The 57,671-nt window shown below is 43.1% G+C and carries 46 protein-coding genes; 15 read left to right on the plus strand and 31 right to left on the minus strand.

Annotated elements, in window-relative coordinates; all coding sequences use genetic code 11:
- Positions 1 to 92 precede the first annotated feature (92 nt).
- The 6 genes from ND16A_RS21210 to ND16A_RS15955 all read right to left on the minus strand — a co-directional run bounded on the left by ND16A_RS21210 (position 93) and on the right by ND16A_RS15955 (position 5,073).
- A complete protein-coding gene (locus tag ND16A_RS21210) occupies positions 93 to 236 on the minus strand; it encodes a hypothetical protein (protein ID WP_160173476.1) in 144 nt (47 codons plus the stop codon).
- Between the two features lie 231 nt (positions 237 to 467).
- Complete coding sequence (locus ND16A_RS15975) at positions 468 to 653, minus strand: hypothetical protein (protein WP_033076230.1); 186 nt, start codon at positions 651 to 653, stop codon at positions 468 to 470.
- Between the two features lie 321 nt (positions 654 to 974).
- Positions 975 to 1,838, minus strand: coding sequence for a YicC/YloC family endoribonuclease (locus tag ND16A_RS15970; protein WP_033076231.1), 864 nt, complete (start codon positions 1,836 to 1,838; stop codon positions 975 to 977).
- A gap of 189 nt (positions 1,839 to 2,027) precedes the next feature.
- Positions 2,028 to 3,803: a GMC family oxidoreductase gene (locus ND16A_RS15965; RefSeq protein WP_081945445.1), complete on the minus strand. Its 1,776-nt coding sequence runs from the start codon at positions 3,801 to 3,803 to the stop codon at positions 2,028 to 2,030.
- Positions 3,803 to 4,483 (minus strand): gluconate 2-dehydrogenase subunit 3 family protein, encoded by a 681-nt coding sequence (locus ND16A_RS15960; RefSeq protein WP_052072837.1) that lies wholly within the window; start codon positions 4,481 to 4,483, stop codon positions 3,803 to 3,805. The genes ND16A_RS15965 and ND16A_RS15960 overlap by 1 nt, the downstream gene beginning before the upstream one ends.
- Before the next feature lie 2 nt (positions 4,484 to 4,485).
- Positions 4,486 to 5,073 carry a thioredoxin family protein gene (locus ND16A_RS15955; protein ID WP_081945446.1) on the minus strand — a complete coding sequence of 196 codons (588 nt, stop codon included), beginning with the start codon at positions 5,071 to 5,073 and terminating at the stop codon, positions 4,486 to 4,488.
- 195 nt (positions 5,074 to 5,268) lie between these two features.
- Here ND16A_RS15955 and rph point away from each other — a divergent pair, with 195 nt between their 5' ends.
- Together rph and pyrE are read left to right on the plus strand one after the other, a co-directional pair.
- Entirely contained in the window at positions 5,269 to 5,982 is a 714-nt protein-coding gene (rph, locus tag ND16A_RS15950) for a ribonuclease PH (RefSeq protein WP_033076232.1), read from the plus strand.
- 31 nt (positions 5,983 to 6,013) lie between these two features.
- Positions 6,014 to 6,655 (plus strand): orotate phosphoribosyltransferase, encoded by a 642-nt coding sequence (gene pyrE, locus ND16A_RS15945; protein ID WP_033076233.1) that lies wholly within the window; start codon positions 6,014 to 6,016, stop codon positions 6,653 to 6,655.
- Positions 6,656 to 6,781: 126 nt separating this feature from the next.
- Here pyrE and ND16A_RS15940 read toward each other — a convergent pair whose 3' ends face one another.
- From ND16A_RS15940 to bioH, 4 genes are all read right to left on the minus strand, one after another.
- On the minus strand, positions 6,782 to 7,192 hold the full coding sequence (locus ND16A_RS15940; RefSeq protein WP_033076234.1) for a VanZ family protein: 411 nt from the start codon (positions 7,190 to 7,192) through the stop codon (positions 6,782 to 6,784).
- Positions 7,193 to 7,283: 91 nt separating this feature from the next.
- Positions 7,284 to 7,613 (minus strand): DUF4144 family protein, encoded by a 330-nt coding sequence (locus ND16A_RS15935; RefSeq protein WP_033076235.1) that lies wholly within the window; start codon positions 7,611 to 7,613, stop codon positions 7,284 to 7,286.
- Positions 7,614 to 7,619: 6 nt separating this feature from the next.
- The gene (locus ND16A_RS15930; protein WP_052072838.1) at positions 7,620 to 8,768 is read right to left on the minus strand and encodes a mechanosensitive ion channel family protein; all 1,149 of its coding nucleotides are present in this window, start codon (positions 8,766 to 8,768) and stop codon (positions 7,620 to 7,622) included.
- Positions 8,769 to 8,919: 151 nt separating this feature from the next.
- On the minus strand, positions 8,920 to 9,705 hold the full coding sequence (gene bioH, locus ND16A_RS15925; protein ID WP_235281961.1) for a pimeloyl-ACP methyl ester esterase BioH: 786 nt from the start codon (positions 9,703 to 9,705) through the stop codon (positions 8,920 to 8,922).
- A 75-nt stretch (positions 9,706 to 9,780) separates the two neighbouring features.
- On the opposite strand from bioH, the gene ND16A_RS0118725 reads away from it, so the two are divergent.
- Positions 9,781 to 10,530, plus strand: a complete 750-nt coding sequence (locus ND16A_RS0118725) for a ComF family protein (protein ID WP_052072839.1) — start codon at positions 9,781 to 9,783, stop codon at positions 10,528 to 10,530.
- Positions 10,531 to 10,728: 198 nt separating this feature from the next.
- On the opposite strand, the gene ND16A_RS15920 is transcribed toward ND16A_RS0118725, so the two are convergent.
- Complete coding sequence (locus ND16A_RS15920) at positions 10,729 to 13,287, minus strand: M14 family metallopeptidase (protein ID WP_052072840.1); 2,559 nt, start codon at positions 13,285 to 13,287, stop codon at positions 10,729 to 10,731.
- 294 nt (positions 13,288 to 13,581) lie between these two features.
- Here ND16A_RS15920 and nfuA point away from each other — a divergent pair, with 294 nt between their 5' ends.
- A complete protein-coding gene (gene nfuA / locus ND16A_RS15915; protein ID WP_033076237.1) occupies positions 13,582 to 14,160 on the plus strand; it encodes a Fe-S biogenesis protein NfuA in 579 nt (192 codons plus the stop codon).
- Between the two features lie 214 nt (positions 14,161 to 14,374).
- On the opposite strand, the gene ND16A_RS15910 is transcribed toward nfuA, so the two are convergent.
- From ND16A_RS15910 to dinF, 3 genes are read right to left on the minus strand one after another with little or no spacing between them, the layout of a single operon-like run.
- Positions 14,375 to 15,079, minus strand: coding sequence for a glutathione S-transferase family protein (locus tag ND16A_RS15910; RefSeq protein ID WP_052072841.1), 705 nt, complete (start codon positions 15,077 to 15,079; stop codon positions 14,375 to 14,377).
- A 45-nt stretch (positions 15,080 to 15,124) separates the two neighbouring features.
- Positions 15,125 to 16,372 carry an MFS transporter gene (locus ND16A_RS15905; RefSeq protein ID WP_052072842.1) on the minus strand — a complete coding sequence of 416 codons (1,248 nt, stop codon included), beginning with the start codon at positions 16,370 to 16,372 and terminating at the stop codon, positions 15,125 to 15,127.
- A gap of 48 nt (positions 16,373 to 16,420) precedes the next feature.
- Positions 16,421 to 17,755, minus strand: coding sequence for an MATE family efflux transporter DinF (dinF, locus tag ND16A_RS15900; RefSeq protein WP_033076238.1), 1,335 nt, complete (start codon positions 17,753 to 17,755; stop codon positions 16,421 to 16,423).
- 199 nt (positions 17,756 to 17,954) lie between these two features.
- Between dinF and ND16A_RS15895 the strand changes: the two genes are divergently transcribed.
- From ND16A_RS15895 to ND16A_RS15885, 3 genes are all read left to right on the plus strand, one after another.
- Positions 17,955 to 19,004, plus strand: a complete 1,050-nt coding sequence (locus ND16A_RS15895) for a polysaccharide deacetylase family protein (RefSeq protein WP_033076239.1) — start codon at positions 17,955 to 17,957, stop codon at positions 19,002 to 19,004.
- Between the two features lie 60 nt (positions 19,005 to 19,064).
- Positions 19,065 to 19,733: a glutathione S-transferase family protein gene (locus ND16A_RS15890; RefSeq protein WP_052072843.1), complete on the plus strand. Its 669-nt coding sequence runs from the start codon at positions 19,065 to 19,067 to the stop codon at positions 19,731 to 19,733.
- 300 nt (positions 19,734 to 20,033) lie between these two features.
- Positions 20,034 to 30,893: a DUF7151 family protein gene (locus tag ND16A_RS15885; protein ID WP_033076240.1), complete on the plus strand. Its 10,860-nt coding sequence runs from the start codon at positions 20,034 to 20,036 to the stop codon at positions 30,891 to 30,893.
- A 304-nt stretch (positions 30,894 to 31,197) separates the two neighbouring features.
- Here ND16A_RS15885 and ND16A_RS15880 read toward each other — a convergent pair whose 3' ends face one another.
- The 6 genes from ND16A_RS15880 to ND16A_RS15855 all read right to left on the minus strand — a co-directional run bounded on the left by ND16A_RS15880 (position 31,198) and on the right by ND16A_RS15855 (position 36,171).
- On the minus strand, positions 31,198 to 31,923 hold the full coding sequence (locus ND16A_RS15880; protein ID WP_033076241.1) for a YebC/PmpR family DNA-binding transcriptional regulator: 726 nt from the start codon (positions 31,921 to 31,923) through the stop codon (positions 31,198 to 31,200).
- Between the two features lie 265 nt (positions 31,924 to 32,188).
- Positions 32,189 to 32,824, minus strand: a complete 636-nt coding sequence (locus ND16A_RS15875) for an SCO family protein (RefSeq protein ID WP_033076242.1) — start codon at positions 32,822 to 32,824, stop codon at positions 32,189 to 32,191.
- A gap of 16 nt (positions 32,825 to 32,840) precedes the next feature.
- Positions 32,841 to 33,761, minus strand: a complete 921-nt coding sequence (cyoE, locus tag ND16A_RS15870; protein ID WP_033076243.1) for a heme o synthase — start codon at positions 33,759 to 33,761, stop codon at positions 32,841 to 32,843.
- 8 nt (positions 33,762 to 33,769) lie between these two features.
- Entirely contained in the window at positions 33,770 to 34,792 is a 1,023-nt protein-coding gene (locus ND16A_RS15865) for a COX15/CtaA family protein (protein ID WP_052072844.1), read from the minus strand.
- Positions 34,792 to 35,346, minus strand: coding sequence for a hypothetical protein (locus tag ND16A_RS15860; protein WP_052072845.1), 555 nt, complete (start codon positions 35,344 to 35,346; stop codon positions 34,792 to 34,794). The genes ND16A_RS15865 and ND16A_RS15860 overlap by 1 nt, the downstream gene beginning before the upstream one ends.
- A gap of 48 nt (positions 35,347 to 35,394) precedes the next feature.
- Positions 35,395 to 36,171, minus strand: a complete 777-nt coding sequence (locus ND16A_RS15855; protein ID WP_033076270.1) for an SURF1 family protein — start codon at positions 36,169 to 36,171, stop codon at positions 35,395 to 35,397.
- 47 nt (positions 36,172 to 36,218) lie between these two features.
- On the opposite strand from ND16A_RS15855, the gene ND16A_RS15850 reads away from it, so the two are divergent.
- Positions 36,219 to 36,428 carry a DUF2909 domain-containing protein gene (locus ND16A_RS15850; RefSeq protein WP_033076244.1) on the plus strand — a complete coding sequence of 70 codons (210 nt, stop codon included), beginning with the start codon at positions 36,219 to 36,221 and terminating at the stop codon, positions 36,426 to 36,428.
- Between the two features lie 270 nt (positions 36,429 to 36,698).
- On the opposite strand, the gene ND16A_RS15845 is transcribed toward ND16A_RS15850, so the two are convergent.
- The 8 genes from ND16A_RS15845 to ND16A_RS15810 form a co-directional block, all read right to left on the minus strand.
- The gene (locus ND16A_RS15845; RefSeq protein ID WP_033076245.1) at positions 36,699 to 37,577 is read right to left on the minus strand and encodes a cytochrome c oxidase subunit 3; all 879 of its coding nucleotides are present in this window, start codon (positions 37,575 to 37,577) and stop codon (positions 36,699 to 36,701) included.
- A gap of 34 nt (positions 37,578 to 37,611) precedes the next feature.
- Positions 37,612 to 38,166: a cytochrome c oxidase assembly protein gene (locus ND16A_RS15840; protein ID WP_052072847.1), complete on the minus strand. Its 555-nt coding sequence runs from the start codon at positions 38,164 to 38,166 to the stop codon at positions 37,612 to 37,614.
- Between the two features lie 15 nt (positions 38,167 to 38,181).
- Positions 38,182 to 39,717: a cytochrome c oxidase subunit I gene (gene ctaD, locus ND16A_RS15835; RefSeq protein WP_235281963.1), complete on the minus strand. Its 1,536-nt coding sequence runs from the start codon at positions 39,715 to 39,717 to the stop codon at positions 38,182 to 38,184.
- A gap of 69 nt (positions 39,718 to 39,786) precedes the next feature.
- A complete protein-coding gene (coxB, locus tag ND16A_RS15830) occupies positions 39,787 to 41,268 on the minus strand; it encodes a cytochrome c oxidase subunit II (protein WP_443080276.1) in 1,482 nt (493 codons plus the stop codon).
- 719 nt (positions 41,269 to 41,987) lie between these two features.
- On the minus strand, positions 41,988 to 42,602 hold the full coding sequence (gene lexA / locus ND16A_RS15825; RefSeq protein ID WP_033076248.1) for a transcriptional repressor LexA: 615 nt from the start codon (positions 42,600 to 42,602) through the stop codon (positions 41,988 to 41,990).
- A gap of 152 nt (positions 42,603 to 42,754) precedes the next feature.
- Positions 42,755 to 42,985 carry a tetratricopeptide repeat protein gene (locus ND16A_RS15820; protein ID WP_033076249.1) on the minus strand — a complete coding sequence of 77 codons (231 nt, stop codon included), beginning with the start codon at positions 42,983 to 42,985 and terminating at the stop codon, positions 42,755 to 42,757.
- Positions 42,982 to 43,248, minus strand: coding sequence for a hypothetical protein (locus ND16A_RS15815; protein WP_033076250.1), 267 nt, complete (start codon positions 43,246 to 43,248; stop codon positions 42,982 to 42,984). Before ND16A_RS15815 ends, ND16A_RS15820 begins: the two co-directional genes overlap by 4 nt.
- Positions 43,249 to 43,395: 147 nt before the next feature.
- A complete protein-coding gene (locus tag ND16A_RS15810; protein ID WP_033076251.1) occupies positions 43,396 to 44,979 on the minus strand; it encodes an alpha/beta hydrolase-fold protein in 1,584 nt (527 codons plus the stop codon).
- A gap of 270 nt (positions 44,980 to 45,249) precedes the next feature.
- Here ND16A_RS15810 and ND16A_RS15805 point away from each other — a divergent pair, with 270 nt between their 5' ends.
- The 3 genes from ND16A_RS15805 (at position 45,250) to ND16A_RS15795 (ending at position 48,762) form a co-directional block, all read left to right on the plus strand.
- Entirely contained in the window at positions 45,250 to 47,352 is a 2,103-nt protein-coding gene (locus ND16A_RS15805; protein WP_033076252.1) for a winged helix-turn-helix domain-containing protein, read from the plus strand.
- Positions 47,353 to 47,554: 202 nt separating this feature from the next.
- Positions 47,555 to 48,202: a HupE/UreJ family protein gene (locus ND16A_RS15800; RefSeq protein ID WP_443080277.1), complete on the plus strand. Its 648-nt coding sequence runs from the start codon at positions 47,555 to 47,557 to the stop codon at positions 48,200 to 48,202.
- Positions 48,203 to 48,234: 32 nt separating this feature from the next.
- On the plus strand, positions 48,235 to 48,762 hold the full coding sequence (locus tag ND16A_RS15795; protein WP_033076254.1) for a hypothetical protein: 528 nt from the start codon (positions 48,235 to 48,237) through the stop codon (positions 48,760 to 48,762).
- 73 nt (positions 48,763 to 48,835) lie between these two features.
- Here the strand turns inward: ND16A_RS15795 and ND16A_RS15790 are convergent, their stop codons facing one another.
- Positions 48,836 to 50,398, minus strand: a complete 1,563-nt coding sequence (locus ND16A_RS15790) for a phospholipase D family protein (RefSeq protein ID WP_033076255.1) — start codon at positions 50,396 to 50,398, stop codon at positions 48,836 to 48,838.
- Positions 50,399 to 50,444: 46 nt separating this feature from the next.
- A complete protein-coding gene (locus tag ND16A_RS15785; RefSeq protein WP_033076256.1) occupies positions 50,445 to 51,767 on the minus strand; it encodes an amidohydrolase in 1,323 nt (440 codons plus the stop codon).
- Positions 51,768 to 51,987: 220 nt separating this feature from the next.
- Here ND16A_RS15785 and plsB point away from each other — a divergent pair, with 220 nt between their 5' ends.
- From plsB to ND16A_RS15770, 4 genes are all read left to right on the plus strand, one after another.
- Complete coding sequence (plsB, locus tag ND16A_RS15780; RefSeq protein ID WP_033076257.1) at positions 51,988 to 54,414, plus strand: glycerol-3-phosphate 1-O-acyltransferase PlsB; 2,427 nt, start codon at positions 51,988 to 51,990, stop codon at positions 54,412 to 54,414.
- A gap of 89 nt (positions 54,415 to 54,503) precedes the next feature.
- A complete protein-coding gene (locus ND16A_RS20515; protein WP_081945449.1) occupies positions 54,504 to 54,632 on the plus strand; it encodes a DUF3149 domain-containing protein in 129 nt (42 codons plus the stop codon).
- Between the two features lie 376 nt (positions 54,633 to 55,008).
- Complete coding sequence (locus ND16A_RS15775) at positions 55,009 to 56,958, plus strand: alpha/beta hydrolase domain-containing protein (protein ID WP_033076258.1); 1,950 nt, start codon at positions 55,009 to 55,011, stop codon at positions 56,956 to 56,958.
- Positions 56,945 to 57,154, plus strand: coding sequence for a hypothetical protein (locus tag ND16A_RS15770; RefSeq protein ID WP_052072848.1), 210 nt, complete (start codon positions 56,945 to 56,947; stop codon positions 57,152 to 57,154). Before ND16A_RS15775 ends, ND16A_RS15770 begins: the two co-directional genes overlap by 14 nt.
- A 47-nt stretch (positions 57,155 to 57,201) precedes the next feature.
- Here the strand turns inward: ND16A_RS15770 and ND16A_RS0118730 are convergent, their stop codons facing one another.
- Positions 57,202 to 57,633 (minus strand): hypothetical protein, encoded by a 432-nt coding sequence (locus tag ND16A_RS0118730; RefSeq protein ID WP_152593783.1) that lies wholly within the window; start codon positions 57,631 to 57,633, stop codon positions 57,202 to 57,204.
- Positions 57,634 to 57,671: the final 38 nt, after the last annotated feature.

The following is a 57,671-nucleotide window of genomic DNA, read 5'->3' on the forward strand; positions in this document are numbered from 1 at the left end:
AGCCACAGATTACATTCTTATCTGGATTATAAAAGTCCAAATAACTTTGAAGCTGGCAATGATAGTTTAGGATTTGATTTGAAATTGGTTGCTTAACTGGGGTGTGTGAAATTAGTTGACCAGGTCACTGCTCCTTTTTCATTGTTCTTACCTCCTTGATGCTTATTTTTAAGATAAGTTGATGCTTTAACTCCAAACTTACTTTCAACCTCCTTTAAAATACCACACTGATTCATTCGTAAATTCCTATCTAATTATAAAAAATAAAGCATACATAAATATATGATGTCTAATAATTTTATTACAAGGTTTGTCCATTCAGCCTTTTAACTTTTTTTATTCAGAATATAAACCGAAATTTTTTAACACTTTGATAGACTATCATTATGATATTTTTAACCAAACTGACTTCTTAATAATCTTTCCTAATTTCTATAATTGTTCGGGGCTAGCTGTTTATCCAAAATTTAGCTATCAGCCAACTTCAACAAACCAAACACCAACCTCGAAAAGCCAGTAGCTTTATCGGGATTAGATAATAGCTGCATCATCTGATTTTCGTGAGCTTCACCACTGTCCTTAATTGCATCCATTAATGCCTTAGTGAAATCACCTAGCATTGCTTGCTCAGAGTGGTTGTAGTGGTATAACAAATTTGGCCACCTAAGTAGAGGTTGTTACAATACTTTGATTGGCAATCCGTAAATTCAATCCATTACCTATTACATACCTGCCATGTTCACCAAGTTTAATTAATAATTTATCTGTTTGTCGTTCATTTGGTTACAGTTTCAATAGGTTAGTTGTAACGTGGTGACATATAACTATGGAAATAGATCAAATGAGTAAGCTATAAAATTAATGACAGGCCCTTTATGTCACTACTTTTTTGAACAAAAGAAATCATATCGAAAACCAATAGAAATAAAACCGCTAAGTTAGCGGTTTTATTGATCATTTTAACTGGTGAAACACTACTCAATATTTTGGATCTGCTCACGCATCTGCTCAATTAACACCTTAAGTTCAACTGCGGCAGCAGTGATGTCGGTGTTGATAGATTTTGAACCTAAGGTGTTCGCTTCACGGTTAAATTCTTGCATCATGAAATCTAATCTGCGGCCTTGTGGGCCACCTTTTTTCAAGGTCTTGTTGGTTTCTTTTACGTGGCTGAACAGGCGATCAATTTCTTCATCTACGTCCATTTTTTGTGCCAGTAATACCAGTTCTTGTTCAAGGCGAGTCGAATCTGGGTCGATGCCGGCGTCTATAAATTTTTCAATAATGCGTTCACGTTGCCACAAAATGATTTCTGGCATGTGTGCTTTTACGGCTTCGGCTTGCGCGGTAATACCATCCAGGCGTTGCTGGATTACTTCGGCCATGTTCGCACCTTCGCTGGCACGGGCGGCTTTAAAGTCTTTTAATGCTTGATCAAAACCGGCTAACAGTTCTGCCGATACGGTATCCATGTCGGCTTCTTCTGCTTCCATTACGCCAGGCCATTTCATAATATCAACCGGGCTAAGTTTGCCGTCACCTGCTTTGTTGATCACCCAGTTGGCACTTTCGATCAGTTGCTCGGCGAGTTTTTGATTGATGGTTAAGTTGCTTTTGGCGGCCGGGTTGGCGTTAAAGCGCAGGTTACATTCTACTTTACCGCGGTTTAATTGCTTGCGAAAACGCTCACGCAATACCGGCTCTAAGCCACGAAATTGCTCTGGCATGCGAAAATAGGTTTCAAGAAAGCGTTGGTTTACCGAGCGGATTTCCCAAACGGCGTTACCCCAGTCACCTTTCACCTCGATGCGGGCGAAAGCAGTCATGCTATGGATCATAATAATTACCTGTAGTTTGATATTAAATCGATTAAATAAGGCAATCAGCACTGTTTAAATTGTATGGTGCCAATTGGTAACAGAATTATGCACTACAGATGGGGAACGGGCAATGTGTGACAGAGAGAAAGGTAAGAAACCGCTCATCAATTGCTTAATGAGCGGTATTGTATCTAAAGTTGAGGAAATTTAAGCGAGTTCTAACCGTTGCTTGATTTTATCGGCAACTCGAAACGAATTGGCGTAGATGGTATATGTATAAGGCACACTGCCGCCAGTGGGCATAAACGAGCCATCGGTCACGTATAGGTTATCGACATCATGGGCTTTGCAGTTTCTGTCTAACACGGAAGTTTTCGGATCATCACCGAAGCGACAACCGCCAGCTTGTAGGTTGGCGGGAGGGTATGAACTCACCGAGGAACTGACATTGGTGGCGCCCATGGCTGTTAATAGCGTTTCTGCTTTTTCGGTTAAATACTCGCCGACTTTTAAATCGTGCTGGTGGGCGCCAATTCTCACTTTCGCCACCGGGTCGCCCCATTTATCCGTTGTATCGGTGTCTAAACTGACAAAACAATCGTCGGTTGGCAGCCAGTCGTTGAACACTTCAAAGCGCAGGGTTTTGCCAAAATTAAAGGCGTACTGCAAATTCGTTTTTAACTGTTCGCCCCAGACTAAATTGTCGTCGCTGTCCCACTTTTCACCGCTGGCTTTGGCGATCGCGTTTTGATGAAAGAGAAAATCTATGGTGCCGCCTTTGGCCGGTTTGCCAAAGCTTTTGTCGTCTATTTTGTACCAGTCTTGCAGGGCGCGGTTGATAAACGGGCCGACAACCCGAAGTTGTTGTTCTTGTTCGTCGCTTAATTGCTCAAACAAAAAATCGCCCTGGCCATTGCCGCCGGCGGAAAAGATCACATTCTTGCCTACCTGATCTTGATTATTGGCTAATCCTTGCGGATGCTTTGGCCCGGTTGAGGCCAGTAACAATCTTGACGTTTCAATCGCCTGACAAGCGATGACGAAAATTTTTGCCTGCACTCGGTGTTTGCGGTTTTGTTTGTCGTAATACCAAATGCCGCTCACTTCGCCTTGGTCATCCGATTCTATTTTATACACTTTGGCGTGTGGTTTTATGGTGCAATTGCCCGATGCAACCGCATGGTTTAACAGTGCCGCTCGACCACTGCCTTTGGCGCCCGATGAGCAACCATAACTGGAACAGTAACCGGAATACTCACAGCTTTGTCGGCCCATGGCAGGTTGTGATAACACCGCCCTTGGCACCGGAAACGAGTGATAACCAATATCGCTTGCGGCTTTGTCTATCCAGGCCGAAATAGGGTGCTCAGCCGTAGGCGGGAAAGGGTAGTCGCTTTTGTGTGGCTCTAAGTAAGGGTGCTGTACCACTTTGCCAGATACGCCTACTTCATTATCGACTTTGTCATAATACGGCTCTAGCTCCTCGTAACTGATCGGCCAGTCGGCAATGTTGGCGCCTTTGATCTCGCCAAATTCGGATTTCAAGCGAAAATCCATCGGCTTTAACCGGTGGAAATAGCCACTCATTAAATTTGACGAGCCACCCACCATGTTGCCGTTCCAAAAATCCCAGCCCGATTCACTGGTGGCTTCGCCTTGCCAGTAACTTTTACCTTCATCGGTTTCATATTCTTCTTCAATGACGTGTTGTTCGTCTTTGAGCTCGGGCGAATAAGTAGTGCGGCGACAACAGGCCATTTCGTCTTTATAAAAATCTTCCTCGGTGAGCCACGGGCCTTTCTCTAGCACTAGTACTTTTGCACCGGCTTTCGCTAAGGTATAGGCCACAGGTGATGCCCCTGCGCCACTGCCAACTATGCAAACATCGTATTTGGGCGGGTGTTTGCGAATGGTGTCGTTGGGGTTAAAGTTTTTCAACTTTTCTTCGTTGTTTTTTATAACTTTGTCATTTTCTCTAGGCATTACAGTGCTTTCCCTGGCGGTTTAGTGGTAGCGGAACCGCTAGCAAGGTTGTCATCGATATTTTTGATGCTGATGGGTTGTGCCTCTTTTGCTGCATACGCGGGCAGTTCATAATAGCGTTTGCCTTCTTTGGGCAGTGGGAAGCCGGGTTTATGTTTAAGCCATTGCCAGCCAATGCCTTTGGGGTTGCCGCCGTAGGCCGGTGGCGCCAGCATGGCTTCAAACAAATAGCTTAATAAGGTACTGAGCCAATTTTCACCGGCACGCGACTGACTGATGGCGCGTAATGACGATTCTTTATCACTTGTGCTTAATTGCGCGAACGGTTGTTGAAATTGTTTGTTGGTATAACCGTTGAGCCAACCGACACCGTTGGTGATAAATTCTTTTTCATCCTGGTCAATGGGGTATTGTTTGATCACGTTATACAGATAATGAATGGCTTGCAGTTCTTTTGCGCCTGGCCCTGTCTTGGAGCTTGGCAGCAAGTGCTCTAGCGTGGCATTTAACGTTAACCATGGCTCTTGCGTTACATCGGCAACTTCAATGCTGGCAAAAGTTGCCAGCGGCACTGTGGTTAAGGCGCTCGCCATGGCGGCCGATTTGAGAAAGTTTCGGCGCGACAGACGTTGCTGTAAACATTGCGGTGTGCGGTAATCTTGATCGAAAAACGAATCCATAACTATCCCTGTTCTTTGCTGGTATTGGTGCTGGTATTGCTGTTAGCAGAGTTGCCGGTTATTTCATCTTTTATGGCGAGGTTTTGCGCATTGTTCTTGGCGGCCCACAGCGCAATAAATTCTAACCAGGCGGTTCTGGAATAGGTACCCGCTCTATCACCGCTATTTAAAAACTCGGCGGTATCTTTTGATAAGATCATTTTGCCTTTGCCGGTGGCTACATACATGTGCGGGTAACCCAATACCGGCGGTAAGCTTTTCATAAAATCGCTGTTTTCATTGCTGTCACTGACACTGACTTTTAACAACACAAAATTGGCATGCAATTGTTGATACACATCCGGGTTTTTCGCCAAAAACGCATCAATTTTGTGGCACCAGGTACACCAGTTACCGCCAATTTCGATTAATACATTGCGGTTGGTTTGCTTGGCTAAGGTGATTGCCGCTGCTGCGTCTTTAAAAGGGTCCCGTTGCTCGTCGTAAATTTTGCTGTATAACGGCAGGTCGTTGCCGGCAAAAGCGAGGCTGCTGGCCAATAATAGCGATAACAGCAGGGTATTTAACCAGGCCACAATAGATATTTTCATCGTAACTTTTCTTAACTCAATTAATACTTATCAAACATGACCTTGTTAGTATTAACTATATTTCATTTAGTTTCATCAGCTGTGTTCACTTACTTAGGTGTACTGAACAAGAAAACAGCTATAAAAATTGCCGATAAGCCTTTATAATGCGCAGCAATTAATAAATCCCAATTATCTCAATATTTAGGAATGTCTATGCGTCCAAGTGGCAGAACTGCTGGTCAAATACGCCCAGTAACCATTACCCGTCAATTCACCGCTCACGCTGAAGGTTCAGTGTTAATTGAATTTGGCGATACCAAAGTAATTTGTACCGCTAGTGCCGAAGAAGGTGTACCACGCTTTTTAAAAGGCCAGGGCAAAGGATGGATCACTGCCGAATACGGAATGTTACCGCGCTCAACTCATACTCGCATGCGTCGTGAAGCGGCTAGTGGCAAGCAAAGTGGCCGAACCTTAGAAATTTCACGGTTAATAGCTCGTGCCTTACGTGCTGCGGTTGACTTATCTGCGCTGGGTGAAAACACTATCGTTGTTGATTGTGATGTGATCCAGGCCGATGGTGGTACTCGTACTGCCTCTATTACCGGTGCTTGTGTGGCATTAGTCGACGCGTTAGATTATTTGCGTGCCAAAGGCGCGTTAAAAACTAACCCGCTTAAACATATGATTGCTGCCGTATCGGTGGGAATTTATCAAGGTACGCCAGTTGCCGATTTAGATTACCCGGAAGACAGCGCTGCTGAAACTGACATGAATGTAGTCATGACAGATACCGGCAAACTGATTGAAGTGCAGGGTACTGCCGAAGAAGCGCCATTTAGTTTTGAAGAAATGCAAGACATGATGCAATTGGCCAAAGCTGGTATTAATGAATTGTTTGATGCGCAAAAAGCGGCGTTAAGCTAAGCATTCAAGACAAAGTTTATAGGAAAGTATAATGAAAGATTATCAACGCGAATTTATTGAATTTGCCCTAGCGAAACAAGTATTAAGGTTTGGTGAGTTTACCTTAAAGTCTGGCCGTACCAGCCCTTACTTTTTTAATGCTGGCTTGTTCAATACCGGCAGAGATCTGGCTCGTTTAGGTCGTTTTTATGCGGCGGCATTGGCTGACTCTGATATCGACTTTGATTTACTGTTTGGCCCGGCGTATAAAGGTATTCCAATTGCGACTACCACAGCCGTAGCATTGGCAGATCATTACGATATGGATATGCCATATTGTTTTAACCGTAAAGAAGCAAAAACTCATGGTGAAGGTGGTTCACTGGTTGGTTCAGCGCTTGAAGGTAAAATCATGCTGGTGGACGATGTGATCACCGCAGGTACAGCCATTCGTGAGTCGATGGAAATCATCAAGGCGCATGGCGCTGAGCTGTCTGGGGTATTAATTGCACTGGACCGTCAGGAAAAAGGCCAGGGTGAATTATCGGCGATTCAAGAAGTTGAACGTGACTTTAATACCGCGGTAATTGCTATAGTTAGCTTAGGCGATGTGATTACTTACTTAGCCGACAAGCCAGAAATGCAGCAGCATTTAGAAAGTGTGAAAGCCTATCGCGAGCAATACGGGATCTAATGTCAGTTAGAAAGTTAGAAAGTTCTATAAAGGGGTCGTGCAGCTTTTGTTGTTACGGCCTTTTTTGTTTTATGATGGCCAGGAATTAGGAATTAGGAATTAGGAATTAGGAATTAGGAATTAGGACTAAGACCTAACTAATAATCGTTGGTTGTAACGGCTGCTGTATTTTCCCAGGTAAAGGGAGAACAGGGTAAACACCGTGATGCCGGTTAAGTTTGCCGCCATATCGTAAAGGCTGAAGGTTCTGGTGGCGATGAACATTTGGCTGAACTCTTCCATGGTACTAAACAGTAATACCAACGCGGTACCGTATTGGCTGAACACTTTACCTATTAATGATCTGAACTTAAAAGTCCTGAAGCGAAAGGCAAAGTTGGCAAAAAAAGCTAAGCTGCCATACATACAAATATGACCAACTTTATCGCCATTAGGAATTGCGTGTCTAATATCCAGCACAAAGCTATGCTGACCAGTATTGGTCATGAATAAAACCAGGCATAAAAATGCAAAAAATAATACTGCGATAAACTTCATTTTTGAGCATGCCTTACTGCGAATACTTCGATGGAAGCGTTTAAATAAACCGTTTTTGTTTGTCGGTGCTATGTTAACACTTGCTGATTTATTAGTCAGCTAACTCTTTCACTAGTTCAATCGCTTGCGCCGTGGTTTGACAAAAAATTTTTTCAATACAACATTGCTGGCTAATGGCCGCATGGGCGCGTACCAATTCCAATATATTATCGACACTGGCTATCGCCAGGTGTTGCTCCGCATTGATATTTTGTTGTAGCACCGATAACGAAAAGACTTTACCGCTGGCATCAATTAACACGTCACGTTCGGTGAAGATATACAGCAACATCTCTTCATCATTTTGCCACTGCGTTTGTGACTCAATATAAATGAGCTCGTCTTCACCGTCGTGTTTTATTAGCGCTGGCCAGGTTACCATTCGCGCTTACCCGGCCGATTTATCTTGGGCAAGGTTTAACTTGCCATCATCGTCAATGTTTGCCGCCGGTGGTGACATTGTTGCGGGAAATTCTTTAATGTAGACATCTTGTTTGGCGTAAGGGATCTCAATATTGTGGTCGGCGAATTTCTTATAAATTGCGCTATTTAGCTGATGTAAAATTCGACCGCGTAAGGCCGGTTCGGTGATCCAGCCCATCAGTTCAAAATCTAAACTTGAGCCGCCAAAGGTACGAAAGCGCACCACAGGGTCAGGGTAAGAACAAATAGCTTCATTGTTGTGCGCCACTTCCAGCAATACTTTTTCAACCAAATCGATGTCGGTGCCATAGGCTGCGCCAACTTGTGCCCGAATTCGATACTTAGTGCTTGGGCCACCCGATTCGTTGATCACTTTGGTATTGCCCATTACCGAGTTTGGTACGGTAACTTCAATATTGTCGCGGGTAAGAATACGTGTGCTGCGCAAGCCTATATGAGTCACTTCGCCGCGTTCGGCCGTTTCTAGCACGATGTAATCGCCAATTTTATAGGGCGCATCGGCCATAATAAACACCCCGGAAAATAGATTGGCCAGGGTATCTTTGGCGGCAAAACCCACGGCGATACCGACAATACCGGCAGAGGCCAGCCAGGCCGACATATCGATATCCCAAGAGGAGAATATGTAGTATACCGACAGCGCGAGAATTAAAATTAACGCCAAATTTTCAAACAGTGGCAAGGTTTGATTGTGCAATAAGTGAAAATGCTTTTCGTTTATTGCCATGCGTTTTAAGATAATTTTGGTAATGCGCAAACCAAATAATGTCCACAGCACCAATAAGAAGGTAAACAGTGCCGGGAATAATACTGAGGTTACCGATTCGGGTAACTTGATCACACTGCTGGCAATAGTCAAACCAAACACCAAAATGGAATAAAACATCGGTTTATGCAGCAATTCAACCAGTTTGTCATCAAAGTCAGCATTGGTTTTGGTGGTTAATTTACGCACCCAGGCCATGATCACTTTATCTAAGATCCAGGCGAATATTAACGACGCCAGAATGATCACTGCCGCATGCAAAACTGGGTTATCGCCGATATAACTTAAATAATGCTTTAATTCTGCTTTCCAGCTCGCGTCTTCCATTGTGTTTCTCTTTAGTTAAATGCTAACTTGCCTATTTTATTAAGTGCCAGGCGAAAAGTGAGTCATTTTTGTGTTCATTTATAGTGTATGCTCAAACACGTAATATTGAACATATGCTGACAAAATAAAGGCAATACTTTCAATGCCTTGTTCAATAGTGATCGATATTACCACTAATCCAATCGGTTAACACGGTGTAAAATTCATCGCTGTGGCTGATAAAGGGAGCGTGCGAGGCGCGATGAAAGGTATAACTGTCGCTATCTGGCAGCAATTTATCCATTTGTCCGATCATCGCTTTCGGTACTAAGGCATCGAGTCGACCGTACATTCTTAGCATCGGCTGTGTTAAGGCCAAAATCTTGGCGCGCAAATCCACCGTTTCCAACAGTGATAATGACTGATCTAAGGTTGTTGTTGTCGGCTCAGGGTAGTGTTTTATTAACGCTTTAATTTGCTTGATATCCTGGCGGATATGCTCAGAGCCCATCGCTTGAATTTTCAGGAATGCGTCAATGGTTTTATGCGCATCTATGCTCAGTTGCTGATGGAATGACTGTAACAGTTCGGCCTTTATGCCCGGCCAGTTGGGTTGTTCAACAAAGAAAGGTGAACTGGTAATGGTGACCAAAGCGCTGATGTTTTCAGGATAATGTAAGGCGATGTTGGTGGCCACCAAGCCACCCAGCGACCAACCAATAATAATGCTTGGTTGGTTAATCGTAACAAGGCATTGCGCCACCATGGCGCTGATATTATCTAACGAGTAATCATCTACCTGCAACTGACTGTTTTGACCAAAGCCGGGTAAATCTATGGTGGTCACTCGATAATGCTTGGCCAGTTTTTCGGCGAGCGGAGTGAAAATGGCACTGTTCAGGCCCCAGCCATGAAGAAATACCAATGAAAAGCCGCTACCTTGGGTGTGAAATTGCAATTGTTTTGCCATGCTTATTAATGATTGTGATTATTGGACTACATAGTCATTAATTTTAAGCAAAGGAAGGCGCTAATGGAAATCATCAATTCAACTATTCGTAGTTTTTTTCAATATTTTGGCTCGTGGTTGGTTAAATGTCTGTTAAAGCCGAGAAAATTCATCCAAATTTGCGATTTGTGCCTGCAACCCTCAGATAATCACTCGCTGTTATGTCGCACTTGCCAGCAAGACCTGGCAACCTTTAATTTAACGCTGGTAAAAGGAAATTTATTGAATCACCCTAAAATTGCCCGGCATTTGCCGCAAATTCATTTTCAGCAGTTAATTTGTTTAGCCCCTTATCAGTGGCCCTTTGCCAGTTGGGTACAACAACTCAAATACCAACAGCGTTTTGAAATTGGGCAATTATTGGCAAAACTACTGGTTGCGCAAATCACACATCATCAATTAGAACAGCAATTGCCGACATTATTATTGCCGGTGCCGATTCACCCACAGCGGTTAAGAGAGCGGCAGTACAATCAGGCCGCCTTGATTGCTAAGGAACTGGAACGGCACTTGCCATGTGCATACGATGAAAGCTTGATCATCAGGCAAAGCAAAACTGAGCAACAAGTCGGACAAAGTGGCGCTCAACGACGGCGAAATTTGCACGGCGCGTTTTGCTTAGTGAAACCGTGCCATTTACCCGCTCACGTTGGCATTGTTGACGATGTGTTAACCACGGGAGCGACGGTGAGTGAGATGGCAAAATTGTTAACTCAACACGGGGTGAAAAAAATTACCGTGTTGAGTGTCTGTTTGACCCTGCCCAATGATTGATACCAATCCGTATAATGATCTGGTCATTGAGTAACTCATATAAACAACATATGAGTTCCCCTTCGGGAATGTATATAAAGCTTGATAACTTCCTGAAATTTCAAAAAGATATGAATAACGATCTATTCAAAATTTCAGTTGTTCTAAAGCTTTCTATATCATTCTCAATTGCTCACTTCATTACGCGAACTGGTATGACTATTGGTCTTCGGTGCTCACGCTAAATGCTTTGGAGAAGAATAACGCATTGGCGACAATTTTCGAGGTGCCTTGCCAGTAACCGCGAAACACTAAGTTATTGGTACTGGCTATCACTCTGCCGTTACCGACATTATGGGCAATAATGGCGGCATTGCCGGCAACCTTATCGGTCATTTCTGGCGCCGCATAGCCACTTAATAGTGGTTCGCTGTCATATCTGGCCACGGTAACAAACGGTTTGGAAGGTTGCTCAATAATCACCGTACTGTTTTTAAATACCGGCAGTTTCTTGTCGTGATAGCCATAAGTTAACGGATGGCTTAAATCGATATTGGTGGAAAATATCGTGCCGGCAATGCGCTTTTGTGCGGCCAGGTCGGCTTTATTCTCATAGGTTAAATTGGCGCTATTGAATAAGCGATTAATTTCATTTTTAGAAGTGAAGCTGGCATTCAGTAAGTTTCTTGCGGCTAAATAACGCGTTGCCCCTTTTTGCGCATAAATGGTGCCACCGGCTTCAATCCAGGTCTTTAGCTTTTTACTGGTGCCATCGGGCATGTTTTTATACTCGCCATCAACCATGATGATATGGGTGTAGGCGGAGAAATCCACTGTGCTTAAGCGAAACGTATCAATAACGGATAACGGAATGCCTAAAGTGTCATCAAGGTAATACAGCATGTGGCCGGCTTCGTATTGCGATACCCCGTGACCAGCAATCATCATCGCTTTGATTGGCTTTAATGGTCTTAACGATGGGCTGCCGATATCGACACCTTTAATCGATAACCCGGTGTTGATAGCAACCAGTTCGATGGCGTTGTCTTTTTGGATATTGGTAAGGGTTTCTAACCAGTTGCTGCTGGTTTGTAAGCCCTGTGGAATGACGATACTCCCGGCGGCAAAGCCTTGTTGCTGTTCACCCTGGTTCAGCGAAAAACCCTTGGTGGCGACCTTTGCCACTATGCCTTGGTTTAACAGCGTATTTAACATTTTGGGGGCGTTATAGTTATCCCAGGAAAACGCATAGGCGTATGCCGCTGTCGTTGGGCTTGCCACTGCTATTCCGGTTGGTTGCCAAGGGGATGTCGACACACTTAAACCTCGGCTGGTTTCAACCCGTACCGATTTAATGTTGTAGGCCAGGGGTAAGGTCCAGCCAGAGACATCATAAAAGGTATTGTCTTTAAATGTGGTGACTCGCTCAAAAATGGTTTTTATCAACCGGTATTGCTGTTGTTTTAACGGAATAAAATAACTGCTGCCCTGATCATAGTTTTGATGTTCGCCACGATAGGTTTTGGTTAACGGATAACTTTCAATTTGATGACGATCGAGTAAGGTTAAAAAATCGCGCAAACGCTGGCTGTCATGATCTTCATTGATCAAATAACCGGCATAATCTTCTTTGCCGGCCAACTTGTTGATGCCGGCGTAGAAGTCATGTCTAAATTGGTGTAATTTTTGTTTGTTTTCCAGCGCCGCGGTGAGCGTCGAAAACGAGGTTAACAGATGATTTTTTACGCCAAAAGCTAAGGTGACATCACCATTATCGCTGTGTTGCACGTAGCCACGCGAACTTGCCTGTTCAAATAAAATGCCAACGCTGCCATTAATATCAGGATAAGTTGAGCCTTTGCCGTAGTAAAAATCATCAAAGCCTTCTTTGGAATAGTACAGGCGGTTATCACTGTCTAGCGCTTTGGCATGGTAGTTGGCAAATAATTCGGTTAACTCAATGTTTTTTGCAGGCGTTAGTGGGTTATTGCGCGACGGTACGCCAGGCTGGAAAAAGTAACTGCTATCTTTGCCCATTTCATGGAAATCGGCTAACACATTAGGTTTATAGTGATGAAAATTACGCACCCGATTTCTACTTTCTATTTGGGTGAGTGGTAACCAGTCACGATTTAAATCAAACATGTAATGATTGGTACGCCCAGACGGCCATTGAAATTGATGCTCGCGGTGATTCGGGTCATTGTTGTAACTTTTATTACGGTTGCCATTGGCGTAAGTGGTAAACCTGTCCATACCATCTGGGTTCATGCTAGGTTCAATCACAATGATCAAGTTGTCTAATAAGCGGTTAATGTCGTTATTGATCGCTGCCGCCAGTTGGTAGGCCACCAAAATTGAGGCATTTGCCCCTGAAATTTCATTGCCGTGAATACTGTAACCTAACCAGATCACCGCCGGCGCACCTTCTTCCTGCTTAGTGTTGGTGCGTCGGTCGGCGAGAATTTGTTCTAAGTTCTCCAGGTTTTTGACACTACTGATAGTGGCAATAACTTGCTTGCGGTGTTCATTGCTCAAACCTATCTCTTTCAAGACGACATTATCGCTTGCCGCGGCCAGTTGTTGAAAATAGCTGATTAACTGGTCATGACGCACATGCCGGTCGCCGACGTTAAAACCTAATACTGATTCAGGAGTTGGGATGGTCGATCGATAAGTGCCATTTTCGGGGAAAAAGTACTCTAGTGGTTCCGCTTGTACAAAGGCACTGCTAACTAACCAGGTTAGCAATAAGGCTTTTATCAGGTTCAACAACACAGACTCCTTAAAAGTGGGTAAAATTTTTTGTTGAAATAAAATTATAGCCTTTTTAACAGCTTAACAAGCAATTACCTAGTATATTTGCTAACTTTTCTGTGCTTTATTTAAATTGTTATAAATTTAACCATAACAAAACTGGCTCTTAGCCTTGGAGAATAGTATTATAGCCACATACCTGAGTAAATTAGTCGGGTATGTGGCATGTTAGGTACAAGGTACAAGGCATAAGATACAAAAGATAAGGTAGCAAGTTGCTATCCGGCAAAATCGTTAGTGTGAAGTGAGACAAACATGATCAAAATTTCTGAAACTGCCCAAGAGCATTTCGTTAAGTTATTATCGCAACAAGCCGAAGGCACTGCTATTCGGGTGTTTGTGGTAAACCCGGGCACTGCACAAGCCGAGTGTGGCGTTTCTTACTGCCCGCCAGAAGCGGTAGAACCTGACGACATTCGCATTGAATTTAATGGTTTTGCTGGCTTGGTGGATAAAGACAGTGAACGCTTTTTAGTGGACGCCGAAGTTGATTTTGTTACCGACCAAATGGGCTCACAATTAACCTTGAAAGCGCCAAACGCCAAATTAAGCAAAGTAAACGATGATGCACCGTTATTTGAACGAGTGAATTACTTCATTCAGTCGGAAGTAAACCCAAGCCTTGCCGGCCACGGTGGCGAATGTCAGTTAATGGAAATCACCGAAGACGGTTATGCGGTGTTACAATTCGGCGGTGGCTGTAATGGTTGTAGCCAAATTGATTTAACCGTGAAAGATGGTGTTGAGAAACAACTTATCGCCATTATGGGCGGTGAAATCAAAGGTGTTCGCGATGCTACCGAACATCAACGTGGTGAGCATTCTTACTACTAAAAGAACCATTGGAAATTCAATAAAAAAGACATCCAGGTGATGTCTTTTTTTTTGGCCAGGGATTGGCCTATCTGCCGTGGATACATGGAGTATGGAGCGGCGTGGCACAAGGAAGTGCTTATCCTCCCGGGCCATGGACCACGCCATCACATCCGGTGATCGTGGCATTCATTACTTCCTTGTAAATCATGGTGGATAGGGAGGGTTGCAGGGATCAGCCAGAGAAATTACTTTTCACCGCGGCGTCTTTATCAGGCTTTAAATTGAACTGTTTGGCATCGCTGAAGGCTTTGATAAATGCCGGACGTTTTGTCACCCTTGATAAATATTGGCTAAACACCTCATGCTGACAAAGGCCGTACATTTTCGCCCACATAATATTGTGGGTAATGATGATATCGGCGGCACAAAATTGCTCGGAGCAAATATAATCATGCTTGCTCAATCTGTCGATCAGCTGTGGTTCTACTTCAGTGGTAAACTTTTCACGATAACGCTCAACGGTTTTCTCATCGCGCTCGTTTTTCGCTAAGATATCTTGATGAATACGGATTTGCCAAAGCATCATGTCCATCCATGAGCTGGCAAAGTACAGCATCTGTAAATAATCGGCACGTTCAATACCTGCGCTATCCGCTTTCGGTGCCAGATTTGCGTCACCAAAGCTGTCGGCAAATAGGGTCACCATGGCACCACTTTCTAACATAGTAGTGGTGTCACCATTGTCCAGAGTGATCTCCAGCATAGGTACGTTGTGATTTGGGTTCATTGCCAAATATTCGGCGCTGTATTGCTTGCCTTCATATAAAGGCACAATTTCAACGTCAAAATTATCGCCTATGGTTTCATGCAACACCCATTTTACCCGCGCACTGCGGGTGGCGGGGTAATGATATAACTTAATTTTACGAAACTGCATGTTCATCCTTTGTTATTTGGTCAACCTGGACTCAGATTGATGAGTTTAATGACTTTGACTGCGATTACGGTAATGCCAAATACAGACAACAAGCATAATGGCAATAAAAGGCATGCTGCTATACATGAGTACGTTCCAGCTGCTTTTGAATAAAATCCAGCCAGCCAACAGCGAGGCAAAGCCTTGCACCACAAAAATGGCAAAATCATTTACTGCCTGTACTTTAAAGCGTTCACCGGCGTGATAACTTTCGGGCAATAACACGGTGCCGGTAATGAACAGAAAATTCCAGCCAATACCCAACAACACTAATGCCCACCAGTAATGCACCACTTGCTGGCCAGTTAAGGCAATGACGGCAACTACAGCAAACATCAAGGTACCCACCAATAACACATTGGCACTGTGAAAACGTTTGATCAATATGCCGGTAAATAAAGAAGGGAGAAACATGGCGGCAATGTGGCTTTGGATCACCCATTTGGTGTCTGCTAATGAATGACCATTCATTTCGTGCATACTCAATGGCGTTGCCGTCATGATAAAACTCATTAAGCCATAACCAATGGCAGCGGAAAATAAGGCGATAATAAAGATCGGCTGTTTGATGATGACAGTTAACGGCCTAACTTGGCTTTCATTGACATTGTCTTCACTCATTTGCGGGTTGCTAAACAGTTGAAACACTAGCCAAGACAAGATAACCACTAACGCCAGGGCGAGAAATGAACCGGCATAGCCATGTGGTGAATCGATCCAGTCTTTGCCTAAGAAGGCGATTTCAGGGCCAATCATGGCGGCAAAAATGCCGGACAACATCAGCGCAGAAAGGACTTTTGCCGCTTGCTCTTTATTGACACTTTCAATCGCGGCAAAGCGCATTTGCTGAGCAAAGGCTAAACTGCCACCAAGCAAGAAGGCGGCAACTAACAATAGGTAAAAGTGGGCAATAATGGCCGCATACATGGCTAACAACGTACCGGTTAAGGCCAGCACGAAACCTAAGTTGGTTGCCATTTTACGGCCATACTTTCTCGACAATCCGGCCACTAAAAAAGTAGAGGTGGCAATACCTATTATTAAGATGGTTAACGGTAGAGTCGCTAAACTCGGATCTGGTGCAATTTTACTGGCGAGCAAGCCGCCAACAAAGGTAATGGTCGGTGAAATGCATATCAGCATTGGCATACAAAAAAATAACACGGCAATATTGCGATGAAATTTTAATACTTTGCTGAGGATGAATAGCGCAAAAAGCATGGCTGCTATTACAACAAATAAGGTGGTCAGCACTTAGTTTCCTTCATTAATCCGGTTGTCCATTTTTGCCCGTTGATTAGTTTAGCAAAAGCTGTTTTTGTGGCGCTGGTAATGCCAATACAGGGTTAAGCCGCGGACAACCATGAACAGACTAAATGCTGCCCATAAACCGTGATTACCAAACCCTTGCAATACTAACCAGCACGGAAAGAAGCAGGCAAAAGTGGAAATAACCATCGAATTTCGCATGGTTGCACCTTGCGTTAATCCTATATATACACCATCAAACAAATAACACCAACAGGCAAGTACAGGTAGAACGATGATCCAGGGTAAAAATTCCCGGGCAAAGGCGATAACTTCAGGTATGTCGGTCAGCGCCATGATCAATTGCAAGCCGAACAGATAGAAAAACAGGCTGTAGATAAGGGCAAATATTACGTTGTATTTTAACGCAATGGCGACCGCAAGTTGCAGCGCAGGCTGGTCTTTAGCGCCTTTAGCCCGGCCCACACGTGCTTCTGCGCCATAGGCAATGCCATCGAGTCCAAAGGAGATCAGTAACAGAAAATTCAACAAAATGGCGTTGGCGGCAACCACTGTATCCCCGAGTCTTGCACCCTGGAAAGTGATAAAGACAAAGCAAATTTCTAAACACAAAGTTCTGATCACTATGTCTCGATTGAGCTTTAAATATGGGCTTAAGTCGGCCTTATCGAGTAACGACTGCTTTATTGATGCCAGGGTATTGAGCAAGTCTTTCGGCTTGATGTTCAGGGTTTTGCTAATTAAATATAAGCCCAATACGCAGCTGGAATATTCGGCGATTAAAGTGGCCAGTGCAACGCCCATCACCTGCCAGTTAAACACTAACACAAACAATAGATCTAAAATGACATTCACCAGGTTGGTGACAATTAATAGCCACATCGCATATTTGGCTTTGTGCATGCCTAACAACCAGCCCAGTATTACCAAATTCGCCAGCGCCGCAGGTATGCCCCAAACTCTTATGGTACTGTACTGCCTGGCAAAGAACTGTACTTGTTCACTGCCCCCCGATAACCATAGAGCAGAATTAATATAGGGGACTTGCAAGAGGATAATGATAATGCCGATCAACAGTGCTACCAGTAAGCCACGCACTAACACCAGTAAAATTTGCTGTTGATCCCTGCTGCCATAGGCTTGCGCCGACAAGCCAGAAGTAGACATGCGTAAAAAACCACAAAACCAGGTGATAAAGGTAATAATCATCGAGCCGACCGCAGTGGCTCCCAGATAATAGGCCTCTGGCAAATGACCAATAACACCGGTATCCACTAAGCCCAGTAATGGCACCGTGATATTGGAGAGGATCATCGGAATGGCTAACGCAAATAGCGCTTTGCGTTCGGTTAATGCATGTTGTGTCAAAAAAACACCTTATTAATTCGCATGATAATTGGCACCGGCTATCATAGCAATTTGATTAAGTATGTGATCTACTTTTTCATGATGTGAAACGGATAAATTCTATGTTCATTCAGCCGTGAATTAAAATGAGCAGATATTTATCCGACTTAGTATAATACACTATATCTTTTTGATTGATTCAGTTGTGTTAGGTATTTTAATGGCGTTTCGTATACTCATCTTTTTATTATTGATCTTTGCCAGTAGCGCCAGGGCAACCGTGGTGCTGGTTTACCACCATGTTAGTGACAAAACACCAAAAAGTACGTCGATAACGCCAGCGCAATTTAAATTGCACCTGCAATACTTTAAAGACAATGGTTTTAAAGTGATCCCGTTAAATACCATGGTAGATAGCTTAAAGGCAAAACAGCCGTTAGAAGATAAAACCCTAGTGATCACCTTTGATGATGGTTATAGCGATATCCTATACAACGGCCATCCGTTATTAACCGAATACGGTTACCCTTATACCCTATTTATCAACCCGGAAACGGTGCCAAAGAGCAGCGGTGCCTATTTAGACTGGGCGCAAATCAAACAAATGGCCGATGATGGCGTGTTAATTGCCAACCATGGTTTACGTCACGATTCTTTAATAAAAACCCCAAAGGGTATCGATGCAGCCACCTGGCTTGAGCAAAAACTTGACGAGTTAGCAGCCGCTGAGCAGGTCATTGCCGATAAAGTTGGCCAAAGTTGGCAATATTTTGCTCTGCCATACGGCGAGTATACGCCACAAGCACAACAAAAACTGGAACAGCTAGGCTTTGCCGTTTTCACTCAACAATCAGGCCCGGTTGGCGCAAGTACCGATTTAACCGCAATACCCAGATTTCCGGCGTCTATGCCCTATGACAGGCTTGGGCCGTTAAAAGATAAGCTCAACTCGGTTGCGTTCAATGTATCTAAAAAAAGCCAGCGGGCGATGACTATTGTGCCGTTTGGTGAGCAACCGAATAAAACCGTAGAAATTGAACTAATTGATTTTTATCCGAACATGCTCTCGTGCTTTATTGCCGGTGCGGGCATAGCCGAAATAAGCTGGCAAGGCAGAGAACGTTTTACCATGAATTTTGACGCCAAATTTAAACCGGGTCGAAATCGCAGTAATTGTACGGCGCCGAGCATTTCAAAACCTGGCCGTTTTTATTGGTACTCAAGACCCTGGTTTGTGCCAAAAGAGGATGGCACTTGGTATACCAACTAAACTGAATCTATACTGAACAGGCAATATTTTTATCGAATACTCTTAACAAAGGAAAATAACATGGCAAAGTTAACATTGTACGGCGTCGAACTTTCCCCCTATGTTCGTAAAGTGCGTTTGGCGCTGGCGTTCAAGGGCCTGGATTATCAGCAGATACCCGTTTTTCCGTTTATGGAAGATAAACCAGTAGAATTTGTTGATAACAGCCCGCTCGGTAAAATCCCTTTATTTGCCAGTGACGATAACTTTATCACCGACTCCGCAGTGATCATTGCCTACCTTGAGCGTGCATATCCACAACCGGCACTACTGCCAAGCGATGATATTGCCGCGGCACGGGCATTATGGTTTGCCGAATATGCCAGCAGCAAAATGGTGGAGGTGATAGGAGGGCATTTATTTGCAGAAGTAATTTTGGCGAAACAATTTTTCAATCGAGAGCCAATTCAAACCGATATCGATAAAGCAATCACTACCGAAATTCCGGAAATCTGCACTTACCTGGAAAATGAGTTGAGCAGTAATTTTCTGGTAGGGGACAGTTTCACTTTGGCGGATTTATGCGTGGGTGCAATGTTCTTGATGATGCATCATTGTCAACAAAGATGCGATGCCAGTAAATGGCCAAAAGTTGCTGCCTATATAGAACGCGTTCATGGCAGTAAATTATTTTGTGACCTGCAAGTGGAAGAAAAACAGTTGTTCGCCAAATATGGCATGACGGCTTAATGGATAACTGAAATTAGAGAGTTGCAAACAGACTCTAAAATGAACAAAGCCAGTAGCTGCCACTACTGGCTTTGTTCATTTTTATGGGTGAAGTTTAATAAATGATGGAATCAACAAATAAGGAATCATTAATCTCAATTTTTGAGTGAATTGATTTAACTCAAAACATATATGATATAAATCAATATATTAACATATTTGTTGATTGTTTTAAGATTAGTCTGTTAAGTTATTGTATGGATAAAAATGCGGTTTTTGAATTTAGAAAACCCTCCCCTCTTAAACAATGGAATGTTCAATATGAGATTCTCAAAATACCTATTCGCTTGCTTATTATTTACTTTAACTGCTTGTGGCGGTGGTGGTGGAGGAGATGCCACCCCCAAAAAACCAGATAACCCTATACCTCCCAAAAATTATTCGATAGAAATCAAACATTCTTATCTCAACAGCGGACCTATATGCGCAAACGGTGGTATTGAAGTACATACAGGTATCGATGAAAATGGTAATGGTACTTTAGATCAAGCAGAAGTTGATAATACTCGAACAGTCTGTAATGGCGAAGACGGTCAAAACGGCCAAGATGGTTCAGCAAGTTTATTAACTATTGTTGATGAGCCTGCGGGAGATATTTGCCTCAGCGGCGGAATTAATATCAATGCGGGGATGGATATTAATGCTGATGGTAATTTAGATGCTGATGAAATTACTAAAACGGCTACAGTCTGTTTTGCTAAAGATGGTGAAGATGGCTTAACTAGCTTGATTGCCACTACTGAAATTCTTGCCGGTGAAGTTTGTTTAACCGGTGGTTTCAAAATCGAAACTGGCATTGATTTAAATAATGATGGCATTTTAGATGCTGCAGAAGTGGAAAAAACCGAATCCATTTGTAACGGTCAAAATGGTGGCAACGGTAATGATGGCTTAACCAACTTAATTCTGACAAGTGAAATGGCAGCTGGAGAAGACTGTCCTACTGGCGGCTTCAAAATTGAGAGTGGCCTGGATCTTAATGGTGACAGCACTTTAAGTTCTGACGAGGTCGCTACGACTCAATTGATTTGTAACGGCCAAAATGGTGAAGATGGAACAGATGGCTTAAGCAGCTTGCTTGCCACTACTGAAATTCAGCCAGGTGATATTTGTTTAACCGGTGGTTTCCAAATTGAAACCGGCGTTGATTTAAATAATAATGGCATTTTAGATGCTGGCGAAGTGGAAAAAACCGAGTCCATTTGTAATGGTCATAATGGTGGCAACGGTGATGATGGCTTGACCAGCCTAATTCTAACGAGTGAAATCGCAGCTGGAGAAGATTGCCCTACTGGCGGCTTCAAAATTGAAACAGGCCTGGATCTTAATGGTGACAACACTTTAAGCTCTGACGAGGTTGCTACAACTCAACTGATTTGTAACGGCCAAAATGGTGCCGATGGTGAAGATGGAGCCAATGGCTTAACCAGCTTGCTTGTAACTAGTGAAATTCAGCCTGGTGAAGTTTGTTTATCTGGTGGTATTCAGTTAGATAGTGGCCTAGATCTCAATGAAAATGGCATTTTAGATGTAGAAGAGATTAGTCAATCTACAATAGTGTGTTTTACCAGTAGTGATACTTCTGAAGAGCCTGTTGTTTTCTCGGATAGAGCCACCATCAAGGGTAATATTGAGCAAGCCGTTGTTGCGCAAGTCAAATCCTTAAGGGCTCGTAGCATATTATCTAGTAAAGTTACTGAAAACACGACGACATTAATTTTAGCCCCATCAACCATTACCGCAACCGCAACTCAAAGCAATGTTAGCGACGATTCTGAAATCAGCCAACCTATTATCGACCCTGTGGTTCTAGCTGTCGATGCAGAAGGTAATTATCAAGCAGAAATTGCGGCAGGTACTGATTACTCCTTAGTCATGGTTGATCAAACAGCTAATGCCGGTGTAAAAATTGAAGAGCTATCTGTGGCTGCGGGTGAAACCTTAACGCAAAATATTACTGCTGAGGAGCAAACCGCTACTGGTTCGGTAAACATTACCGTGGCGAGTTTATCTTCAGGGCAAGTTATTGAAGGTGCTGTTGTTAAGGTTGTGGAGCTTGTTGAAGAACAAACTACGCCAATATCTGGCAACGTAGAATTTACAGGTTTACCAGAGGGCACATATACCTTAGTTGTCAGTAAAAATAATTTTGTTAGCAAACAATTAAATTTTTCCATTGTTTCAGGACAGGCTACCGACTTATCTAGCATTGAATTAAATAATCAAAAAGGTAGCGCTGCAGGGCAACTCACAGCCAGTGAAAATGAGAATCTTGCTAATGTATTAGTCTATGCAAGAGCGGTAGACAACAGTGTATATTCTACCATTACTAACACTAGTGGCACCTTTACGTTCCCGGCATTGCCAGTAGGTGATGGATATCGATTCATTGTTGTTTCAAACTATTTTGACAGTGCTAAAAGTACTGCAGTTAATATTTTGCGTAATCAAACAGCAATGGTTGAAACCTTTGAGTTATCAAGAAGGACGGTAGATACCGGTAGCTTAACTGGCTTTGTTAAGTATTCTGATAAAATACACGATATGGACCACGCCGGAATTATTGTTTCGGTTGAGGGGACCGATAAAGAGGCGGTGAGTGCAAGAGATGGTTCTTTTGTCATAAACAACCTTACTGCAGGTGCCTATAATTTAAACTTTACCGATTCTAATTATCAAACGATCACTCAAAGTGTAGAGATAGTTACTGGTACCGTGGTAAATCTTGAATTAATTAAACTGAACAGTTTAAAAGGTGCTTTAGTTGGTACCGTAACCAGTAATGATGATTCTCCTTTAGCTGGGGTTAATGTTGTTATTCATGAAACAGGGCAAAGTACCACCTCTGATGCTGCTGGCCAGTTTACCTTTACCAATCATCCCATTGGAAATTACACACTTATTGCTAGCCACGCTGGTTACGGAAGCCAACAAATTGATGTAGCGATAAATCAGGGCGAAACTACAACTTTAGCCGAGAATATCCTATTAACCCCATTCAATTTTAGTGGTCAAATAAGCTTGGGGACCGAGCAAACAGATCATAGTGGGGTAACAATCACTTTGTCGGGTACAGGTTATACTGAGCAAAGTAATGAAGATGGTTCTTTCGCATTTTATGCCATTAAACCTGGCAATTACCAGTTACAGTTTTCGCGTGCTGGCTATAAAGCGCAAGCCATTAGCGTGGTTATTTCTGAAGAAAATAATGAACTAGGTTATATAGTTTATCTCGAACCTCAATCGGGAATCGTGACAGGCCAAGCCTCACTTAATAAACGGGTTGATCATTCAGGGGTAGAAGTTGTTTTTACCGGCACAGAATTTAAAACCTTTACTGATAGTACCGGTAAATGGTCGATTAATTTACCGGTAGGAAACTATGGTGAAGGTATTAGCTACCATAAGGATTATTTTGCCCAGCAAAACAGTGTGCAAACTATTACAGTAACCGAAAACGGTCAATTTACGGTAGCGCCAGTAAAACTGATCCAAAATAACGCCAACTTATCGTTTAATGTGAGTGCGGCAAATACCTGTTCTGGCAGCTTAATCGTACAGGCGGAGGGGCTTAATGGCGATGCCACTGGATTTTCTGGCGCTCTGTCGGTTAGTGATACTGGTGACGTAAATCAAGCATTGTTGTTGGGCGAATACCAGTTCACCATATCTTGTAGTGATAGCGGTTGGGAAAGCGTTGTATTCAACGTAACTCTCAATGATACCCAAGAAAATTTTGTTATCGAAGATATCGCATTGCGTCAAAGCTTTATCATTATTGATGAAGGTGCAGAATATACCAATGACCAGCAAGTTAGTCTTGCCATGGGCAATACCGATGCCGTTGAAATGAGGATCGTTGACGGCATCAATGATAGTAACTGGCTTACTTTTGCTGAAGTTTACGAGCATACATTATCGGCGGGCGATGGTATCAAAACCGTAACCGTACGTTTTCGTGATATCAATAACGTTGAGTTGCCATCGGTAAGTGACACAATAAAACTCGATACCAAACTCAATATTGCGTATTTTACCGTTAGCGGCGCAAGCACTAAGGGTGACTTATTACATTTACAATTGAGTTTAAATCAAGAATTAGGGGCAACTGTTACCGCAACCATTCCTGGTTTAGTGCAAGAGTTGCCTTTATTAGACAATGGTTTTGGTGGTGATACCACAGCAAACGATGGCATTTACGAGCGTGATTTTTATATTGATACGCCGATAGACATTAACTTAGCTGCGCTCGCTACTGTAACCGATATCTCCGGTAATACTGCGTCATTAGAATCAGACACTAATATCGTGTTAAATACACCGCCAACCATTAAAAACTTAATTACCAGCTCTAATATTGCATCTGGTGAAATGATCTTAAACTTTGCGACCGACGAACCGGCAACAACGGTGATTGATTTTGGTAGCGATTTAGCGAACTTATCTAATCGTTTAGACGTTAATGCCACATTAAGTAAAACACACAGCATTACCTTGAATGGCCTGTCGCCAAACAGCATGACTTATTTCCGTATTACCGCCAATGATAGTGTGAATAATTACGCGGAGTTTGAAGGGCAAAGTAAATTGGCACCACCACCAGTTGCAGGGTTGGGGGCATACCCAGGTAGTGATGAAGTTGGGTTAATTTGGGATCCTGCCGAAAATGCGGCTGGGTATCGAATTTACCGCTCAGAAGATGGCGGCAATGTTTTCACCTTAATCAACGCCAATGCATTAATAAGCGAACGTTATTATGTTGATGCCCTTGCCAGCAATGGCACAACCTATTCATACCGGGTAACCGCAGAAGATATCGATGGTAATGAGAGTGACAATGGAGAAGCCGTTGAAGCAACACCAGAGCTTACTTTAGCAGGCCCAACTGAGATTGCGGGTGGTGTTATTGACGCAAATACGGTTTGGTTAAAATCTCGTTCACCATATAACATCAGCGCCAAAATGAAGGTGAAAACCGATATTGAATTATTGTTATTGCCGGCAACTGAAGTGGCATTTACCCAAGCCGATTTAAGCATGCATGTTTCAGGTAAAATTACCGCCTTGGGCCAAGCCGATAATTTAGTAAAACTGTCGGCGTTTGAAGGTGCCAACCAAAATTATTCTGGTGCATTAATTTTTGATACTGCCAACACCTCACCCAGTGCATTAAATTTTACTGAACTCAATTATATAAAAGCCTATCAGGATTACAGTGAGAGTTATCAAAGATCAAATTATTCTGCACCATTGGCACTTATTAACAGTACGGTAAATGGCAAGAATGATCACCTGCCAGACTTTTATATTAAATCCGCCAAAAATTCAGTCGTTAACGAATACGGCTATGGTTCATATTCAGGCAACTACGTATTAAGAGTCGATTCCGTTGATAATGTCACATTTAATAAACTCAATTCTAGTGGTGAAGTCGAAACGACAAGCAATTATATTGCACGCATTAACAGTGCCGTAAACAGTAAATTTAACGGTGCCAGCTTTTATTTTGAAAATGGCAATATTGATAACAGCCAATTTAAGGATGCCAAAATTGAGTATGCCACAAGCATCTCAAATAGCACGTTAACCAATACGAGGGTTACAGGTTCTAATTCATTGCGAATTAATGGCAGCACTTTAACGAATACCCAAGTGACATTGTCGGGTGACTATGCCCGTTTAACCATGCACTACAGCGTGTTAGATGCCCAGTCTAATGTCAGTGCTAAACAGTTGGATGTATCGTATAACTATTGGGGTTCTACCGACCTTGTTGCCATTACAGCACAAACCAGTTACACCGCTAATCAAACTTTAGACACCCATTTATATCCCATCATCACCACCGGAGCCTTGTACACTGCCGATTGGGATAACGATACCATCCCAGACTACATTGATTACGATAACGATAATGATGGTTACAGTGACTTGCAAGAAGACTGGTTATCCGATCCTGAATTTGGTGAAATCTTCAATCCTTTAGATGCTGATTCATACCCCGCAGGAGATAAAGACAATGATATGGATGGCATTGCCGATGTCGATGATTTAGATGACGATAACGATGGCTTGCTAGACAGTGACGAGCTAATCCGTTTAACCGATAAATTCCTTGCCGATAGTGATGGCGATGGCGTTAATGACGGCAATGAAGTCAGCTTTAAATATAACCCACTCGATAAAGCCAATTACCCATTAATGGGTAACATTAGCGGTAAAACCATTGATAACAGTAATGTAAATACCGAAGGAGTTGTTTATATTGCCGGTTATACCGTTAAAGATTCAATGTACGATGGTGGTGAATACGTTGCGCCAGTAAATCTTAATAACGTTACTGTTAATGCTGGTGCCGCATTGATGATCGAAAAAGATACCTCTGTTTATTTTAATAGCAGCGTGGTTGAGGGGACTGATGCTAATGTTATCACTATACGGGCTACTGGAGCTGGTAGTGGTCGTATAGAGTTTAATAATAGTCAGGTTGCATATGCCAATATAAAAGTGGCGATAGGTATCAATATTGATCAGGCTACAGTAATCAATAGAAGTGATTTAAGTTTTAATAAACATTGGAATGTAACTGTAAATGGAACGATTAAGAATAGCTTAATATCATCACAAGCGTATTGGCACAATTATGGATACATAGGCCAAAGTTATATAACCGGAAACAGTGCTTTTTGGAATCAGAATACAGGTGTTATTGAGCAAACATATATCAATCTTTCATCTATTTACCATGAACTATTTAACCAAGGTGAGATTAAAAATAGTTTTGCTAGTAACCACGTTTACATGGAAATGGGTGGTATCATTAATGATTCTGTAATGAAGCGCTTAGGTGGAGATCAAGCTGCAAATATAGCAAATTCAGATGTTCAGTTATATTCCAATGAAACAAGAGCTGCATTTTTTGATGGTAGTTATATAAGTAACCTTTCAGGTAGCACTTTTTACAATGGCTTTGGAGAGCCAGTTGATCAAATTGGTGATGGCGTTGCAGAGACGGTATTTGAACTTGGAGGTAATACATACACTGTTGATGGTATTAATAATCCGCGTTCAACTCCTAATTTCCCTAATCTGGTATTCAAACCTTACCTAGAGGCTAATGGCATTTGGTCGCCTGAGGGAGTAGGTGCCTGGTGGGATATGAATAATGCTGATAGCTTCCCGGAAAGTGATCCCACAGAGAATATGGGTACTATATCGGGACAAATTAACTTAGAGGGTTTTGTTAATCACTCTGGTGTTAAAGTTGAGTTAATCAACACTTCATTATCAACGGTAACAGATGCCGAAGGTAATTGGTCTGTCCGTTTGCCAGCCCGTGATTACCCGCAAGGCATTAGCTTTAGTAAAGATCATATTCAAACCTTAGTAAAAAATCGCTCTTATTCGGTTACAGCCCATTTGGATACCGACGTAGGCACTATCAATTTAATGCAAGCAACGGCCACGGTTTCTGGCGTACTAACCATAGATGAAAGCAATGACTATACACTGGCGACCATTACGGCTAGTAAAAACGGTCAAATCACTTCGATTAACCCAAGCGATGCGGGTGTATTTGATTTTCAAGCATTACCGTTAGGTGATTACATTTTTGAAATTACTTATCCAAATGGAAGTTGGGAAACGGTTAGCCATGAACTGAGTTTAGTTGCCGGAGAAACTGAATATACTCTGCCAGTAACTCGTGTACGTAATAGTTTTGTTTATATTAACGATGGTGCGTTATATACCAATAACCCGAATGTTAATTTAGCCATTACCAATGCAAACGCCAGCAACATGCAAATTACCGAAGGTGGGGTTGTTCAAACCGCGGAGGCATTTAATGCGAGTCGTGAATTAACATTAACGGCTGGAGATGGTGAAAAAACAGTGCAGGTAGACTTTACCGATGCAAGTGGTAATGCCTTAACGTCTGCGGTTAGTTCAATCACCCTGGATACTCAAGTCAACTTAACCAGTCTGATTCTGTCGAATGTTACAACCATGAATGATATTTTGCATCTAACCTTAACCGCTAACGAAACTGGTGGTATGGCAACGGTGACAATACCTGGTTTAGTCACAGATTTAGCGCTTTTTGACGACGGCTTAAATGGTGATAGCCTGGCTGATGATGGTGTGTACGAAACTGATTACTTAATTCAATCAGCAGAAGATATTACCGCAACCCCAATAGCGACTTTTGTTGATATCGCTGGCAACAGTGCCACGATTAATGCTTCTACCGACTTGGCAATAAGTACTTCACCGACAATCAGTGATTTACTGGCACAAACCGTTGATGGGCAGTTAATTATCACTTTTACTACCAATGAGCTAACAACGGCGACGATTTGGTATGGCACTGATCCAAATTATTTAGATCAATCTTTGGTTATTACCAGCGAAGAGTCACTTGAGCATATGATTGCTTTGGCAGCAGCTCAAGGGGAAACCATTTATTTTAAAATTATTACCGATGATGGTGTCACTCTGGCAACAGAAATTATCGCTGAGGCGAAAGTGGGCAATACGGCACTAACTGGCTTAAATGTGTCAGCTGGTGATAATGAAATTGGTTTGGTGTGGACAAAACAAGCTGAAGCTACGGCTTATCGTATTTATCGTTCTGAAGATAGCAATATCTTTACTCAAGTTGCTGAAGTCACTACTGATACCCCTTATTTTGTTGATAACAGCATTTGGAACGATGATAAGTTTTATTATCGCGTCACCTGGCTAGATGGTAACGCCTTAGAAAGTGATCAAACAGCCTCTGTATCAGCAACTGCATCGATTGAAAATGCTGGCGCTACTGAACTAAATGGTGGTGTGATAGCCGTTAATGAAATTTGGCTGAAATCGCGCTCGCCATACATCATCACCGGAAATATGTTGATCCGTGAAAGTGCTACATTAAGCTTAATGCCTGGTACAGAAATCGAGTTTAATGGCGCCAAACGCCATATTATGACGCGAGGTAATATTATGGCCTATGGTTCAGAAACAGAGATGGTGAAGATATCTACCGACCCGATTTCTAACTATAGTGATGGTGAAAATGGTGATCAGTCAGCAATTATTTATGATACGTCCAATAATACCGCCAGTGAGTTTAATTATACAGAACTTAATTATTTACAAGTTTATTACGATTATTCTGATATATGGAGTCGACCGAATTACCTAGTGCCTTTATCTTTGAGTAATAGCACCGTAAATGGTTATTATAATTCTCGACCAAACTTTTATATCAAATCGTTAAAAAATAGCATGTTCAATGAGTACGGCTATGGTACAGGTTCTTATAACAATTCAACACGCATTGGAACAGTTGATAATACTACTTTTAGTAAATTCAATCAGTACAGTGGTAACCCTGAAACAACTTCACGTTATATAGCTAAAATAAATAATACCGTAAACTCAACCTTTAACGGTGCAAGTTTTTACTTCGGAAATGGAAGTGTAGAAAATAGCTATTTCGTTGATGCAAGAATTGACCGAGCGACCACGATTAGAAACACAACTTTAATTGACAGTTCTATAACTGGCTCAAGTTCATTACGTTTAACTGATAATGTATTAACTAATTCTGATACTACATTAACGGGTGATAACACACGTTTAACGATGCGCTTTAATGTGTTGGATTCTGAATCATCGGTAAGTGCTAAATATCTTGATATATCACATAACTATTGGGGCAATACTGATCTAAGTACCATTGCGGAACAAACGGGCTATGCACCGGATAAAGAGCAAGATACCCATCTGTATCCTGTTATTACTGGCAACCAACTCTACCTCGCAGACTGGGATGATGACACCATTCCTGATTATCTAGATTACGATAACGACAATGATGGTTACAGTGATTTACAAGAAGATTGGGAATCTGATCCTGTCTACGGCTCTATATTTAACCCGTTAGATGCTGAATCACATCCTGCAACTGACCCAGACAATGATATGGATGGATTAATCGATAGCGAAGATTTCGATGACGATAACGATGGGTTATTAGATGCCGATGAGTCAACGTATGGTACTGACCCGTATTTGGCCGATAGTGATGGCGATGGCATTAACGATGGTGATGAAGTGCGCTACAACTATGATCCACTTGATAAAGCTAATCACCCATTAATGGGCAATATTACCGGTAAATCAATCGATAATAGCAATGTGAGTAGCGATGGTGTGGTTTATATTGTTGGTTATAGTATTGATAATGATGAAGGCAGTTATACGCAATCAGTTTCATTAACTAATGTTACTGTTAATGCTGGCACTGCAATTATGATTAATAAAGATACACCTGTGTATTTTTACGATAGTGTAATTTCAGGCACAGCAGAACAAGTGGTGACGGTACGATCTTCGGGTGCAGGCTCAGGTACACTTTATCTCTATAACACAGAAGTTAATTTTGCCAATATCAAACTGGCATTAAATTGGCATTTTGATAGCCAATCAACAGTAAACCGCAGTGATTTAAGTTTCAATCAATACGGTAATAACTATGGGACCATAAGTAATAGTTATATTACAGCTAGCACCAGTTGGAATAACTATGGCGTTGTTGAGCATAATTATTTGACAGGCAATGATACTTTGTGGAACCGAAATCAAGGATCTATTAAGGCTAGTTATCTATATTCAACATCTAGTTCCTTTTATATGAATAATTACGGTGAATTAGATAGTAGTTTCTCTAATAGTCGAGTGTATGGTAGATCCAATAGTTCTGTTAATGCTTCAATATTAGAACAATTTGTCGGTGCTGATACAGGAAGTGTAAAAAAATCTGATGTCCAGTTTGATTATAGTGGTCAAAATGCAGCAATTTTCTTTGATAATAGCTATTTATCAGACTCTAGTGGGACAGCTTTCTATGATGGTTACGGTAGCCCTGTTGACCAATTAGGTGATGGTGTTGCTGAAACAACATTCGCTATTGGAAGTGGCAGTTATACCGTTGATGGTATCAACAACCCAAGAAGCATGAAGAACTTTCCTAATGGAGTTGATGATATCTGGTCACCTATTGGAGTTGGTGCGCTTTGGGATGCCAATTCCGCAGACCCAACCGCATTTCCTGAGCCTGTATTATAGGCAGCTTAGCAATTGGGATAGCGACTAAAGTAAAGGCAACCAAATAAAAGCTAACGAGAAATCGTTAGCTTTTTTACTTCATGATGGAATGCAAACTATCAGGGATGGATTTAAGTTTGTAACAGGGAAGTGCTTATAAAGAATTACCATGGACGGTATTAATTCTAATTTGGGCAGGTCAGTGCTGAAATAAACTTATATACAGAACAAAATTTGCAAATTATGACTTTTCAATATAAACATTTAGCAATAAAAAACCGGTAACAAGTACCGGTTTATGTTTTAGCTTGTCGAGAAATAAAAATTAACTTTCGATTTCAGCATTGTGATAAATGTTTTGTACATCATCACTGTCGTTTAACATGCCCATGAATTTTTCAAAGGCAGCAATGTCGTCTTCATCGGAAATGGTTTTGTAATCTTGTGGTACCCAAGTGATCTCTTCCATTTCGAAGCTGATGTCTGGCATTTCTTCGGTTAAAGCGGTTTTCACTTTGAAGAACTCGGTATGGGGAGCAAACACGGTGATGATGCCGTCTTCCAGCTCGACATCGGTAACATCAACATCGGCCATCATTAACAGTTCCAAAATCGCGTCTTCGTCGTCGCCTTTGAAACAAAATAATGCCTGATGATCAAACATAAATGAGGCCGAACCCGGGCCACCAATTTTTGAATTGGTTTTAGTGAACGCCTGACGTACATCTTTGATGGTGCGGTTGGTGTTGTCGGTTAAACAATCGACAATGACCATACAGCCGCCGGGGCCAAAACCTTCATAACGTGCCGGCTCGTAGTTTTCACCACCGGCGCCACTGGCTTTATCTATCGCCTTGTCAATTACGTGCGTAGGTACCTGATCTTTTTTGGCTTTTTCAATTAAGCGACGTAATGCCAGATTGCCGTCCGGGTCAAGGCCACCATTTTTCGCCACTACGTAAATTTCTTTACCGTACTTAGAATAAACCTTGGTTTTTTGTCCCGCAGTTTTTGCCATATCGGCTTTACGGTTTTGGTAAGCTCTGCCCATCTTAAATCGCTCTATTACTGAATTTATATTATTCCTGATTTTATCAATAATACGCTCAAAGTTTCCAGTGCCTTTTGTGATAGCTCAAAGAAAATACGTTATTTTATCAATAATAATGCCATTTTCGATACTTTATTGGTGTTTCAGGCTAGGGACTGTTGACCTCTGCGGAACAAATTTTGTTCAAACAGGCCCTAGCGCCCAACGAGGGTATTCATTCATAATAGCCAAAAATCGCCTCTAACAAAGAGGCGAATAAATCATCTTAGTTTTTAAGTTGATAAATTTTATTAAAATCACTGAGCATGATTTCCGAATCAATACTGGGTACGCCGATGCCATCTTGTGGTGTCGGTTTAAAAATTGCCTGTATTTGCCCTTTCGGGTTAGTTAATACAATTGAGGCGCTGTGATTTACTAAATATTCTGCTTCGTTGGTGTCTTCGGTTAAGGCGTACATTAAGCCCAGGTTGCGAGCGAAAGGAAATAGCATTTCATGGCCGGCGCGCAGGGCAAAGAATTCTTCATTGAAATAGCGAATATAGCTGTTCAGCTTTGCTTCGGTATCACGCTTTGGATCGGCGGTTACTAATGCCACTTGCATCTTGTTCCCGGTGATTTGTTTTAACTCCGGGTAGATGTAATTCAGCTCTTGTAACGTCACCGGGCACACATCTGGACAGGAAGTATAGCCAAAGAAAAATAACGTCCATTTACCTAATAGCTGCTCATTGCCAAAACGGTTGCCGTTATGATCGGTTAGCTCAAAGTTTTTTATTGCTCGGGTTTGCTGATACAACAGCGCGTGTTCAGGTTGTTGACTCACTTGCTGTTGTTGGTAAAGAAATGCGCCTAAGGCGGCAGATACTACAGCCAGAATGATAATAAGAAGTTTGTTCATGCAATACCTTGTAGGTTTAAATCGCGCTCGGAAGAATATAATGATCGGCTAAGAGTACGACAAACAGCACCATTAAATGGACGATGGAAAAACGAAAGGTTTTCATCGCCGTATCGCTTTCCGGATTGAACTTTAATTTCCACGCATAGGCAAAAAATGCCAGGTTTAAGACGCAGGCGCCGATCAAGTAAATCCAGCCACTCATGCCCACCAAATACGGCATTAAGCCGACCACAAATAATAATATGGTGTAGAGCAATATTTGGGTTTTGGTAAAGGTGATGCCGTGGGTTACCGGCAACATTGGAATGTTCACTTTCGCATAATCATCGCGGCGATGAATGGCCAACGCCCAAAAATGCGGTGGGGTCCAGACAAAGACCAATAACACTAACAATAAGGCATGTGGATGCACTTCATTGGTCATCGCGGTCCACCCCAGCAATGGCGGAATGGCACCGGCTAAACCACCAATGGTAATGTTTTGTGGCGTCGCTCGTTTTAGATACATGGTATAGACCACCGAGTAGCCAACCAGGCCAGCAAACGTTAACCAGGCGGTAAGCGGATTCACCAGGACGTAAAGCATGACAAAGCCAGTAATCGATAACATGGCGGCAAAGGCAATGGCTTTAGGAGTACTTAGGCGGCCATTGGGTAGTGGCCGATTGTGAGTACGGGCCATTACCGCATCGATGCGTTTATCGACAATATGGTTAATCGCCGCCGCCGCAGCAGATAACATACCAATGCCGAGCATAGCCGGCAGTAAAATTTGCCAGGGTATGGCGCCTGGTACCGATAAACTCATGCCAACTAAGGCCGTTAGCACCAGCAGCGCAACGACTCGAGGTTTGGTGATTTCATAATATTCTTTCCAGGAAACCACTGTATCTTGCTCAGGTATAGGTAATGATTGTGCCGATGTTTTACTCATAATATTTCCTAAGTTTTGCGCTTCAAGCTGTAGGCCAGGGTAATAAGGCTCAGCATCAATAACGCCGCTACTACGTTATGGCTAACCGCCACTGGTAAAGGTAAAGCGAATACGATATTGCTCACTCCAAGGGCAACCTGACAGGTAAGGATGAAAGCTATTACCATGGCATTGCTTTTGAAAAAGCCTGATTGCGCATTGATAAAGACACTTATCGCTAACCAGGCCAAATATAGCGTAGTAATGATAGCGCCGATACGGTGCATCGAATGAATGGTGATGCGTTCGGCATGGTTTAAGAAACCAAATTCATATGTGTCACGCTCTGGTGGAATTAGATCAAACGAATTGGCAAAGGTTAGTTGTTCAAGCCAGCCATCCTGGCAAATGGGTAATTGCGTACACACCAGAGCCGCATAGTTACTGGATGTCCAGCCACCAAGGGCAATTTGTATCGTTAAAATTGCTACCCCAAGCAATGTCAGCTTTTGGTATTTTTTCAGGTTGAAATCGCCGCCAGGCACCCGATAAGGGGTTAAACGCAAATAGAGTAGATACAATAGGCATAAGGTAACAAAGCCACCAAGAAGATGTCCCATGACCACAATCGGCATCAGCTTCATCGTGACCGTCCACATCCCCAGAGCAGCCTGAAATATCACGGTGGCGACTAACAAGGTGGGTAAAAATAACGGATTGCCCTGATCTCGATGTTTGAACGAGAGAATAAAGATTAAGCCAATAAGCAAACCTAAGGTACCGGCAAAGTAGCGGTGGATCATTTCATTCCAGGCTTTTTCTGGTTCAACCGGACGCTCTGGAAACGCGGCTTCGGCTTGTTCAATCTTGGCTGCCGTTTCTGGTACATCGAGAAAACCGTAACAACCAGGCCAGTCTGGACAACCAAGACCCGCATGGGTCAAGCGGGTGTATGCGCCCAACGTGATTACGACAATGGCGAGCAATATGGCAACAAACACCAGCTTGCGGGTGTTGCGCCTGTTAATGATGCTTTTCTTTGAGCTGAGCATTAGCCAATCCTCGAATATTTGAGCAGCTTTTTCAGATCGCTTAACATCGACTTACCAAATGCCGGAATAGCGTCGCTATCGGTTGGTTGTTGATAGGTTAAGACAATATTGCCGAGTGGATCGGCAATGTATATTTGCATTTTGGCTAACGGCTTTTCTGCATTCATCGGCGTGTCGATAATACGCCAGTGATTTTTATTCACACGTTGCAATTGTTCGGCATTAAATGGCGAAGCGCTAATGGCAATGGGGGTGACTCTCGGGGTTTCACGACCTAGGGCTAAATAGGTATGCTCAATACCAACCAGCGTTTGCTGGCATTGTTGATCACAATTTTCTGGCAAGGTGTATATCACTAACCATTGTTTCTCTTGTTCGGCTTCTATCCCCGTTTGGTTGAGCGTCATCGGCTGTGTCAACAGCTCACCCTGGTTGGTGACGCCATAATTGAACCATTGGTATTGCAATGCCAGTTTCGCCAATACGATGGGGATTATGAATGCGGCCAGCACTAGTAATAAACTGCGTCTAGATTTTTGCTGAGTGGTTGTCATAGTTTGCCTATTATTATTTTTCTATTGTTGTTTTTTGCTGTTGTTTTGCTATAGCGCGCCATCGCGACTACGGTAAATTTTAACACTTGCCCAGCACATCAGGCTTAACCAGGCTATGGCTAAACTTAGCCATTGAAATGCATAACCCTGGTGTTTTTCAGGCGGCATTACTACCGGTTGCCAGTTTTTTTCATAACCCAGTGTATCTTTTTTATCTAAGAACACCACAAAGGGCAATAGCTGAATGTTAATTAATTGCGATATTTTTTCGATGTCGATTTGTTGAACGCGAATCGGTGACGATTGCGTCGATAATTGTTGTTCTGCTAAAACAATACCTTGCTCAATAATTCTGACATTGCCACTGAGGGTTTGCCGGCCCTTGATGGCAGCAACTGACGGGATAAAATTTCGATCGATGCTGCCAACAATCCAGCCCAGATTGACTAATAACTGTTGATTAGAGTTGCTGTCATGAAACACTTGCAGCACTCGATAGCCTAACTGACCTTGATGCGTTTGATTATCGAGTAAGAAAGTAAACTGGTTGTTAAAGCTACCGCTAAGCTGTACCGGTACATCATTAATATTATCAATGTTATTGGTTTTTGCCGAAGTTAACAGCTCGCTTAATGGCATTGCCTGTTGCTGACTTAATTGCGCGATGTTATCTAGTCGAGTTTGTTTTTCCTGGCCGCGATCATATTGCCACAGAGAGAGCTTGATTAATCCGCAAAATACCAGCAAGGTAAAGATAACCCAGGGCAAACGCCATGAAGCGAGATATGATTTAAGCAAATCGGTTTTTGAAGTTTTATGATGCACAGTGCCAACCATTACAACGACTACTAAAAATAAATGGGAGCAAAACAGTGGAGTATAAAATTATCATTGTCGCCTTATTAGCGATTATGATTTACAACTTGTTTCGAGCGATGGTGTTAATGAATAAAAACGACCCAGAAAAACCACCCATGTCTAAATATATCGGTCGCCGGGTGATGTTATCCGGCTTAATTGTACTTATTCTGATCATTGGTCTGTTAACCGGGTACATCAGCCCCAATCCAAGACCCTACTAGCAATTATCAGCAGGAAGATTAACCTTCCTGCTTGCACCTTGCACCTTGCACCTTTTTCCTAGTTCCTTTAGGCTCCTGGCAACTAGCTTCTGGCAGTCCGCGTTTACTCAAAGCACCGTTAAAATTCACACTGTAGTCCGAGAATACAACATACCGCCCGCAGCTCGTGACACTATCTGCCAGAGGACAAACATGCTGCCTGTACCCTGTACCCTGTATCTACTATCTAAAAGACTGTGCACCAATTAATGCACAGTCTTTGTAACCGCTTTATAGTATGTAAACAAACACAAACAACATTACCCACACAACATCAACAAAGTGCCAGTACCAACTTGCGGCCTGAAAGGCGAAGTGATTATCAGGAGTAAAGTGTCCTTTATATACCCGGCAGAACATCACGATTAACATGATGGTTCCCAGCGTTACGTGCATGCCATGGAAGCCGGTTAATAAGAAGAAGGTGTTACCATAGATACCACTGGCAAGCGTTAAGCCCATTGACGAGTAGGCATGGATGTATTCTTCCACTTGCAACACTAAAAAGGCTAAGCCCAATAATACCGTGATGCCTAACCAAATCTTTAATGTACCGCGTTTATTTTGCTCTAAGGCGACATGGGCAAAGTGGGCGGTAAACGATGACGTTAATAACAATATGGTGTTATACAGTGGCAAGCCACCCCAACCCATGGCTTCTGTGGTTGTGCCATCAGGCGTTTTGGTTAACGGCCAGGCCGCTAAAAACTCGGGCCATAATACTTGCATGGTTTCCAGGTTGTTACCGGCACCGCCTAACCAAGGTACCGAAAACACTCGGGCATAGAGTAATGCGCCGAAGAAAGCGGCAAAAAACATTACTTCTGAAAAAATAAACCAGCTCATCCCCTGGCGGAATGAATTGTCCATTTGCGCGCTGTATTTACCCGCCATCGATTCATCAATCACATTGCTGAACCAACCAAATACCATGTATATCACCATGGCGATACCGGCCAATAATACCCAGCCGCCAATGCCTTCACCGGTATCTAAATTAGCGACATAACTACCGGCGCCAATGGCAATTAAAAATAATGCGACTGCGCCGACAATTGGCCAGTGGCTTTGGTCTGGAACATAATAGCTTTCGTATTTTTCTGTTGTCATTATTATTTCCCCTACGCTTAATTTAGAAACCGAGTCATGATTTTGCGCTATCGGTTATGTCATACAAGGTATATGACAAAGTTAGCTCATTAATCTCTTCAGGTAAGTCGATATCCACATAAAATTGCAGTGGCATCCACACATCCTCTGTACTTTTTAATGGTTGCTGGTTAAAACAAAAACATTCTATTTTTTGAAAATAACTTGCCGCCAAGCCAGGAGACACCGAAGGTACCGCTTGCGCCACACCATCTCTGCCGGATTCATTTTTTGCGTAAAATTTTACAAATTTCATTTCGCCCGGGTGTACCTCAATCGAATTCATCTCTGGTGTAAATTGCCATGCTGCGCCTTGCGCGGTACGGCTGATAAATTGCACTTTGATGATTCTTGAAGTATCAATGCCATCGGCATTTACGGTGGCCGCAGTGGTTGCGGTTTTGCCATTTAACCCGGTAATGTCACAAAACACATCGTATAAAGGTACCAGCGCAAAACCAAAGGCGAACATCGCAAAAACGGTGACTACTAACTTAGTAACCCCTTTTTTCACTTGCTCATCCACAGGCTTTGCGTTGTCTTTATCCACGGTGTTTCCCTATTGTTACTTGATTTCTGGTGGTGTTGAGAAGGTGTGATACGGCGCCGGCGATGGCACTTCCCACTCTAGGCCTTCAGCACCATCCCACGGTTTCGCTGGCGCTTTTTCGCCACCTTTAATGCATTTGATCACCAACACTAAGAAAATCAATTGCGATAAACCAAAGGCGAAACCACCAATACTCACCCACTTGTTAAAGTCAGCAAATTGTAGCGCATAGTCAGGAATACGACGTGGCATACCGGCAAGCCCTAAGAAATGCATTGGGAAGAACAATAGGTTTACTGAAATAATTGAACACCAGAAATGCCATTTACCTAGTTTCTCACTGTACATATGGCCGGTCCATTTAGGCAACCAGTAGTAAGCTCCCGCATAAATTGAGAACAATGAACCGGTAACCAATACATAATGGAAATGGGCCACCACAAAGTAAGTGTCATGGTACTGGAAATCTACCGGTGTCATCGCCAGCATCAGGCCGGAGAAACCGCCAATGGTGAATAAAATCACAAAGGCGACAGAGAACAGCATCGGTGTTTCAAACGTCATCGACCCTTGCCACATCGTTGCCACCCAGTTAAACACTTTCACCCCGGTAGGCACGGCAATGAGCATGGTGCAGTACATAAAGAACAACTCACCGGCTAATGGCATACCTGTGGTAAACATGTGATGTGCCCAGACGATAAACGATAAGAACGCAATCGATGACGTGGCATAAACCATGGAACTGTAGCCAAACAATTGTTTACGGGCAAAAGCCGGAATGATGGTCGAGACAATACCAAACGCCGGTAAGATCATGATGTACACTTCCGGATGACCGAAGAACCAGAAAATGTGCTGGAACATGACCGGGTCACCGCCACCTGCGGCATTAAAGAATGAGGTACCAAAGTAGGTATCGGTTAATACCATAGTCACCGTACCGGCAAGCACCGGCATTACCGCAATCAATAAGTATGCGGTGATGAAGAAGGTCCATACAAATAATGGCATCTTCATGTAGGTCATACCTGGCGCACGCAAGTTCATGATGGTGACCACGATATTAATGGCGCCCATAATCGAAGAGATACCCATAATGTGTACGGCGAATACGAAAAACGCGGTACTGCCATTGGAGTAAGTGGTAGATAATGGCGCATAGAAGGTCCAGCCAAAGTTAGGACCACCGCTTTCCATAAACAGTGATGCCAATAAGATGCTAAAGGCAAATGGCAAAATCCAGAATGACCAGTTATTTAACCGTGGCAGCGCCATGTCTGGCGCACCAATCATCATCGGCAACATCCAGTTCGCCAGGCCGGTAAAGGCTGGCATGATGGCACCAAAGACCATGATTAAACCGTGTACTGTAGTCATTTGGTTAAAAAAGTCGGGTTCTACAATTTGCAATCCCGGCTGAAATAGTTCCGCCCGAATGACCATCGCCATGGCGCCACCGGTAAGTAGCATAATGAACGAGAACCAAAGGTACAGAGTACCAATGTCTTTATGGTTAGTGGTATATAACCAGCGCTTGATGCCGGTCATTTTATGATCATGATGATCGTCGTCATGGTGATCGAGTGTGTCTGTTGCTGTTGTCATAATCATTCCCCCTTATTTGGCAACGTTGCTGGCTTGCACGGTATCGCCGGTGTTATTACCCCAGGCGTTGCGTTCATATGTAATTACTGCCGCCATCTCCTGTGGAGATAACTGTGCAGCAAAGCCCATCATTGCAGTACCTGGTTTGCCGTTGGCAACCATGTCAATGTGAACATTAACATCGCCTAAAGCGACAGGGCTGCCTTTTAGGGCCGGGAATGCTGGTGGCATACCAGCGCCGCTAGCTTGATGACAAGCAGCACATGCCGTGCCATAAACCTGTTCACCTTTTGCCATTAACTCATCCATCGATAAATCACCCATATCAACTTCTGCAGCGGCTGCAGGAGTGGCATCGGTAGGGGCTGACTCACTAATTTCGACCGCTGGCTGAGCCGTTGCACCAGCCGCTCCTGCGGCAGTAGCATTTACATCGGCAGCCTGAACGGCTTGACCGGTATTGTTACCCCAAGCATTACGCTCGTAAGTAATAACGGCGGCAAGTTCTTTCAGGGTTAATTGTTTGCCATAGCCTTGCATCCCCGTTCCTGAACGGCCGTGGAATACCACATTGATGTGCTCATCAAGTTGGTCGGCATTCGTCGCTAGCGGACTTCCTTTTAACGCTGGAAATGCCGGTGGCAAGCCCTGGCCCGTTGCCTGGTGACACGCGGCACAATGAGCGGTGTAGATATTTTCACCTAAGCTCATTAACTCATCCATCGACATTGTAGCGGTTAATGATTGCGCCTCTGCTTCGGCGGCTTTGGTTTTGGCTATTTTCTGCTCATTAAGCCAAAGTTCATAATCGGCTTCACTGCGCACGTCAACCACAACCGGCATGTAGCCGTGGTCTTTACCACAAAGCTCCGCACATTGGCCGCGGTAAATGCCGGCCTCGTTGACTTTGGTCCAGGCTTCATTAATAAAGCCCGGGTTGGCATCTTGTTTCACCGCAAATGCCGGTACCCACCAAGAATGGATCACATCATCAGAGGTAATTAAAAAACGCACTTTACGATTAACCGGGATGACTAATGGCTTATCGACTTCGAGTAAATAGTTTGGATTTGACCATTTGTCTTCTTTGATGCCGTCACGGTTATCAAATTGTGAACTCGGCGTTGCCAGTACACTGTAAAACTCTATGCCCTGATCAAAATATTTGTAATGCCATTTCCACTGCGAGCCAGTTACCTGAATGGTGATATCGGAATTAGCGTTATCTTCCATATTGATCAAGGTAGTGGTAGCAGGCCAGGCCATACCGATGAGAATTAAAATTGGAATAGCGGTCCAGAGTATTTCTACTTTGGTGCTTTCATGGAAGGTCGCAGCTTTTGCGCCTTTTGATTTGCGATGGAATATCATCGACCAGAACATGGCGCCAAATACTACGATGCCAATTACCGTACATATCCACATTACCAGCATATGCAAATCGTAAACACTCTGGCTGACATCTGTCACCCCTTGTGTCATGTTCAATGGCATATCTTTTGCCCAAGCTGAACTGGAAAGCAAGCTTCCCAACACCAGCCAACCCAGGTTACGTCTTTTCACCCGACATCTCCTCTGCTTTATTAGCCTAGAAAATACAGAAACAGTGACAAGATACATCTGAACCCTGTGGGAGTTCACTCGATGTCTCTAATTCCCGTACGTTATTATTTTTATTTTTCTGCCAACACTGTGCTAGTGATTGGCATCATACCAATTTGATTAAGTATGTGATCTACTTTTTCATGAGGGAAAACGGATAAATACAATGCATAAAATTTAGTAAGTAGTTATTCTACTTATCAATTTTATAAAGCCGTAGTTATTCGTTTTAACCATTAAAAATGAGCAGATATTTAATCAACTTGGTATCGTATGTACCTCAAATCTACATCGAAGGAAGTGGTAGATTTAGCGCATTTTTTATTATTATTTTACCGTTATATTTTTTTATCAAAGCCAGTGGCTTTGTTTACTTCCTATCCTAGAATTACTTAATTTTTAAGCAAGGTCTAGTGCTTTGTTATAAAAACGTTAATTTATTTTTGCGCTGTTGCGATAGAGTAAATGCTCTTAAATTGAATGGGTTACAGCGGGGGTAAGGTGTTAGGGGAATAAAAAAAGCCAGATTATTGTACATAATCTGGCTTCTGGGCAGTTTGTTTTTTGTACAGCTTTATTGGCTTGCAACCTGGTTTGTTATTGAGGTAAGGTTACATCCAGTCGGCATTGCGGATCACCCCGACGGCGATACCTTCAATATTAAAATGCTGGCTGGCCAAATCCACCACAATGGGTGAAAAGTCTTCGTTTTCAGCATGCAGATATACCACATTGCCTTCACGCTTATAACGCTTCACCGTAACGTCTTCTTCCACTCTGGCGACAACAACCTGACCATTTTGAATATCGGTGGTTTGATGAACGGCGAGTAAGTCACCATCTAAAATACCAATATCTTTCATACTCTCACCATTAACCCGTAATAAGTAATCGGCGGCAGGGTGGAACAGGCTGCCATCAATCTTATAATGATCCTCGACATGCTCTTGCGCCAGTATTGGCTCGCCGGCGGCCACACGACCAATTAAGGGCAGGCCTTCTTCTTCAATATGCGCCTCGGCTAAACGAATACCGCGTGAGGTGCCGGGCAGCATTTCAATAAAGCCCTTTTTCGCCAGCGCTTTCAAATGCTCTTCGGCAGCATTGGCGGATTTAAAGCCGAAAAAGCTGGCAATCTCGGCACGTGTTGGTGGCATACCGGTTTCGGCAATTTTTTCTTTTATTAAATCAAATATTTGTTGTTGTCTGTTGGTAAGCGGGCGCATAACATTCCTGTGTATCTGTACAGTACCTATGTACTGTTAGTATATACAGCTAAAGCGGAAACGCAACCGTAAATCCTTAAAATGATTAATTTAAGGCTGCAAAATCTTTTTGATAATCCATGAGTCTTTTATCGTTAGATTTTTCAGCTAGCTCAACGGCCTTTTGATAATACATTTTGGTGGTACTTTTTTTGATTCAATTGTAGATAAATATCGCCAAGTTCATGTTGAATTCTGGCGTTGTCGGGGTTTGCATTGGCCATCTTTTGGTATATCTCAATCGCTTTTTCATAGTGTTTATATTGCAAATAATATTGTGCACTTGAGTTGGAGCCATGCAGTTTAATCTTGGCTACCATCTCGGATGATTGAAATTCTTTCATAAACAATTCAAATTGTTCAAAGTCATCAGCCCTCCGGCTTTTTGGAATAGGTCAAGACTATCAATTTGGAACATTTTATAGCCATAGAAGTAATCTTTTAATCCCTGGTACAAGGTGGCATGGGCAGTCGTGAGGTGTTGTTCATCCGCAATGACTCGATACTGCCAGCGCAGTGAACTTGGTGCTTTGCTGCTTAATAGTGCATTTAATTTTTCTGTGCCGGCAATAACCGAACCTTCGCCTTCGCTGATGGTAAAGTACAAGTGTGATTTCAGCTCTGTATTGAGCGTTCCTTGCTGGTACGATAGTTTTTATCCACATAGCTGATAAGTTCTTTGTCGATGAACTGCAAAAACGCTGTTTTTTCAAAATGAGAAAATCGGTCTGGATATTTGTTGTTATGATGAACGTTATTTACGTTTATGGTCATTGTGAATATTTGTGAGACGATTCAATTTCTGCTGCATTGCTGCGGCATTCACATTCTCTTTACGATTCGCAATAGCAATCGTTGTTTCCATCGCTTTGATCGCTTGCGGATAATTTTCCGTGGCTTCATAGGCGTCAGCCAAACTGTCAAAGGCGTTTATTGAGTCTGGATTTGCCTGGGTTATGCGCTTAAATACCGATAACGCCTGCTGGTTTCTTTGTTCGCCAAGCAAGCGATAGCCATATCGATTCAAGCTGGCTTCTTGTTGCGGTGATAGCGGTTTACTGAAAATGTCAGTCAAAAGTTTTTTAACTTTTAACCGGTACTTGTTTGCTTGTTCAGTTTGTTGGTCTTGTTGATAAAGCGTCGCCAGGCGATCGAACGTGCTGACGGATGTCGGCATCGCCTTAGCCATTTGTTGTAACAGCGCAATGGCTGAGGCTTTATCATTTTGACGCAAGAAGTGACTGATGATACGGTTGGCATTATATACCTTATAAGGCGATTGCCAGACTGGCCATAAGGCAAATGCCTGCTCAAATTTTTTGGCCTTAAGGTAATAAAAAATAGTGTCAAAAACCGCAGACTGAAATTCTTTTTCAGATGTTTCGACCCGATATTTGGCCGCTCTTTGGTCAAAATAGTCCAGCAGCTGCTGGTGACCAACATTAGACGAGATGATCAGCTCTTTATCGGGTTGTCGATAGTCTTTAAAGTGTTTTCTCAAAGCACGGTTAAGACCTGGATAATAGACTGAGCCATGGGATTCTGATGGGAAGGTTTCAATGCTAATATTTACCCCTTTAGTGTTTGAACTCGCTACCTTTTCACTAAATTCTATGGCTTCGTGCAACATTATTGCGCCGCCCATGATGATCTGTAAGTCGCGGTCTTGCACTGAAATGCCCTGGTAGTTGGCGATGGCTTTTTCTAATTCGCCACTCGCTAAAACCGGTTCTATCGCTACGTAGCTGTTAAAACTATTGCGGCTGGTGGCTAGCGAATTTATCACGAAAACGGCGGAATACGATTGGCCAATCAAAATGCTATTGTCCAGGGTTCGGTAGTTATCTGTAACGTAGGCGGATAATTCGTTGGTTAAGTAGTCGCTGAAAGGTTTAGGGTTGCTGATAACGTTACTGAACCATTGGTTGCTGTTAAAAGGCACACCAACAATGATACTTTCGGGAATATCACCATGTTTCATCAACCGCTCAATTTGTGTCACCGCATGAAAATAGAGGTTTTCCATATAGGTTAAGGTTTCATTGTTGGCGTCGAGTAAATAGATCACCGGATAATTACGCTTGCTTTGCCCATAACTTTGGGGCAAACGCAGGTAAAACTCCCGCTGCTCGTCTAGGTTGGTGGAATGAAAAGCAATTTTTTCACCCAGATTCACTGTGATTTGCGGCACTTCACTACGGCGAATTTCATTGGCAAAGGCAAACTGACTTATCAACAGCAAGGGCAGTACGGTATAGTGGGTAATTAATCGGGTTAACTTTTTAACGGTGACTTTAGTCAGTGTTGCTAACGTTAGCGGGGCAAATAGTGTCTTCACAGTATCCTCTTCATTGGTGTGGTTGGCTGTTACTCAATTGTCATCAATATGGTTGCTTGCATACTGTTGACTAAGCTTTGGCTGTATTGTGCGCAACCGGGATAAAAAAACGCTACAGATTAACTGATAAAAAACTGATGGTTTGCTGATGATTTTGCAAATGTGCTTAATAACAACGGTTTGCGAGAATAAGTCGCTGAAAGCATCAATTTTTGTCGGTATACTGTTTTGACTTTTGTTTACTTTAAAATGAGGCGATAAAGAAAATTAATGAGTGATTTTTGGGTTGGTAACTTTCGGGTTGATGTGTCGCGGGGACAAGTTATTGTCAAAGACGACATCGTCTCGCTTGAACCCAGAGTGTTAAAGGTGCTGTTGCTCCTTGCCAAAAACCAGGGAGAAGTGGTCACTCATGAGGCACTGCTTGAAGGCGCATGGCCGAATGTTGTCGTAGCCCCTAATGCCGTGCAGCGTTGTATTGGCCAGCTGAGAAAAGCACTGGCAGATGATGCTAAGCAACAAAGGATGATCGCCACTCACCCTAAAGTGGGTTACAGCCTGGTTGCTAAAGTACAATGGCCTGAGGCTAATCTGGCTGAACAGGCGTCAAGCCTCAGTCAAAATAAGCATCGTAACATTCAATGGCCACTGGCGATTTTGCTATCCTGCATGTGTTTGTTGGCGCTGCTACTGTACTTTTTGCCATCAGCAGCAACTTCGCCACCCCTTAACCGCCTTACCCCCATTACCAGTACCGATGAAAAAGAGTATTACCCAAATTTTTCACCCGATGGACGTTATTTGGTCTTTAATCGGTTTGTCGGTGTTTGCCAGAACCAGCTTTGGGCGAAAGATTTAATTGAAAACCGTGAATTTCCGCTCACTAAAAGCGCCGGTGTTTATGGTCCTGCGGCCTGGTCTCCCGATGGCAATCAGCTCGCTTTTTCTCAACTAGGTGGCTGTGGACAACCACAAATAAAGAGCTGCCGTAACATCAGCGCAGTGTCCTTCTTGTTGGCGAAAACCGAGCCGCAAATTCCTCGTGAACTACTGGCATGTGACCAGCATAACTTTGGTGGTATTAATTGGTTAAGTAACAGTGAAATAGCCTTCATTGACTCTTATGCCCGGCAAGGAGAGGTAAAGTCTCTGGTTATTGATAGTGGCCTGGTTACTGTGCTGTATGCCGACAAGGCATATAAACCGCAAGCACTAACTTATTCTGGCAGAAATAAACAACTGGCCATTACCGTACATGACGAAGGGCAAAATACTGCTTTGGTATTGCTTAACACCGACACTAACGCGGCTGAGCATGTGCCATTAAAGGTGCCTGGCGAGTATAGTGATTATTTATGGTGGGATCCAAGCTGGCACCCGTTAAAAGACACCCTGTTGGCGTCTGCTGAAAATAGTTTGTTTGAAATTGACATGGCCGGAGTGTTTACCGAATACCCGGTAACAACGGTTTCTGACATCTACAATCCGCTGTATCATCCCGGCGGCGATAAAATAGTTGCGGTGATGGGGGGAGTCGATTTAGATATTGCCGAGTACAGTTTTGCTGCCAACAATCTGGCAGAAGATGACCGTGCTCAAATTTCGATGCAAGGGCTTCAAACGATACACCACTCAACCATGGAAGATTATCAGGCGAAATATCAACCAGCAACCACGAACATCAGTTTCGTCTCTACTCGAAGCGGCGAACAACAAATATGGTTTTCGCAACATAACCAACTCAGGCAACTCAGTCACTTTGATGCCAATACGCGCATTACCTCCTACGCCTGGTCATTAGATGGCCAGGCGCTGGCCTTGGCGGTCAGAGGAAAGTTGCAATTATTAACCTTAGACGGACAGGCGCAATCAATCGCAACGCCATTTAAGGTTGTTGATGTTTATCAATGGGTGAATAAACAACAAGTGTTATTGTCTATTATTGAGCAAGCCCCGGCACAGCTGCAACAAAAACAACGAAAAGTTGTGTTATTTGATATCAATACCGGTGCGCATCAAGTCATCTACCAGGGTTTTAGTCATTGGGCACAACTTGATGACGACCAATCGCTGTATTACACCGACTGGGACAAGACCCTGCATGTTTATCAAGACAACAAGTCAACCATTTCCCCCGCAACCACAGATATGGAATTTTCATCGGGGTTTATGATTAAGCAGGATCAGTTAGTGCTATTTGGGCAAAGTAAAATATGGCTTTACGACCTTGAAAAACGAGCGCTTTCCAGCATCGAGCTACCGTCACCGGCCACAACTGTCGCGAATTTAACTGATATAGATTATGCCAACAAACGGCTACTGTTCTCTATATACCAGGATTTTCGAAAAGACTTAGTGATGTTCCAACGCTGATAAAACCCGGTTGTGCTGTTTTATTCGCCGTTAAACAACCGTGCCGTCTTTGCCGATATTATTTGGTCAACCATGTTAACTTGTCGGTTTTGCCTGTATCATCCCGTTGCAACAGCAAGATAAAAACATTCATCCACCTGTGGAGTTATCGATGACCAGTAGTATTTATCGCCTTCCCTTAGTCGCAATAGCCCTATGTATCATGGGGTTAGTATCTTTTGAGTCATTGGCTCATGGCGTCGATGAAAATACCCGTAATTTTTTACAGAATAATAGCGGTGTGCAATTTATCGCGTTTATGTATATCGGCGCCAAGCATATGGTCACCGGGTATGATCACTTGTTTTTTTTAGCGGGGGTGATCTTCTTTTTATACAAAAGCAGAGACATCCTGCTGTACGTCAGCATGTTTACCTTAGGCCACAGCCTAACCTTGTTGTTAGGGGTGCTCTGGGATTTACAAGTGAATGCCTATCTCATTGACGCCATTATTGGCCTTTCTGTTGTCTATAAGGGCTTTGATAATCTCGGCGGCTTTAAACGAACCTTAGGCTACACCCCCAACCCGAAAGCCGCGGTTTTGATCTTCGGATTATTTCATGGTTTTGGCCTGGCGACGAAACTACAAGAGTTTCAACTGCCGCAAGATGGCTTGTTTACGAATCTTATCGCCTTTAATCTGGGGGTCGAGTTAGGACAATTTGTGGCGCTGACGTTTATTTTGCTGATCATCAGTTTTTGGCGAAAACACCATTCTTTTCAGCAATTCTCTACGGCTACCAATACGTTATTGATGAGTGCCGGTTTTATGCTGATGGGTTTTCAATTAACCGGCTATTTTATAAATTAAATGAATTTACAGGACGAATAAGAGATAACATTATGCAACAGACATTATCGACAGCGGCACTGCTCAAATCGACCATCATCGCCTTAATTATCGCAGTTCTTGCTTTAGTAAGTTTTATCCTGCCGGCAGAATACAATGTTGACCCAACCGGTGTCGGCGCCAAGCTTGGGCTGACGGCATTGGCCAACACTAATGAGAAAACGGCCGCTAAACCGAACGAAAAGACAGATACCAGACAAGCGTCGGATACCATTGAGGTTATCGTGCCTGCTGGTCGGGGGGTCGAATTCAAGTTTTCGATGCAGCAGTTTGAGAAAATGGAATATCAATGGCAGACCGATGGTGAGCCTTTGTATTTTGATTTGCATGGCGAACCAGCAGGCGATACCACGGGTTACTTTGAAAGTTACGCCATTGCCACATTAACTCAGATGAAAGGCAGCTTTACTGCGCCATTTGCCGGCTCTCATGGCTGGTACTGGAAAAATAAATCTGACAAGGCTGTCGCTGTTCAGCTTATGGCCAAAGGCGAATATGCCATAATTGGTTTAAAAAAATAGTCGGCTTGAAAAATAACCCGTAGAGAGAACGGCTGCACTTCTTTCTACTGCCAGGCAAACTACGCCGAAAATTTTATAAAATATTTTTCGGCACGATACGTCGCAGCTTTACCCTAAGCTGCTTTAACAGACTCTCTTCATTATCCGGGTTCCAGTCAAGGGTGGTTTGCCAGGCATTTTCCGGTTGCATTTCTTCTAGCATGCCTTGCTTAACCCGTTTGGCAATTTTCTCCGAAGGGATAATGGTGATACTTTCGGTATTGAGATTGGCACTTCTTGGGTCTAAATTAAAGGTGCCGATCATGGTGATTTTCTCATCAATGACCATAGATTTTGCATGCAAACCGAAGATCGGTGCTTGCGTTAATTGCTGGTGCATCACCTCTGACATGACCTTTTGTCTTATTTGCGCATCCGGCTTAAATTCGTAGATTTTCACCCCGGTTGTTAACAGCGCTTTGCGATCACGCTGATAGCCACTAAACGCTTCTAAATTATCGTTGGAGGCTAAACTGTTGGTGAGTATTTTCACTTCAACGCCTTTATCTACCAAAGCTTTGAAAATGTTTTTACTCAGGTCGGTGGTGATTAAATACGGAGTTTGAATAATCACGGATTTTTTCGCCTGCTGGACTAAATCAATGAGTCGCTCGGTGGTTAAGCCACTGCCTCCTAAAAATACCTCGCCACTATTTTTACCCGGTTGATCAGAGATGTATTCCACGCCGGTAAGCCAGTGTATTTCATCTTGTTCTGCTAGCTGCTTAAAAGCGTTGGGAAGATCGTTAATTTTTGCCCTTACTGCAGGAACAAAATTCATTGGATTGCAGGCGTATTGGTGCAGTTCATCAAAATTGCTACTCGTGCTTGCTTGTTTACTTGCTTTCACCAGTTTATCTACTGAAACGCTCAACTCACTCTGCCAAAATTGCTCAAACGAAGTATTCAGGGTTTTTGTCGCCCCGCCAATTAACAGTACGTCCCGGTCCCGAAAATTGTATTGATGATCATAACCAAAGTATTCATCGGCGATGTTTCTGCCGCCGGTGATCGAGACCTGCTGATCGACTATGAAGGTTTTGTTATGCATGCGTTGATTTACACCATGAAAATCTGTGGCCAAATTAACCACTTTATCGACGATATTCTTGCCGATATTGGCATTCGGATTATAAATCTTAATGGAGAAGTTCTCGTGCGATGCGAGTGTTAGCAGCTCTTCGCCGTTGGCTTCCACCATAATGTCATCCACCAATACTCGTACTTTCACCCCTCTTTCAGCTGCCTTTACCAGATAGTCTATCGCTATCAGGCCGATGTTATCGGTTGAAAAAATAAAGTACTGAACGTCAATACTCTGTTCGGCATTTTCACTGAGCCAGGCTCTCGCTAGCATGGCTTCAGTGCCTTGTTCCAATACATAAACACCAGTGCTGACCTTCATCTTTTCAGCAACAGGAGCCAGGTAGTCGGCTAAGGTACTCTGCTGGCTTTGATCAATGTCAGCACAGAAGTCTTGTTCTGTACCATTAAATCTAGGCTCTGCCGATGAACAAGCGCTAAGCAGGACCATAAGCAGTAAAATAATCACTTTAGGTAAAGACTTTACTGGCGTTGAATGATGAAAATGGATCATAAGCAATTACACTATTGTCGACACAAACGCCGGCAACTGTCCTTTATTATTTCTTTGGCATCAAATCAATTAACGCATGCACTGTGGCTTCTATACCCGATTTTACCGCCGGCTCCGGGCTGATCTTAAATTGTGGACTGTGGTGACTTGCTACCGGCGCGCCACCATTTTCGGCTCGTTCAAGATCGGCCTTTGGTGTGCCACCTACTTTAAAGTAAACGCTGGGAATGTAAGGCTCGGTGGTAAAAAAACCAAAATCTTCTGCGCCCATGCCCAATGTTACCGGTGGCGTTAGTTTTTCATCACCCATCTTACTGGCGACCACTTTTTTCAGGCGTTGCGCCAGTCCTTTATCATTAAAGGTGGGCGGGAAAGAAAATTCACTGACGCTAACCTCTGGCAGATTATCCTCACTCACCCCCGCTGTGCGCGCCGTGCCAAGTGCTACTCGTTTGATTGCGGTTAATAATTGCGCTCTAACTTCTGGTGTTAAGCTGCGTACCGTTAATTGCAAATGCGCGTTGTCGGAAATAATATTGTGCTTGGTGCCCGAGTGGAATGCGCCAACGGTAATGACTCCAGAATGTCTTGGGGCAAGCTCGCGGCTAATAATCGTTTGCAGGTTCATCACGATTTGCGCGCCGATCATAATCGGGTCTTTACCCTGGTGCGGCGATGCACCGTGAGCACCGACACCATGAACAATAATATCGACGGTATCGGCGCCCGCATAAGGCGAGCCCTCGTCGATTTCTATTTGCCCGGCTGCAACATTGGCATTGACATGCAGAGCCAGGGCATAATCTGGTTGGCCAAACGATTGCCAAATGTTGTCATCCATCATTGCCGATGCACCAGGACCACGCTCTTCGGCAGGTTGACCAATTAACATTAAGGTGCCAGACCATTCATCTTTATTGGCGGCCATATACCGGGCAGTTCCAACCAGTGAGGTGATGTGCACGTCATGGCCACAAGCGTGCATTACGCCAACTTCATTGCCGTCCCAATCGGTCATTTTCGCGGTAGAGGCATTTGCCAAACCCGATTGTTCCACAACCGGCAGGCCATCCATATCGGCTCGCACCATAACCATAGGGCCAGCGCCATTGTTCATGATTGCCACTATGCCTGTGCCACCAATGCCCTCACTGACAGTAAAACCGGCGCTGCGAATTTCTTCAGCAAGGCGTTTTGCGGTGTTGTGCTCCATTAATGACAATTCTGGGTTGCGATGAAAATGATCCCAGAGTGGCGCTAAGTGCTGCTGATAATCTTTGTTAATGGCGCTAGAAATTTCTGAAGCTTCGGTTGAATTAATGGTGAAAAGCAATGAACTTAACAGTAATGCGGTAGAAAAGTTTTTCATCTATTTATCCCTGTAATGCTATTTTAGCTATAGTTTGCAGTTTTTATGTACTAATCTTATACATTAAATTATAAAAAGTCTTGCCTGTTCAACATATTAACTGATAGCAGAGAGAACCTTATTGCTGCAATAAGGCCTATAATGTGGCTATAGTACATGCGCGGTGAATAATGTTATTATTGCGCCAATTTAATCCATTAACCCTTGAGTTATAACGAAAATGAGAGCTTTGTTTTATTTTTTACTGTCTTGGCCACTGCGTCTGTTGGTGCGTTGTAAAATTATTCCTGAAAGCGTTGATGCCGTTGGGCTTAGCGATAACAAAAATGTGTTTTACATTGTCCGTCATCAATCGGCTAGCGATTTACTGGCGCTGCAAATGGCCTGTAAAAAATTGAGCCTGCCAGATCCACTGGCCACGGTGGAAATTAATGGCAATTTAATGAATCGCTGTATTTGTTTAGACAAACCGAGTTCAATCTTTCCTTGGGTTAAACAACGTCAAACCAAAGTAATGTCGCAAGGTTTAGACTTATTAAAACATTTTGAAAAACACGATGAGCAAGACGCCAAGCTCATTCCGGTAAACCTGCTTTGGGGACGTAAACCGGCCAAAGAAAAAGCCAATATGGGCGATGTATTGGCCGATCAGGTGTCGCCAAATTTTTTACGTAAATTCTGGATAGTATTGTTTTTAGGGCGTGATACCTTAGCGCGCTTCTCGCCGGCGGTATCGTTTCGCGAAATGGTGCAAACCCAAGGCAGTGATGCAGTCGCGGCGCACAAGATGATCCGCATGACCCGGTTTCACTTTCATCGGCAAACGATTGCGGCCACCGGCCCGCGCTTGTTGGATCGCCAGCAAATGTTCAATGCACTTTTTGCCAGCCCAGCGATAAAGAGGTTAATCAAAGACGAAGCGAAATCAAAAGGCATTAGCGAAGCCGAAGTTAAGAAAAAAGCGCTGTTGATGATGAAAGAAATTGCTGCCGATTACCGACAAACGGTGATCCGTTTGGGCGCACGAGTGTTAACCTGGTTGTGGAATCGCTTATACGATGGCATTGAAGTGAAAAATGCCGATCGCTTACACCAGTTATCGCAAGAAGGACACGAGATCATTTATGTGCCTTGTCATCGCTCCCATATGGATTATCTGTTATTGACTCATGTGATTTATCAGCAAGGCTTGGTAACACCACGGATCGCCGCCGGTATTAATTTAAATTTCTGGCCGGCCGGGCCTTTCTTCAGAAAAGCCGGAGCATTTTTCATTCGTCGCAGTTTTCGTGGTAATCGTTTGTATTCCACCATATTTCGCGAATATTTGGGCTTGTTGTTCAATAAAGGCTATGCCGTTAAATATTATACCGAAGGCGGTCGCAGCCGGACCGGGCGCTTATTGCAGCCGAAAACGGGAATGTTGTCGATGACCATCCAAAGCATGTTAAAAGGTATCGACCGGCCGCTAACTTTAGTGCCGGTGTATATTGGTTACGAGCACGTAATGGAAGTGGCCAGTTACCATAAAGAGCTAAAAGGCAGCTCGAAACAAAAAGAGTCCGCATTTGGCATTATTAAAGCCATTCGTAAACTGCGTAACTACGGCAAAGGCTATGTCAGCTTTGGTCAGCCAATTAATATCAATGAGTATTTAAATACTGAAGTCCCCGAGTGGCGTGACAGTATCGACCCGGTTGAACCGGCAAAAGCAAAATGGTTAAGTCCGGCGGTAAACAGCATGTCGAACAAGGTAATGAATGAGATTAACAAAGCGGTAGCGTTAAACTCAGTGACGCTGACGGCATTAATTTTACTCTCCGCTGAAAACAATGCACTCACTCGTAAAGAGCTGGAAGAACAATTAGATTTCTTCTTGAATTTACAACGAACCGCGCCGTTTAGTGATGAAATGTTTATCCCTGAAGAGTCAGGCAAAGAACTTGTCGATTCAGTGATACGATTAAATAAAGTCGATGCAGCAGATGATAAGTTAGGGCAAATTATCTCACTGTCCAAACAGGCGACGTTAGAGATGAGTTATTATCGCAATAACATTATTCATGCCTATATGTTGCCATCGGTAATTTGTCGTATCTTAAAAACCTATGACAAGTTAAACACGGAAGAAATTAACCAAAAAGTGTTACAGCTAATGCAGTTGATGAAAGCCGAATTGTTCTTATGGCAGGACGATGCAACGGTAGCTGTGCAAAGCCAAAGAATATTAGCCGCCTTGCAGCAACAAGGCATGATAAAGCATAGTAAGGCAGGCTACTGGTCGATTAATGAAGACAGTGACATAGCTTTCATGCTGAACTTTATGTCTTCGTGTATCAGTGAAACGGTACAACGATACGCGATAGTGGTAAACATCATTAAGCAAACCGCGCCAATTAGCCGTTCAACGCTTGAGTCTGATGCCACCACATTAGCCCAACGTATGTCTAAGTTGCATAATATAAACGCACCAGAATTTATTGATAGAAAAGCACAATCTGCAGTAGTGAACGCTTTACGTGACTATGGTTACATAGAAAGCGATGATGATGGCTGTTTTGTTGCCACTGAGTCGATGCAAGCGCTTGATGAAACTTTAGTGCACTTGATTAAAGCCGACGTATTGCAAAGCATTTTGCATTCATAATTACCTAAGTTAATGCTTTGTTGATCTAGATCAGGGTTCGCTAACTCTGGCTCTTTTATGATATAGAAAATCTCGAAAAGGACAGAGTTATGAACAATTTACAATTTTTGTTAGCCGACCCTATTGTGTTATTTTCTGCCGGTGGTTTGGTCACGGTACTGGTTATTTGTGCGTTTTATGTGCACTTATTTATGACCAAAATGAATAACAACGAATAGCTCATAACTTCCCTTTTTAGTTTTTTGTTATTGTTATTGTTTTAGTTTTAGTTTTAGTTTTTTTGTTTTAACTGTTTCACCCTTCGCGATGTTACCAATGGATTCTCTGTGTGGCCGGTATCATCGCTTTTTTTTGCCTTTTTTTCCTAATTCCCTCAAGAATACCAAGTTGTTAAAATATCTGCTCATTTTTAATGGTTAAAACGAATAAAAAAGTAGATCACATGCTTATTCAAATTGGTATTTAATACTCATTTCGTCTCAAAATTGATGTTTTTTTCAACTGTATTTATTTCAAACTTGCAATTGTCTTTAACAAGGGTAAGCTTATTATTAATAACAATAACAAAATCATGGATATGGTTAGGAATTTCAGATGGGAAAAGTGAAAGTTTTTTTGGTACTTAGCTGCGTATTTCTTTTCAGTGTTTCTACCCAAGCCGCTGTGGTAAAACAGAAAGTACTAAGTAAAACTGCATTTACTATCAAAGACATGAAACTGGAAGCGATCTCAGGTGAGTTCACTTTCCACTTTGATCCTAACAGTGTCAGCAATCAACAAATTGTTGATATCGATATCGCCCCCACCAATAGTGCCGGTTTGGTGGAAGCCAAAGCCAATTTTTTTATTATTCAACACCAAGATCTGAAACAGCGTAAAGGCGCGTTGGTTGAAGTCAGCAATCGAGGCTCGAAAGCATCGTTAAGGTATTTTAACCATGCGCAGCGTGCAAATACCCCCAATAAAGCGTCAGCATTAGGCGATGGCTTAATTCAAGATTTAGGTTTATCGCTAGTGTGGGTAGGTTGGCAAGGTGATGTGCCAGTGAGTAAAAATAATATGTATGCATCACTGCCACGAATTATCGGCCTGGGCGGCTGGGCACGAAGCGACTGGACCATAGATAGTCGTAAATCGTTATTACCTTTGGCCCACCATGAAAATTTGGAAACGGTTTACCCGGTAGATTTTCTCAAGCAGAAAGACGCCTGGTTAACTCTAAGAATGGGACGAGACAACCTGCGCTCAGTGGTGCCCAGGTCGCAATGGCAATTTAGTGCTGATGGGAAAAGAATCTCGGGAAATTTTTTCCCTGGAATCTATGAGCTTGTCTATCCAACGAAAGATCCTTTGGTAACTGGTCTTGGTTTAGCGATATTGCGCGATACGGCTGAGTATATTAAAACCGAGAAAAATGACTATGTTGTTCCTAAGACCATTGCTTTTGGCGTTTCACAAACGGGACGTTTCTTACGGCAATTCCTCCACCAGGGATTTAATGAAACTGAAAATGGCGAAATTGCCTTCGATGGCATGCTGATTCATTCTGCTGGCGCTGGCCGTGGTAGCTTTAATCACCGGTTTGCCCAGCCATCTCGCGATGGCCATCGAATGTCATCGTTTTTATATCCAACCGATATTTTTCCGTTTACCAGCGCCAGGGTGCGTTCTAAATATACCAATAAAAAGGTGGGCTTGTTAAAGCGCAGGCACGAATATTTTTACCCTAAAACCTTTTTTACCAATACCGGTTATGAGTATTGGGGCAGAGCGGCTGGTCTTATTCATACTCATGATGTGTTTGATATCGCACCACTGAAAAATGAACGCATTTATCATTTTGCCTCGACCCAACATTATGTTGAAACTCCGAACAACTTACTGTTGATTGATAAAAAATCTGGCATGTACCGTGGTAATCCTTTGGATTTTAAATTGCATTTGCGGGCATTGTTAGCGCATTTAACTGGCTGGGTGGTAGATGAAAAACAACCACCGAAAAGCGTGTATCCGCGCTTTGCCAAGCAAACATTAATCAACTTTGCTCATTTTCAACTGCCTACCTGGTTGAACATGGAAAAGCCATACAAGCCTCATACTGCGTATGAAGTCGATTACGGGGAAAACTGGCAGCAAGGCGTTATTGATAACCAACCTCCGGTAATTGTCGCCGAAATATTGCCGCCGGTGCCGAAATTGGATCCTAATGGTCATGAATTAGGCGGCATAAAACATCCACTGATAAAAGCGCCAATTGCCACATTTTTGCCTTGGGTGTTTCGCTACGACTTATTTGCCAGTAATGAAATACAAGATTTTCGTGGCGCGCTGAAAAAGTGGCGAAAAAATCGAATATTAGAACGTTACGCAGATAAAAAATCGTATCTGAATCACCTCAATAAAATGACCCTGAAAAGCCTAGCCAATGGCTGGATTTTGGCTCGCGACGTCACCAGAGTTCGACAACAGGGTAATTGGTTATGGGACTGGAGTATGGATCAGCCTGATTATTTTCATGAACTCGCCGCGGATGATAGTGATTAATATCTTCGCCGATATACCAAGCGACTTAAGCGCTGAAGTATTTGAAACATTGGCCAGTAGCAGCAAAGTGAAAATTGAAAGGATAGTATCAAAGGGACATTGTTCACCGACTAAGGGCTGGCATCAACAAGAATGTCATGAGTGGGTGATAGTCTTACAAGGTGCTGCAATATTAACGTTCGAAGATCATTATTAACCCGTTAGCTATTTTCTTACACCAGAAATCATCACCCCGAGTTCAGCTTATTCATTGAGTTTTTGCTGATACTCCGTCAGATACTGGTTATGCTTATTTTGATGCCAGGTGCCCATCGATTGCGATTTCTCAACGGCTTGCGCCTGATATTTGACCGCACTATTATAATCTTCAAGCTCAGCATAGGCTTTTGCTAATGCAGAAAATGCATAGGCGGATGCTGGATAAAGTTCCGTGGTTTGCTGATAAATTTCGAGTGCCTGTTGCGGGGCATTTGCCATTAATGATTTCGCCAAATTCTTTAACGAGCCCTCCGCCGAAATTGGAAAGCCATATTTTTTGTCCGAAAGGCGCGCATAATAGTCGATGATTGCCTTGGCGCCACGCGCTGAAATCTCGGAATCTGCGGCTAGATTGGTATGTATGTCATCGAACAGTGCCTCAATGCCATTAATGGCGGCAACGATTGGGCGCGACATATAATAGTTTTCATTATTGCGCACCAAAGTCCAGGCAA

This window comes from Thalassotalea sp. ND16A, from assembly GCF_000764205.1.
Lineage (GTDB): Bacteria > Pseudomonadota > Gammaproteobacteria > Enterobacterales > Alteromonadaceae > Thalassotalea_A.

What these genes read in the sequence shown, in the direction of transcription:
- ND16A_RS15885 (WP_033076240.1), top strand. Translation starts at nt 20,034, where the DNA reads ATGAGATTCTCAAAATACCTATTCGCTTGCTTATTATTTACTTTAACT.
- ND16A_RS15820 (WP_033076249.1), bottom strand. Translation starts at nt 42,985, where the DNA reads ATGAAAGAATTTCAATCATCCGAGATGGTAGCCAAGATTAAACTGCAT.
- ND16A_RS15775 (WP_033076258.1), top strand. Translation starts at nt 55,009, where the DNA reads ATGGGAAAAGTGAAAGTTTTTTTGGTACTTAGCTGCGTATTTCTTTTC.
- ND16A_RS15955 (WP_081945446.1), bottom strand. Translation starts at nt 5,073, where the DNA reads ATGAAAATATCTATTGTGGCCTGGTTAAATACCCTGCTGTTATCGCTA.
- ND16A_RS15895 (WP_033076239.1), top strand. Translation starts at nt 17,955, where the DNA reads ATGGCGTTTCGTATACTCATCTTTTTATTATTGATCTTTGCCAGTAGC.
- ND16A_RS15785 (WP_033076256.1), bottom strand. Translation starts at nt 51,767, where the DNA reads ATGAAAAACTTTTCTACCGCATTACTGTTAAGTTCATTGCTTTTCACC.
- rph (WP_033076232.1), top strand. Translation starts at nt 5,269, where the DNA reads ATGCGTCCAAGTGGCAGAACTGCTGGTCAAATACGCCCAGTAACCATT.
- ctaD (WP_235281963.1), bottom strand. Translation starts at nt 39,717, where the DNA reads ATGACCGGCATCAAGCGCTGGTTATATACCACTAACCATAAAGACATT.
- ND16A_RS15790 (WP_033076255.1), bottom strand. Translation starts at nt 50,398, where the DNA reads ATGATCCATTTTCATCATTCAACGCCAGTAAAGTCTTTACCTAAAGTG.
- ND16A_RS15970 (WP_033076231.1), bottom strand. Translation starts at nt 1,838, where the DNA reads ATGATCCATAGCATGACTGCTTTCGCCCGCATCGAGGTGAAAGGTGAC.
- ND16A_RS15960 (WP_052072837.1), bottom strand. Translation starts at nt 4,483, where the DNA reads ATGGATTCGTTTTTCGATCAAGATTACCGCACACCGCAATGTTTACAG.
- ND16A_RS15940 (WP_033076234.1), bottom strand. Translation starts at nt 7,192, where the DNA reads ATGAAGTTTATCGCAGTATTATTTTTTGCATTTTTATGCCTGGTTTTA.
- ND16A_RS15800 (WP_443080277.1), top strand. Translation starts at nt 47,555, where the DNA reads ATGGGGTTAGTATCTTTTGAGTCATTGGCTCATGGCGTCGATGAAAAT.
- ND16A_RS15845 (WP_033076245.1), bottom strand. Translation starts at nt 37,577, where the DNA reads ATGACAACAGAAAAATACGAAAGCTATTATGTTCCAGACCAAAGCCAC.
- lexA (WP_033076248.1), bottom strand. Translation starts at nt 42,602, where the DNA reads ATGCGCCCGCTTACCAACAGACAACAACAAATATTTGATTTAATAAAA.
- ND16A_RS15965 (WP_081945445.1), bottom strand. Translation starts at nt 3,803, where the DNA reads ATGCCTAGAGAAAATGACAAAGTTATAAAAAACAACGAAGAAAAGTTG.
- ND16A_RS0118730 (WP_152593783.1), bottom strand. Translation starts at nt 57,633, where the DNA reads ATGTCGCGCCCAATCGTTGCCGCCATTAATGGCATTGAGGCACTGTTC.
- ND16A_RS15770 (WP_052072848.1), top strand. Translation starts at nt 56,945, where the DNA reads ATGATAGTGATTAATATCTTCGCCGATATACCAAGCGACTTAAGCGCT.
- ND16A_RS15930 (WP_052072838.1), bottom strand. Translation starts at nt 8,768, where the DNA reads ATGGAAGACGCGAGCTGGAAAGCAGAATTAAAGCATTATTTAAGTTAT.
- ND16A_RS15935 (WP_033076235.1), bottom strand. Translation starts at nt 7,613, where the DNA reads ATGGTAACCTGGCCAGCGCTAATAAAACACGACGGTGAAGACGAGCTC.
- ND16A_RS15875 (WP_033076242.1), bottom strand. Translation starts at nt 32,824, where the DNA reads ATGAACAAACTTCTTATTATCATTCTGGCTGTAGTATCTGCCGCCTTA.
- ND16A_RS15865 (WP_052072844.1), bottom strand. Translation starts at nt 34,792, where the DNA reads ATGCTCAGCTCAAAGAAAAGCATCATTAACAGGCGCAACACCCGCAAG.
- pyrE (WP_033076233.1), top strand. Translation starts at nt 6,014, where the DNA reads ATGAAAGATTATCAACGCGAATTTATTGAATTTGCCCTAGCGAAACAA.
- ND16A_RS15880 (WP_033076241.1), bottom strand. Translation starts at nt 31,923, where the DNA reads ATGGGCAGAGCTTACCAAAACCGTAAAGCCGATATGGCAAAAACTGCG.
- ND16A_RS21210 (WP_160173476.1), bottom strand. Translation starts at nt 236, where the DNA reads ATGAATCAGTGTGGTATTTTAAAGGAGGTTGAAAGTAAGTTTGGAGTT.
- nfuA (WP_033076237.1), top strand. Translation starts at nt 13,582, where the DNA reads ATGATCAAAATTTCTGAAACTGCCCAAGAGCATTTCGTTAAGTTATTA.
- ND16A_RS15910 (WP_052072841.1), bottom strand. Translation starts at nt 15,079, where the DNA reads ATGCAGTTTCGTAAAATTAAGTTATATCATTACCCCGCCACCCGCAGT.
- ND16A_RS15805 (WP_033076252.1), top strand. Translation starts at nt 45,250, where the DNA reads ATGAGTGATTTTTGGGTTGGTAACTTTCGGGTTGATGTGTCGCGGGGA.
- ND16A_RS15890 (WP_052072843.1), top strand. Translation starts at nt 19,065, where the DNA reads ATGGCAAAGTTAACATTGTACGGCGTCGAACTTTCCCCCTATGTTCGT.
- ND16A_RS20515 (WP_081945449.1), top strand. Translation starts at nt 54,504, where the DNA reads ATGAACAATTTACAATTTTTGTTAGCCGACCCTATTGTGTTATTTTCT.
- ND16A_RS0118725 (WP_052072839.1), top strand. Translation starts at nt 9,781, where the DNA reads ATGGAAATCATCAATTCAACTATTCGTAGTTTTTTTCAATATTTTGGC.
- cyoE (WP_033076243.1), bottom strand. Translation starts at nt 33,761, where the DNA reads ATGAGTAAAACATCGGCACAATCATTACCTATACCTGAGCAAGATACA.
- ND16A_RS15795 (WP_033076254.1), top strand. Translation starts at nt 48,235, where the DNA reads ATGCAACAGACATTATCGACAGCGGCACTGCTCAAATCGACCATCATC.
- ND16A_RS15860 (WP_052072845.1), bottom strand. Translation starts at nt 35,346, where the DNA reads ATGACAACCACTCAGCAAAAATCTAGACGCAGTTTATTACTAGTGCTG.
- coxB (WP_443080276.1), bottom strand. Translation starts at nt 41,268, where the DNA reads ATGCCATTGAACATGACACAAGGGGTGACAGATGTCAGCCAGAGTGTT.
- plsB (WP_033076257.1), top strand. Translation starts at nt 51,988, where the DNA reads ATGAGAGCTTTGTTTTATTTTTTACTGTCTTGGCCACTGCGTCTGTTG.